The sequence below is a fragment of the Actinacidiphila sp. DG2A-62 genome (assembly GCF_035825295.1).
In the GTDB taxonomy this organism is placed as follows: Bacteria; Actinomycetota; Actinomycetes; order Streptomycetales; family Streptomycetaceae; genus Actinacidiphila.
Window position 1 is genome coordinate 3,105,001 of record NZ_JAYMGI010000002.1, and the last position, 57,538, is coordinate 3,162,538.

At 74.7% G+C, this 57,538-nt stretch carries 46 protein-coding genes and 1 pseudogene (2 of these 47 running past the window's edge); 19 read left to right on the forward strand and 28 right to left on the reverse strand.

Features of this window, described 5'->3' with window-relative positions:
* The 7 genes and pseudogenes from ahcY to VSR01_RS13670 form a co-directional block, all read right to left on the reverse strand.
* A protein-coding gene (ahcY, locus tag VSR01_RS13640) for an adenosylhomocysteinase (RefSeq protein WP_326449487.1) crosses the window boundary here: on the reverse strand, positions 1-1,264 show its 5' portion. It extends 188 nt beyond the left edge of the window; only the first 1,264 of its 1,452 coding nucleotides appear in the window; it begins with the start codon at positions 1,262-1,264; its stop codon lies beyond the left edge, outside the window.
* 280 nt (positions 1,265-1,544) lie between these two features.
* Complete coding sequence (locus VSR01_RS13645) at positions 1,545-2,504, reverse strand: cation diffusion facilitator family transporter (protein WP_326449488.1); 960 nt, start codon at positions 2,502-2,504, stop codon at positions 1,545-1,547.
* A 111-nt stretch (positions 2,505-2,615) separates the two neighbouring features.
* On the reverse strand, positions 2,616-3,824 hold the full coding sequence (manA, locus tag VSR01_RS13650; RefSeq protein WP_326449489.1) for a mannose-6-phosphate isomerase, class I: 1,209 nt from the start codon (positions 3,822-3,824) through the stop codon (positions 2,616-2,618).
* A gap of 5 nt (positions 3,825-3,829) precedes the next feature.
* A pseudogene (locus VSR01_RS13655) lies at positions 3,830-5,004 on the reverse strand (SIS domain-containing protein).
* A gap of 284 nt (positions 5,005-5,288) precedes the next feature.
* A complete protein-coding gene (locus tag VSR01_RS13660; RefSeq protein WP_326449490.1) occupies positions 5,289-5,468 on the reverse strand; it encodes a Trm112 family protein in 180 nt (59 codons plus the stop codon).
* A 388-nt stretch (positions 5,469-5,856) separates the two neighbouring features.
* The gene (locus VSR01_RS13665) at positions 5,857-7,335 is read right to left on the reverse strand and encodes a phosphomannomutase/phosphoglucomutase (protein WP_326449491.1); all 1,479 of its coding nucleotides are present in this window, start codon (positions 7,333-7,335) and stop codon (positions 5,857-5,859) included.
* An 84-nt stretch (positions 7,336-7,419) separates the two neighbouring features.
* Positions 7,420-7,791, reverse strand: a complete 372-nt coding sequence (locus VSR01_RS13670; protein ID WP_326449492.1) for a DUF3499 domain-containing protein — start codon at positions 7,789-7,791, stop codon at positions 7,420-7,422.
* Positions 7,792-8,352: 561 nt separating this feature from the next.
* Between VSR01_RS13670 and VSR01_RS13675 the strand changes: the two genes are divergently transcribed.
* Positions 8,353-8,805, forward strand: coding sequence for a metallopeptidase family protein (locus VSR01_RS13675; RefSeq protein WP_326449493.1), 453 nt, complete (start codon positions 8,353-8,355; stop codon positions 8,803-8,805).
* 22 nt (positions 8,806-8,827) lie between these two features.
* Here VSR01_RS13675 and VSR01_RS13680 read toward each other — a convergent pair whose 3' ends face one another.
* From VSR01_RS13680 to VSR01_RS13690, 3 genes are all read right to left on the reverse strand, one after another.
* The gene (locus tag VSR01_RS13680; RefSeq protein WP_326449494.1) at positions 8,828-10,420 is read right to left on the reverse strand and encodes a DUF5719 family protein; all 1,593 of its coding nucleotides are present in this window, start codon (positions 10,418-10,420) and stop codon (positions 8,828-8,830) included.
* Positions 10,417-14,541: a glycosyltransferase gene (locus VSR01_RS13685; protein WP_326449495.1), complete on the reverse strand. Its 4,125-nt coding sequence runs from the start codon at positions 14,539-14,541 to the stop codon at positions 10,417-10,419. Before VSR01_RS13685 ends, VSR01_RS13680 begins: the two co-directional genes overlap by 4 nt.
* 320 nt (positions 14,542-14,861) lie before the next feature.
* Positions 14,862-15,125 (reverse strand): WhiB family transcriptional regulator, encoded by a 264-nt coding sequence (locus VSR01_RS13690; protein WP_031519519.1) that lies wholly within the window; start codon positions 15,123-15,125, stop codon positions 14,862-14,864.
* 687 nt (positions 15,126-15,812) lie between these two features.
* On the opposite strand from VSR01_RS13690, the gene VSR01_RS13695 reads away from it, so the two are divergent.
* From VSR01_RS13695 to VSR01_RS13705, 3 genes are all read left to right on the forward strand, one after another.
* On the forward strand, positions 15,813-16,337 hold the full coding sequence (locus VSR01_RS13695; protein ID WP_326449496.1) for a cysteine dioxygenase: 525 nt from the start codon (positions 15,813-15,815) through the stop codon (positions 16,335-16,337).
* Positions 16,338-16,476: 139 nt separating this feature from the next.
* Positions 16,477-17,433 (forward strand): 2-phospho-L-lactate transferase, encoded by a 957-nt coding sequence (gene cofD, locus VSR01_RS13700; RefSeq protein WP_326449497.1) that lies wholly within the window; start codon positions 16,477-16,479, stop codon positions 17,431-17,433.
* Positions 17,430-18,956 (forward strand): coenzyme F420-0:L-glutamate ligase, encoded by a 1,527-nt coding sequence (locus VSR01_RS13705; RefSeq protein WP_326449498.1) that lies wholly within the window; start codon positions 17,430-17,432, stop codon positions 18,954-18,956. The genes cofD and VSR01_RS13705 overlap by 4 nt, the downstream gene beginning before the upstream one ends.
* A 168-nt stretch (positions 18,957-19,124) precedes the next feature.
* Here the strand turns inward: VSR01_RS13705 and VSR01_RS13710 are convergent, their stop codons facing one another.
* Entirely contained in the window at positions 19,125-19,982 is an 858-nt protein-coding gene (locus VSR01_RS13710) for a DNA-3-methyladenine glycosylase family protein (RefSeq protein WP_326453644.1), read from the reverse strand.
* 577 nt (positions 19,983-20,559) lie between these two features.
* On the opposite strand from VSR01_RS13710, the gene VSR01_RS13715 reads away from it, so the two are divergent.
* Positions 20,560-21,513: an IS481 family transposase gene (locus VSR01_RS13715; protein ID WP_326449499.1), complete on the forward strand. Its 954-nt coding sequence runs from the start codon at positions 20,560-20,562 to the stop codon at positions 21,511-21,513.
* Here VSR01_RS13715 and VSR01_RS13720 read toward each other — a convergent pair.
* Positions 21,510-22,649 (reverse strand): nucleotidyltransferase family protein, encoded by a 1,140-nt coding sequence (locus VSR01_RS13720; protein ID WP_326449500.1) that lies wholly within the window; start codon positions 22,647-22,649, stop codon positions 21,510-21,512. The genes VSR01_RS13715 and VSR01_RS13720 overlap by 4 nt on opposite strands.
* Positions 22,650-22,889: 240 nt before the next feature.
* Between VSR01_RS13720 and VSR01_RS13725 the strand changes: the two genes are divergently transcribed.
* The 4 genes from VSR01_RS13725 (at position 22,890) to VSR01_RS13740 (ending at position 29,496) form a co-directional block, all read left to right on the forward strand.
* Positions 22,890-23,657, forward strand: a complete 768-nt coding sequence (locus VSR01_RS13725; protein WP_326449501.1) for a TIGR03089 family protein — start codon at positions 22,890-22,892, stop codon at positions 23,655-23,657.
* A gap of 264 nt (positions 23,658-23,921) precedes the next feature.
* Positions 23,922-25,448: an LCP family protein gene (locus tag VSR01_RS13730; RefSeq protein ID WP_326449502.1), complete on the forward strand. Its 1,527-nt coding sequence runs from the start codon at positions 23,922-23,924 to the stop codon at positions 25,446-25,448.
* Between the two features lie 153 nt (positions 25,449-25,601).
* Positions 25,602-27,494: an LCP family protein gene (locus VSR01_RS13735; protein WP_326449503.1), complete on the forward strand. Its 1,893-nt coding sequence runs from the start codon at positions 25,602-25,604 to the stop codon at positions 27,492-27,494.
* A 538-nt stretch (positions 27,495-28,032) separates the two neighbouring features.
* Positions 28,033-29,496: an LCP family protein gene (locus VSR01_RS13740; protein WP_326449504.1), complete on the forward strand. Its 1,464-nt coding sequence runs from the start codon at positions 28,033-28,035 to the stop codon at positions 29,494-29,496.
* Between the two features lie 18 nt (positions 29,497-29,514).
* Here the strand turns inward: VSR01_RS13740 and VSR01_RS13745 are convergent, their stop codons facing one another.
* Positions 29,515-30,591, reverse strand: a complete 1,077-nt coding sequence (locus VSR01_RS13745; RefSeq protein ID WP_326449505.1) for a glycosyltransferase family 2 protein — start codon at positions 30,589-30,591, stop codon at positions 29,515-29,517.
* Positions 30,592-30,990: 399 nt separating this feature from the next.
* On the opposite strand from VSR01_RS13745, the gene VSR01_RS13750 reads away from it, so the two are divergent.
* Positions 30,991-32,385, forward strand: a complete 1,395-nt coding sequence (locus tag VSR01_RS13750; RefSeq protein ID WP_442785670.1) for an LCP family protein — start codon at positions 30,991-30,993, stop codon at positions 32,383-32,385.
* 118 nt (positions 32,386-32,503) lie between these two features.
* Here the strand turns inward: VSR01_RS13750 and VSR01_RS13755 are convergent, their stop codons facing one another.
* A complete protein-coding gene (locus VSR01_RS13755; RefSeq protein ID WP_326453646.1) occupies positions 32,504-32,971 on the reverse strand; it encodes an acyl-CoA thioesterase in 468 nt (155 codons plus the stop codon).
* A gap of 255 nt (positions 32,972-33,226) precedes the next feature.
* On the opposite strand from VSR01_RS13755, the gene VSR01_RS13760 reads away from it, so the two are divergent.
* Positions 33,227-34,462, forward strand: a complete 1,236-nt coding sequence (locus tag VSR01_RS13760) for an LCP family protein (RefSeq protein ID WP_326449506.1) — start codon at positions 33,227-33,229, stop codon at positions 34,460-34,462.
* 148 nt (positions 34,463-34,610) lie between these two features.
* Here VSR01_RS13760 and VSR01_RS13765 read toward each other — a convergent pair whose 3' ends face one another.
* Together VSR01_RS13765 and VSR01_RS13770 are read right to left on the reverse strand one after the other, a co-directional pair.
* Positions 34,611-35,309 carry an LAETG motif-containing sortase-dependent surface protein gene (locus tag VSR01_RS13765; RefSeq protein WP_326449507.1) on the reverse strand — a complete coding sequence of 233 codons (699 nt, stop codon included), beginning with the start codon at positions 35,307-35,309 and terminating at the stop codon, positions 34,611-34,613.
* 283 nt (positions 35,310-35,592) lie between these two features.
* The gene (locus tag VSR01_RS13770; RefSeq protein ID WP_326449508.1) at positions 35,593-35,964 is read right to left on the reverse strand and encodes a VOC family protein; all 372 of its coding nucleotides are present in this window, start codon (positions 35,962-35,964) and stop codon (positions 35,593-35,595) included.
* A gap of 111 nt (positions 35,965-36,075) precedes the next feature.
* On the opposite strand from VSR01_RS13770, the gene VSR01_RS13775 reads away from it, so the two are divergent.
* A complete protein-coding gene (locus VSR01_RS13775) occupies positions 36,076-36,636 on the forward strand; it encodes a CGNR zinc finger domain-containing protein (RefSeq protein WP_326449509.1) in 561 nt (186 codons plus the stop codon).
* Between the two features lie 169 nt (positions 36,637-36,805).
* Here VSR01_RS13775 and VSR01_RS13780 read toward each other — a convergent pair whose 3' ends face one another.
* Together VSR01_RS13780 and VSR01_RS13785 are read right to left on the reverse strand one after the other, a co-directional pair.
* A complete protein-coding gene (locus VSR01_RS13780) occupies positions 36,806-37,711 on the reverse strand; it encodes a COG4705 family protein (protein WP_326449510.1) in 906 nt (301 codons plus the stop codon).
* A gap of 201 nt (positions 37,712-37,912) precedes the next feature.
* The gene (locus VSR01_RS13785) at positions 37,913-39,280 is read right to left on the reverse strand and encodes a UDP-glucose dehydrogenase family protein (protein WP_326449511.1); all 1,368 of its coding nucleotides are present in this window, start codon (positions 39,278-39,280) and stop codon (positions 37,913-37,915) included.
* Positions 39,281-39,767: 487 nt separating this feature from the next.
* Here VSR01_RS13785 and VSR01_RS13790 point away from each other — a divergent pair, with 487 nt between their 5' ends.
* The 4 genes from VSR01_RS13790 to VSR01_RS13805 all read left to right on the forward strand — a co-directional run bounded on the left by VSR01_RS13790 (position 39,768) and on the right by VSR01_RS13805 (position 44,640).
* On the forward strand, positions 39,768-40,775 hold the full coding sequence (locus VSR01_RS13790) for an LCP family protein (protein ID WP_326449512.1): 1,008 nt from the start codon (positions 39,768-39,770) through the stop codon (positions 40,773-40,775).
* A 127-nt stretch (positions 40,776-40,902) separates the two neighbouring features.
* Positions 40,903-42,060 (forward strand): acyl-CoA dehydrogenase family protein, encoded by a 1,158-nt coding sequence (locus tag VSR01_RS13795; RefSeq protein WP_326449513.1) that lies wholly within the window; start codon positions 40,903-40,905, stop codon positions 42,058-42,060.
* 207 nt (positions 42,061-42,267) lie between these two features.
* Complete coding sequence (locus VSR01_RS13800) at positions 42,268-43,284, forward strand: lysylphosphatidylglycerol synthase transmembrane domain-containing protein (RefSeq protein ID WP_326449514.1); 1,017 nt, start codon at positions 42,268-42,270, stop codon at positions 43,282-43,284.
* A gap of 165 nt (positions 43,285-43,449) precedes the next feature.
* Positions 43,450-44,640, forward strand: coding sequence for a dipeptidase (locus VSR01_RS13805; protein WP_326449515.1), 1,191 nt, complete (start codon positions 43,450-43,452; stop codon positions 44,638-44,640).
* 171 nt (positions 44,641-44,811) lie between these two features.
* On the opposite strand, the gene VSR01_RS13810 is transcribed toward VSR01_RS13805, so the two are convergent.
* Positions 44,812-45,528 carry a TetR/AcrR family transcriptional regulator gene (locus VSR01_RS13810; protein WP_326449516.1) on the reverse strand — a complete coding sequence of 239 codons (717 nt, stop codon included), beginning with the start codon at positions 45,526-45,528 and terminating at the stop codon, positions 44,812-44,814.
* Between the two features lie 150 nt (positions 45,529-45,678).
* On the opposite strand from VSR01_RS13810, the gene VSR01_RS13815 reads away from it, so the two are divergent.
* Entirely contained in the window at positions 45,679-46,728 is a 1,050-nt protein-coding gene (locus VSR01_RS13815) for an aldo/keto reductase (RefSeq protein ID WP_326449517.1), read from the forward strand.
* 95 nt (positions 46,729-46,823) lie between these two features.
* On the opposite strand, the gene purE is transcribed toward VSR01_RS13815, so the two are convergent.
* Positions 46,824-47,321 (reverse strand): 5-(carboxyamino)imidazole ribonucleotide mutase, encoded by a 498-nt coding sequence (gene purE, locus VSR01_RS13820; RefSeq protein ID WP_326453647.1) that lies wholly within the window; start codon positions 47,319-47,321, stop codon positions 46,824-46,826.
* A gap of 115 nt (positions 47,322-47,436) precedes the next feature.
* Positions 47,437-48,555, reverse strand: a complete 1,119-nt coding sequence (locus VSR01_RS13825) for a 5-(carboxyamino)imidazole ribonucleotide synthase (protein WP_442785671.1) — start codon at positions 48,553-48,555, stop codon at positions 47,437-47,439.
* Between the two features lie 170 nt (positions 48,556-48,725).
* Between VSR01_RS13825 and VSR01_RS13830 the strand changes: the two genes are divergently transcribed.
* Positions 48,726-49,262 carry a GtrA family protein gene (locus tag VSR01_RS13830; protein WP_326449519.1) on the forward strand — a complete coding sequence of 179 codons (537 nt, stop codon included), beginning with the start codon at positions 48,726-48,728 and terminating at the stop codon, positions 49,260-49,262.
* A gap of 116 nt (positions 49,263-49,378) precedes the next feature.
* Here VSR01_RS13830 and VSR01_RS13835 read toward each other — a convergent pair whose 3' ends face one another.
* From VSR01_RS13835 to VSR01_RS13850, 4 genes are all read right to left on the reverse strand, one after another.
* Complete coding sequence (locus tag VSR01_RS13835; protein ID WP_326449520.1) at positions 49,379-50,647, reverse strand: ATP-binding protein; 1,269 nt, start codon at positions 50,645-50,647, stop codon at positions 49,379-49,381.
* 12 nt (positions 50,648-50,659) lie between these two features.
* On the reverse strand, positions 50,660-51,334 hold the full coding sequence (locus tag VSR01_RS13840) for a response regulator transcription factor (protein WP_326449521.1): 675 nt from the start codon (positions 51,332-51,334) through the stop codon (positions 50,660-50,662).
* A 163-nt stretch (positions 51,335-51,497) separates the two neighbouring features.
* Positions 51,498-51,995 carry an ATP-binding protein gene (locus VSR01_RS13845; RefSeq protein WP_326449522.1) on the reverse strand — a complete coding sequence of 166 codons (498 nt, stop codon included), beginning with the start codon at positions 51,993-51,995 and terminating at the stop codon, positions 51,498-51,500.
* 153 nt (positions 51,996-52,148) lie between these two features.
* Positions 52,149-52,517, reverse strand: coding sequence for an STAS domain-containing protein (locus tag VSR01_RS13850; RefSeq protein WP_326449523.1), 369 nt, complete (start codon positions 52,515-52,517; stop codon positions 52,149-52,151).
* 330 nt (positions 52,518-52,847) lie between these two features.
* Here VSR01_RS13850 and VSR01_RS13855 point away from each other — a divergent pair, with 330 nt between their 5' ends.
* The gene (locus tag VSR01_RS13855) at positions 52,848-53,633 is read left to right on the forward strand and encodes an RNA polymerase sigma factor SigF (protein WP_326453648.1); all 786 of its coding nucleotides are present in this window, start codon (positions 52,848-52,850) and stop codon (positions 53,631-53,633) included.
* Here VSR01_RS13855 and hutI read toward each other — a convergent pair.
* The 3 genes from hutI to VSR01_RS13870 all read right to left on the reverse strand — a co-directional run.
* Positions 53,598-54,914 carry an imidazolonepropionase gene (gene hutI / locus VSR01_RS13860; RefSeq protein ID WP_326449524.1) on the reverse strand — a complete coding sequence of 439 codons (1,317 nt, stop codon included), beginning with the start codon at positions 54,912-54,914 and terminating at the stop codon, positions 53,598-53,600. The two genes, VSR01_RS13855 and hutI, sit on opposite strands and share 36 nt — an antisense overlap.
* Positions 54,915-55,003: 89 nt before the next feature.
* A complete protein-coding gene (locus VSR01_RS13865; RefSeq protein ID WP_326449525.1) occupies positions 55,004-56,368 on the reverse strand; it encodes a formimidoylglutamate deiminase in 1,365 nt (454 codons plus the stop codon).
* Positions 56,359-57,538, reverse strand: the 3' portion of a protein-coding gene (locus VSR01_RS13870; protein ID WP_326453649.1) for an allantoate amidohydrolase. Its footprint extends 17 nt past the window's final position; the window shows 1,180 of its 1,197 coding nt (coding positions 18-1,197); its start codon lies off the right edge, out of view; its stop codon occupies positions 56,359-56,361. Before VSR01_RS13870 ends, VSR01_RS13865 begins: the two co-directional genes overlap by 10 nt.

Consider the following 57,538-nt stretch of genomic DNA (forward strand, 5'->3'; position numbering starts at 1 on the left):
CGATCTGCGCCAGCGTCTGGTCCGTGAAGGAGTTGGACATGACGAAGGAGGGGTGACCGGTCGCGTTGCCGAGGTTGAGCAGCCGGCCCTCGGACAGCACGATGATCGCCTTGCCGTCGGGGAAGGTCCAGGTGTGGACCTGGGGCTTGACCTCGTCCTTGACGATGCCGGGGATCTTCGCCAGGCCGGCCATGTCGATCTCGTTGTCGAAGTGGCCGATGTTGCCGACGATCGCCTGGTGCTTCATCTTGGCCATGTCGGACGCCATGATGATGTCGCGGTTGCCCGTGGTGGTGACGAAGATGTCGGCGGTCTCCACCACGTCGTCGAGAGTGGCGACCTGGTAGCCGTCCATGGCGGCCTGCAGGGCGCAGATCGGGTCGATCTCGGTGACGATGACCCGGGCGCCCTGGCCGCGGAGGGACTCCGCGCAGCCCTTGCCGACGTCGCCGTAACCGCAGACGACGGCGACCTTTCCGCCGATCAGGACGTCGGTGGCGCGGTTGATGCCGTCGACGAGGGAGTGCCGGCAGCCGTACTTGTTGTCGAACTTCGACTTGGTGACCGCGTCGTTGACGTTGATCGCCGGGAAGAGCAGCTTGCCTTCCTGCTGCATCTCGTACAGGCGGTGGACGCCGGTGGTGGTCTCCTCGGTGACGCCGCGGATGTCGGAGGCGAGCTGCGTCCACTTCTGCGGGGTGTCGGCGAGGGTGCGGCGCAGCAGGTCGAGGATGTGGCCGTACTCCTCGCTGTCCTCGGGGGTCGTGGCGGGGACGCTGCCGGCCTTCTCGAACTCGACGCCCTTGTGGACCAGGAGTGTGGCGTCGCCGCCGTCGTCCAGGATCATGTTGGGGCCGCCGGTGGGGGCGTCCGGCCAGGTCAGCGCCTGCTCGGTGCACCACCAGTACTCTTCGAGGGACTCGCCCTTCCACGCGAAGACGGGGACGCCGCGGGGGTTGTCCGGGGTGCCCTCGGGGCCGACGGCGATGGCCGCGGCGGCGTGGTCCTGGGTGGAGAAGATGTTGCAGGACGCCCAGCGGACCTGTGCGCCGAGGGCGACGAGGGTCTCGATGAGGACCGCGGTCTGCACGGTCATGTGCAGCGATCCGGTGATGCGGGCGCCGCTGAGCGGCTTGGACTCGCCGTACTCCTTGCGGAGGGACATCAGGCCGGGCATCTCGTGCTCGGCAAGGGTGATCTCCTTGCGGCCGAAGGCGGCCAGGGAGAGGTCCGCGACCTTGAAGTCGGTGGCGGTGGTGGTCATGCGGGCTGCTCCTCGCGGTTGAGGTCGAGGTGGACAGGGATGGGGCGCGGCCGTGGGGCGGCGCGGGTTGCCACGCCTTGCGGACACACCCGTCCCCTTGCGGCAGCGCAATCCGTCGGAGGCCCTCTCTCCCTCGGCCGGTCTCCGTGCGGAGACCGCCCGACCGCCATCAGCAGCGACGTCTGGCTAAGGACGAATCTACACCGGTGGGCCCATCGGCCCCAGCGCCACCGGGAAAGCGGGGCGGGGAAAGCGGGGCCGGCCCGGTGGGCCGGGGTGCTCAGCGTCCGCCGGGGGTCTGGTCGGGGTCGGGCCCCGCCGCGGCGGCGGACTCGCTGTAGATGTCGGGTTCGAGGTAGATCACCCGGGCGAAGGGCTCGGCGGCGCGGATGCGTTCCTCGGCGGCGTCGATGGCGCGGGCGACCTCGGTGGCGGTGTCGTCGTGCTGGACGGCGACCTTGGCGGCGACGAGGAGTTCCTCGGGGCCCAGGTGCAGGGTGCGCATGTGGATGACGCCGGTGACGGTGTCGCCGTCGACCATGGCCGCGCGGATGCGGGCGGTGGACTCTGGGTTGGCGCCTTCGCCGATGAGCAGCGACTTGGTCTCGGCGGCCAGGACCAGGGCGATGCAGATGAGGAGGGTGCCGATGCAGAGGGTTCCGATGCCATCCCAGACACCGCTGCCGGTGCCGACCGCCAGGCCGACGCCGATCAGGGCGAGGGCGAGGCCGATCAGGGCGCCGAAGTCCTCAAGGAGGACGACGGGCAGTTCGGGGGCCTTGGCCCGGCGGATGTACTCGATCCAGGACAGGCTGCCGCGGGTGTGGTTGGACTCCTTGACGGCGGTGCGGAAGGAGGAGCCCTCGGCGATGATCGCGAAGACGAGGACGCCGACCGGCCAGTACCAGTGGTCGACGTCGTGCGGGTGGCGGATCTTCTCGTAGCCCTCGTAGAGCGCGAACATGCCGCCGACGGAGAACAGGACGATGGAGACGAGGAAGGCGTAGACGTAGCGTTCGCGGCCGTAGCCGAAGGGGTGCTCGTCGTTGGCGGCGCGCTTGGACTTCCGGGCGCCGATGAGCAGGAGGGCCTGGTTGCCGGAGTCGGCGAGGGAGTGCACGCCCTCGGCGAGCATGGACGAGGAGCCGCTGAAGGCGAAGGCCACGAACTTGGCCGCGGCGATGGCCAGGTTGGCGCTCAGCGCGGCGATGATCGCCCGGGTTCCGCCTGACGCGCTCATAGCTGGTGGTGATCCTTCCCTCGTCCGGTGGGCTGGTACTGCGGCTGTCGCGCCAGGGGCGGGCGGCGGCTGCGGACGGTCATTCTTGCAGCCGCCGCTCCCGGGGGCGGGTCAGGCCGCCACGGTGGCTCGGAAGACGGTGCCTTCGCCGGTGAGTTCGACGCGTTCGGCGGCGGGGACGTAGGCGGATTCGCCGCGGCTGAGGGTGAGTCCGGGGCCGTCGTCGCCGGCGGTGCGCACCTGGGCCCGGCCGCTGGTGCACAGGAGGATCTGCGGGGTGCCGGGGCCGAGGAGTCGGGCGTCGGCGCCGGGGGCGAGGCCGTAGCGGGAGAGGCGGAACTCGTCGATGGGGGCGGCGTAGACCTCTTCGCCGTCGGGGGCGGCCTCGGGGCGGAGTACGCCGGGGTCGCCGGCTTCGAAGCGGACGATGCGCAGGAGTTCGGGTACGTCGATGTGTTTGGGGGTGAGGCCGCAGCGCAGGACGTTGTCGGAGTTGGCCATGATCTCGACGCCGAGGCCGTCGAGGTAGGCGTGCGGGACGCCGGCGCCGAGATAGAGGGCTTCGCCGGGCTGGAGCCGTACGTAGGTGAGGAGCATGGCGGCGATCAGGCCGCGGTCGCCGGGGAAGCTGCGGGCGGCCTTGGCGTAGGCGGCGAGGTCGGCGGCGTACGGGGTGCCGGGGGTGTCGGCAAGCCGGGCGGCGGCTTCGGCGGCGGCGTGCACGGTCTCGGCGATCGCGGCGGGTTCGGCGCCGAGGACGGCGGCGAGGACCTCGCGCAGGGCCTGGTCCTCGGGGTGGGCGCGCAGGATGTCGGCGTAGGGCCGCAGGGCGTCGACGTCGAGGGACTCCAGGAGGTCGGCGGCCTCGGTGGGGTAGCGGAATCCGCACAGGCCGTCGAACGGGGAGAGCGCCACGATCATCTCGGGCTTGTGGTTGGCGTCCTTGTAGTTGCGCTCGGGGGCGTCGGCGGGGACGCCGCGGGCCTCCTCGTCGGCGAAGCCCGCCTTGGCCTGGGCGAGGTCGGGGTGGACCTGGACCGACAGGGGGGCGCCGGCGGCGAGCACCTTGAACAGGAAGGGGAGGCGGGGACCGAAGCGCTTGACGGTGGAGTCGCCGAGTTCGGCGGCGGGGTCGGCGGCGATGACGGCGTCGAGCGGGACCGGGCCGTCGCCGCGGTCGATGCGCGAGGGTGCGCCGGGGTGGGCGCCCATCCACAGTTCGGCCTGGGGCTCGCCGGTGGGCTCGGTGCCGAGGAGTTCGGGGATGGCGGTGGTGGAGCCCCAGGCGTAGGGGCGGACGGTGTTGGTGAGGCGGTTCATGCCGGTCATGGTCTTTCGGTCGTGGCGACGGCCAGGTAAACGGCTGCGAAGTCCGTCAGGGCCAGGAGTTCGGCGGCGGTGTCGAGGGGGCTGCCGCCGGCTGCGGTGATCTCGCTGAGCGGGGTGTCGTGGGCGTATGCCTGCTCGCGGGCCGCGGGGGCGGCCGACCCGGACCGGTCGGCGGCCTCCTGGACCAGGACGATGCGCAGCCGCAGGCCGGCGGAGTCCTCGACGCGGTCGCGGAAGAAGTCGTCGGGGTCGGCGGCCAGGGCGGCGGCGCCGGCCTGGAGGGGGCCGTGGACGGTGAGGGCGGCGGGCAGTTCGGCGGCGAGGGCCGGGCGGCCGGCGCGGGCGCCCAGGACGGTGGCGAACCGGCGGGCGGCGGCGCCGGCGACGCGGCCCTGGCTCCACAGCAGCGGGAGGGATTCGTCGAGTTCGGCGGCGAGCGTCTTGGCCGGGTTGGTGTAGGTGGCGACGGCGGGGCCGCAGCGGGCGGCGACCTCGTCCAGCCGGTCGGCGACCTGGGCGAGGGCGTCGGCCGGTGCGCTGAGCAGGCCGAGGCGGTCGGTGAGGGCGAGCAGCGGGACGAGCAGCGCCCACAGCGCCCCGGGGTCGAAGTCGGCGCCGGAGTCCGCGCCGCGCGCCGTGTCAGACGCCGTGTCAGGGCGTGCGGCGGCACCGCCGGAGGCGCCGTCGGCGGCGGCGAAGGGGAGGGCGAGTCCGCGTACCTGCTCGACGGCCTCGGCCAGCGGCGTCTTGGCCGGGGCGACGGCGCAGGCGGTGCAGCCGCGGCGGTAGGCCTGCTCGACCAGGTCGGTCAGGCCCTGCTCGGTGCCCTGGGTGGTGGTCAGGAGCAGCAGGTCGAGGGGCCGGCCCAGCCGGGGAGGGTCCAGCGGGACTGCGCGGGCGTGGGTCCGGTGGGCGGCAGGAGTTCGATCGGGAAGGCGCCGGCGGCCAGGGCGGAGAGCAGGTCGGCGACGGCGGCGGCTTCCGGGCCGCTGCCGGCGATCAGCACGCCGCGCGGCCTGCCGTCGGGGTTCAGCGCCGGGACGCCGGCCTCGTCGGCGAGCCGCAGCGCGGTGCGGACCCGGGCGCCGCCCGAGGCGGTGGCGCGCAGCAGCCCCCGTGCGTCCGCTCGGGCGAGCGCTTCGGGGTCCTCCAGCAGCGACTCGTCGAACACGGTGGGACCTCCCGGTCGGATGCGGACTGATTCGGCTGGGATGTGCGGGGGTCTGGCGATGGACGCGACGGCGGTGTGCGGAGCCCGGGACGGGCGGGTGCGGCGGCGCGGCGGGGGGCGTGGGCACACCGCGCGGCCCTCGCGTGCGCCGCAGGCCCGGGGCGTACCGGAGCAGCCGGCTTCGGCGTGCCGCGTGCGACGGGCCCGGCGCGGACGGCCGCCGGGACTCCCGGGTGCGGGCGTCCCGGCACGGCGGGCGCCTGCCCCGGCGGGTCAGGCGCCCGTCAGGCCGGCCGGCGGGCCTCGTCGACCAGCAGGACCGGGATCTCGTCGCGCACGGGGTAGGCCAGACCGCAGGAGTCGGAGGTGCAGACGAGTTCGTTCGCGTCGGCGTCCTCGCGCAGCGGGGCGTGGCAGGCCGGGCAGGCCAGGATCTCCAGCAGGCTGGGCTCGACGAGCGGCATGGCGGCGTCCTCCGGACGGGTACGGCGGGGCAGTCGGCGGCGCGCCGGCCGCCCGTGGTGCGGGCGGCGGGCCGGCCGCCGGTCCCGTGGCGCTGGGCCGGTGCCGACGGCGTCGTGTCCGCTCCCTCAGCCTATAGCCAGCAGCTCACCGCCTGCCCGCCGCCGTCCCCGGCGGTCCCGCGCGCCCGGCCGCGGCACCCGGTGCTCCCGCCCGGCGCCTGGCGCCCCGCACCCCGCGCCGACGCCCGACCCCCGGGACCCCACACCCGCCGCATCCGCATCGCCGCATCCGCATCGGCCGGGACGCACCCCGTCCCCGCGCACCCGGGGCCCCGGCACCCGGCACCCGGCACTCCCGACGTGCCCCGCGGGACGCGCCCGCCCCGCGCTACCCGCGGACGATCGTCAGGACCTCGTCGCGGATGCGGGCCACCGTCGCGTCGTCGCGGGCCTCGACGTTGAGGCGCAGCAGCGGCTCGGTGTTGGAGGCGCGCAGGTTGAACCACCAGTCGGCGCCGCTGACGGTGAGGCCGTCCAGGTCGTCGAAGGTGACGCCGTCGCGGCCGGTGTAGGCGGCGCGGACCGCGGCGGTGCGCGCCTCCTGGTCGGCGACCGTGCTGTTGATCTCGCCCGAGGCGGCGTAGCGGTCGTACGCGGCGACCAGCGTGGACAGCGGGCCGTCCTGGCCGCCGAGCGCGGCCAGCAGGTGGAGCGCGGCGAGCATGCCGGTGTCGGCGTTCCAGAAGTCGCGGAAGTAGTAGTGCGCGGAGTGCTCGCCGCCGAAGATCGCGCCGGCCGCGGCCATCTCCTGCTTGATGAAGGAGTGGCCGACGCGGGTGCGGACCGCGGTGCCGCCGTGCTCGGCGACGACCTCGGGCACGGTGCGGGAGGTGATGAGGTTGTGGATGACGACGCCGCCGGGGTTCCGGGCCAGTTCGCGGGCGGCGACCAGCGCGGTCACCGCCGACGGGGACACCGGCTCGCCGCGCTCGTCCACGGCGAAACAGCGGTCGGCGTCGCCGTCGAAGGCGAGCCCGATGTCGGCGCCGGTCTCGCGCACCCTGGCCTGGAGGTCGACGAGGTTCTTCGGGTCGAGCGGGTTGGCCTCGTGGTTGGGGAAGGTGCCGTCCAGCTCGAAGTACATCGGCACCAGGTCCACCGGCAGGCCCGCCAACACGGTGGGGACGGTGTGGCCGCCCATGCCGTTGCCCGCGTCCACGACCACCTTCAGCGGGCGGATGCCGGACAGGTCGACCAGGGAGCGCAGGAAGTCGGCGTAGTCGCCGAGGACGTCGCGCGAGGTGATCGTGCCGGGCGCGGCGCCGGCCCGTGCGCCGCCGCCGGCCCCGGACTCGGCCGCCGGCCCCGTCCCGGCCCCGGACCCGACCCCCAGCCCCGTCCCGGCTCCAGACTCGGCCGCCGGCCCCGTCCCGGTCCCGGACCCGGCCTCGGGCAGCCCGGTCCCGCTCCACTCCTCGACCAGCGCGCGGATCTCCGCGAGTCCGGTGTCGCGGCCGATCGGCGCGGCGCCCGCGCGGCACATCTTGATGCCGTTGTACTGCGCGGGGTTGTGGCTCGCGGTGAACATCGCGCCGGGCAGGCCCAGCGACCCGCTGGCGAAGTACAGCTCGTCGGTGGAGCACAGGCCGATCTCGGTGACGTCGGCGCCGCGGGAGGCCGCGCCCCGCGCGAAGGCCCGCGACAGGCCGGGCGAGGACGGCCGCATGTCGTGGCCGACGACGATCGCCGCCGCGCCGGTGACCGTGGCGAAGGCCGCGCCGAACAGCTCGGCGAGCGGCTCGTCCCACTGGTCGGGTACGACGCCGCGCACGTCGTACGCCTTGACGATCTGCGACAGGTCGGCCACGGAGCACCTCGGATTGCACGGGTTCGGACAGGTCGGAAAACGCGTTCCACAACCTACCGAACGCCCCGCGCGGCTCCGGCGTGGCTACGGCTCGGGTGACCGCAGCACCCGCAGGTGGCCGCGCCTGGCGACCTCCAGGGGGTCGATGTCGCGCGCGCCGGGGCCGTTCTGGGAGCGCTCCTGCGGACGGGCGGCCTCGCGGACCGCGTTGGCCAGCGCCTCCAGGTCGTCGCCGCTCGGGCGGACCGGTCCGGTGTCCGTGGCGAGCCGTACGACCTCCCAGCCGCGCGGCGCGGTGAGCCGCTCGGAGTGCTCCGAGCACAGGTCGTAGCAGTGCGGCTCCGCGTACGTCGCGAGGGGGCCGAGCACCGCGGTGGAGTCCGCGTAGACGTACGTCAGCGTCGCGACGGCGGGGCGGCCGCAAGCGGTGCGCGAACAGCGACGTACAGGGCTCACGAGGTTGGACGGTACCGCACTCTTGAGCGGGCCGCGACGACTCGCCGCTCCGTCACCCGGTCGTGTCGCGCCGCGCCGATCGGAACCGTCTCCTCCACTATCGCCTGGCTGACCTGCGAGGACGCCGTTCGGGCGACAAGGGTGTACCGCCGGTAAGGGAAACCTCACCGGTCGCCTGGGCGTCGACTTCGGTCGGCAGGTGGCGCATATCCGTCACTTCGGTGGCCGGATGCGGTCTGCGCGCGGGCCGCGGCGCAGCCGGTCGGCGGCCTGTCCAGCGGCTTTTCGGCGGCCCTTGCGACGGCTCAAACGACGGCCCAAACGACGGCCGTACGACGGCCCACGCGACCGCCCATACGACCGCCCACGCGACCGCCCACGCGACCGCCCACGCGACGGCCTTGCGCCAGCTTTTCCGGCGGCCCCGGGCGCGGTCCTTCCGACAGCCCGCCCGTCAGCCCCCTCCCACTGCCCGTTCCTCCGCCCGTTCCACAGCACTTTCGGCGACAACGGCACGATCCGCTGCTGTGCGGGGCTGCGGCGAGGACTAGGCTCACGCTGATGGACAGCTCGGCACCCACCCCCGCGACCCCGCCCGCGCCGCGTCCGCGTCACCGCGACCGCCACGGCCGGGGGATGCGCGGTCCCATCGCGCCTCCGCAGGTCCCGCTGGCGCTCAGCCGGGCGGACGCCTTCGACGATCTGGTGCGGGACGCCGCGGACCGGCTGGAGCGGCGCTGGCCGCAGCTGGCCGACGTGGAGTTCGCCGTGCAGGAGGTGCCCTGGCCGCAGGACGGCCTGTCCTCGGACGGCGAGCCGGTGCCGCTCGGCCGCCTGATCAGCGCGGCCAAGGACCGGCCGAGCCGGATCGTGGTCTACCGGCGGCCGGTCGAGATCCGCGCCAAGAGCCGCGACGAGCGCGCGCTGCTGGTGCACGAGGTCGTGGTGGAGCAGGTCGCCGAGCTGCTCGGCCTGTCCCCGGAGAACGTCGACCCGAAGTACGGCGAGGACTGACCCCGGCGCCTGTCCCGCCCACCTACCGGTTGAGGATCCGCAGGTCGGACTCCGTGTCCGGGACGGCGACCAGGCCGCGGTCGTCCGGCATCGGCTGGATCGTGAACATCGGCACCCCGCCCGCCGGCAGCTCCAGTGTCCGCGAGGCGTAGACCGTGCCGCTGTCCGCGGTCGGCTCGACGGTCACCGCGAAGGCGCCCTTGCCGCCGCCGGGCTGATCGGGCGCCATGGACAGCGTGGCGCCCGGCTTGACGACGACGGTCCTGGTCATGGGGGTGCCGCCGCCGGAGCCCGCGGACGAGGTGACCTTCACCGTGGCGCTCTTGCCGACCGCGGTCAGCGAGAGCGTCGAGCCCTTGGAGCGGTTGTCCGCGGCGGTGGCGCGGGTGCCGACCGGCGGGGTCGCCGGCAGGAACGCCAGCTCATGGGAGCTGCCCTTGCCTCGGGTGACGAGCAGCGCGGCGACCACCGGCTCCGCGCTGTGCACGGTGCTGGAGCCCAGGATCAGCGACCCGGCGTCGCCCTTGGTGAGGTCGCCGAGGTCGACGCCGGTGGTCATGCCGCTCTTGACGTGCAGCGTCTCGTGGCCGGCCGGGGTGATCGGGCCGGTGGAGGTGGCCAGCTTGAGCGTCAGGTCGGCGTCGTCCGAGCCGGTGGCGAAGGCGATCAGGCGTACGTCGGTGGCGTCCTTGGGGATGCCGGGCATGACCAGCGAGGTCGCCGGGTCCGCGGCGGCCGGCAGCCAGTCGCCGCCCTTGCCCGCGGCGGTGGCCTGGACCGCCGCGCCCACCCGGCCGCTGCGCGCGACCACGTGCACGGTCAGGTCCTGCGCCTTCTCGGCGACCAGGGTGGACAGCAGCACCGCCACGGACTCGCCGCCGGGGACCGTGACGCCGTCGCCGGTGGCCGCCTTCAGCTGGCCGTCCTTGCCGTACAGCTGGACGTCCACGACCGCGGTGCCCTCGTCGGGGTTGACCAGGTGCAGGTAGTCCTGGCGGCCGTCCGCGGTGCTCGCGCCGGGGAACCAGAACTCGCTGTCGGGCACCAGGCACGACGTGCCGAACAGGCCGCGCCCGCTGCCGGAGTCGACGACGGTGGTCTGCTGGACGGTCCAGCCGGGCGCGAGCGGGCCGTCCGCGGTGCCGATGAGGGCCGGCGCGTCGGCCTTGTCGGTGGTCGTGGTGACCGGCATGCCCGGCGCGGTGAGCGGTGTCAGCGGCTTCGCCTTGGGGGTGGTCGGCACGAGCGTCGCCCTGGCCGCCGAGCCGGACCCGGAGCCGTCGTCCGAGCCCGACGCGCCCGTGCCGTCCGAGCCGGACCCGCCCGTGCCGTCCGAGCCGGACCCGCCCGAGCCGTCCGAGCCGGACCCGCCCGACCCGGCGTCCGACGCCGAGCCGGAGCCCGTGCCCGCCGGGGTGAACGACGTGTACGTGGTCGTCGCGAACTCCGACGACGACGGCTGCGGGCACAGCAGCGTGCTGCGCTGCACCGGGAGCCGTGCGGCCGAGCCCGCGGGCGCCGCGTCGGAGTCGTTGCCGCCGGTGAGCGAGGCCGCGCCGGTCAGGACGACGAGCGCGGCGACGGCGCCGGCCAGGGAGATGGTGCTGCGGTTCACTGGTGGTCGCTCCCGTCGCGCCGCGGGTCGCCCTCGGCGTACTCCTCGGGGTGTTCCTCGGCGTAGTACGTGCTCGGGTCGGGGTAGCCGGCGCCCTCGCCGTACGGCTGCTGCTGCCCGGGGTAGCCCCGGCCGTCGCCCGGAGCGCCCGGGTACGCCTGCTGGTCGCCGTACGACTCGCCGTACGGCTGCTGCCCGTCGGCGTAGCCCTGCTGCCCGCCGTAGCCCTGGGCGGCCTGGTCGGCGTAGCCCTGGTCGTGGCCGTAGCCGTCCTGGCCGGGCGCGGCGTACGGGTCGTAGCCGGGCGGCGGGGGCACGTAGCCGTAGCCGGAGCGGTCGTAGCCGCCGTCGCCGGCCGCCGGGTCCTGGGGTCCCGCCGGGTAGGGCTGCTGCCCCTGGGGGCCGCCGTCCCAGGTCTGCGTGCCGTCGCCGCCGTAGCCCTCGGCGCCGTAGCCCTGGCCCTGCGCGACGCCCTGGGAGGCGCCGGGGGAGGCGCCCTGGCCGGCCGTCTGCTCCTCGTACGCGCCCTGTCCGTCGTAGCCGCCCTGGCCGCCGTAGCCGTAGCCGTCCGTGCCGGGGGCGCCCGCGGGCACGGCGTACGGGTCGTAGCCGCCGTCCACCGGGTCGTACGGGGTCTGCGCGTAGCCGTCCGCGGCGTCGTCGGGGGCGGCGGAGGGGGCTGGGACGCGGGCCTGGCCGCCGTCGGCGCCGTCACCGGCCGCGGACGGGTCGCCGGCGCCCTGGCCGTCCCGGTCGGGCTGCCCGCCGTCCGCGTCGAGGCCCGAGGCGGCAGCCGCAGCCGCGGCCGCCGCCTCCGCCTCGGCCGCCGCCTGGAGCCTGCGGGCCCTGCGGCCCTCGCCCGACGCCTGGCCGGGGGCCTCCGCGACCGCGGCGGCGGCTTCGGCCTCGGGCAGGTCGTCGTCGATCCGGTTGCGCCGCCCCGGCAGCGCCAGCACGACCACCAGGAGCAGCAGGAACGCCTGCGCGCCCAGCCAGCCGATGTGCGAGACCGGCTCCTGGTAGGTGACGTCGAGGCGGCCGCCGGCGGCCGGCAGCGTGAAGCCCTGCGCCCAGCCGTCCACGGTGGTCGGGGTGAGCGCGGCGCCGTCGAGCGTGGCGTGCCAGCCGGCCGCGGCGGAGTCGGCGAGCCGCAGCACCCGACCCGCGGGCCCCGCGGGCACCTCGGTGTGCGCCTCGACGCGACCGGAGGCCACCGGCACCGTCGCGGCGCCCTTGGCGACGATGGTGATGCGGGAGACGGTCGCGGACTCCACCCGCCACAGCTCCGACCCGCCGGTCTGGCTGACCCGGGACAGGCCCGGGGTGCTGTCCAGGACGCGGGCGAAGCCGTGCGGCGCGCCCTTCTGCGCCAGCACGTAGCGGATCGCGTAGCCCGCGAGCCTGCTGCCCTGGTCGGCGCCCGAGCCGGCGACGAGGTTGGCGACCACGGAGTCCAGGGCGTGGTCGGCCGGGGCCTGCGCGGCGAGTTCGGCGTCCCCCAGGTGTGCGCCGGCGCCGCGGACCAGCGCGTACGTGATGTCGCCCGGGGTGCCGTTGAGCACCAGGGTGCGCGGCTGGTCGCGGGTGGTGGACTCCTCGGCGACGAACGCGGGCACCTGCTGCGGGTCGCCGCGCCTGATCGGGCCGTCGGCGCCGTCGAAGACCCAGGTGAAGGCGGCGAGCAGCGGGGCGAGCACGGCGGCGAGCGCGACCAGCGCGGCGACCGGCTGCCGCCAGCCGAAGCCGCTGGCGGCGATCCGCTCGTTGGCCCCCTCCGCGCCGATGGCGGCGGCGGCCAGCAGCGCCAGGCCGTAGACGAGCGTCGCGGGGCCGGCCCAGTCCTTGCCGTTCTCGATGACCGCGAACAGGAGTCCCGTGACGGCGGCGGCCCACGCGGCGACGATCGCGGTGCGCCGGGTGCCGCGCATCAGCGCGGCGAGCGCGGCCAGGACCACGCCGACGAGCAGGAAGCCGCCGGACGCCTTGGGGCCGCCGGGGCTGAGCAGCAGCAGGTCGATGCTGGAGGCGCTCTTGGTGCCGTACGCCAGGCCGGCCTTGTTCAGCATGCGGCCGGGGTGCGACAGCAGCGTCGTGGACCAGGGGGCGAGCAGCACCATGGGCGTGACCAGCAGCGCGAGGGACCGCAGCAGGTGCGGCACCAGCAGGACGCGCTGCCCCTTCAGCAGTCGCCAGCCGAGCGTGGCGGCGGCGAGCACCAGGGCGATCGGCCAGGTCACGGGGGTGAAGGCGGTGGTGAAGGTGAGCATGAGGGCCAGCGCCCAGGTGGCCCGCCAGCCGGGGCGGGCGCCGCGTTCCACGGCGGCGTCGCCGAGCTGGAGTCCGGCGGCGGCGACGGCGGCGCGGGCCATCAGCGGCAGCAGGATCGCCAGGAAGGCGGTGCCGAGGCGGCCGGCGGCCAGCGCGCCGGTGGCGGCGGGCAGGAAGGCGTAGGCGACCGACGCCCAGGCGCGCAGCAGCCGGGACTCGACCAGCGGCCGGGAGGCGAAGTACGCGGCGACGCCGGCCAGCGGCACCGAGGCGACCAGGAACAGCGTCAGGGTCAGCCCGGTGGAGCCGAAGAGGACGGTGGCGAAGATCGCCAGCACCGCGAGGTACGGCGGCGCCGACTGGGTGCCGCCGGTGCCCAGCGCGTGCCAGGAGCCGGCGTACGTGGCCCACAGGTCGGAGGCGCCGGACTCGGCGGGCAGCAGGGCGCCGCCGTAGAGGGAGCCGCCGCCGAGCAGTCCGCGGCAGGCCAGGAGGGAGACCACCAGCAGCACCGCGAAGAGCACCGGGCCCGGCTTGCGGGCGATCCGCTTGAGCCGGGCGAACTGCTCGATCTCCAGGAAGTCGCCGTCCTCGTCGCCGGGTCCGGACTCCACGGCGCCGCCGTGCAGGCCGGCCGCGGCGGCGGAGTCGTCGGCGCGGCCGGCGACGTTGCTGACGACCTGGTCGACGGTGGCGCGCACGGTGGCGCCCGGCGGCGGGAAGAGCGGGCGCAGCTCGGAGGGCGGCACGGCGCCGCGGCCGCGGGCGCGGCGGGCGGCGAGCAGCCGCTCGGGTCGCAGCAGCACGCCGAGCAGGCCGACGATCTCGTCGACGGCCTGGCCGGGGACCTTGCCGACCAGGTAGGCCAGCGTGCGCAGCAGGGTGCCGACGACGACGCGCAGCGCGACATAGGGCAGCAGCGGGCCGCGGGTGTTGACCAGCAGGGTGTAGACGGCGCCGGCCTTGTCGACGCGGTGCGGGTTGACCGCGGAGCGGCCGGCGCAGTCGACCGGGCGGCGCTCGCGGGAGGCGGCCTCGGCGTGCCGCATGACGGCGTCCGGGGCGATCAGCACGGTGTGGCCCGCGGCCTGGGCGCGCCAGCAGAAGTCGACGTCGTCGCGCATCAGGGGCAGCCTGCGGTCGAAGCCGCCCAGCTCCTCCCACAGGTCGCGGCGCACCAGCATGCCCGCGGAGGACACCGACAGCACCTGGCGGGTCTGGTCGTGCTGCCCCTGGTCCTGCTCGCGGCGCTCCAGGCCGGTCCAGCGGCGGCCGCTGCGGGCGATGCTGACGCCGACTTCGAGGAGCTGGCGGCGGTCGTACCAGCTGCGCAGCTTGGGCCCGACGATCGCGGCGGACGGCGAGGCGTCGGCGGTGCGCAGCAGGGCGGCCAGCGCGCCGGGGTCGGGCTCGCAGTCGTCGTGCAGCAGCCACAGCCACTGGACCGGTTCGCCGTGCGGGAGTTCGGGCTCGTCGTAGGCGTCGTCGTCCCAGGTGCGGCTGACCGGGTCCCAGCCGCTGCGGCGGCGCAGGTACGGCAGGTGCTCGGCGGTCAGCGGGGCGGCGGTGCGGACGGCCTCGTCGACGGCGGCGCCGAAGCCGGTGCGGCGGGCCAGGTGCAGCACGCGCTGGTCGCCGAGGGCGTCGGCGAGCAGCCGCGCGGAGTCGTCGGCGCTGCCGGTGTCGCAGGCGATGACGTCCTGGACCGGGCGGTCCTGGGTGAGCAGTCCCTCCAGGGCCTTGGGCAGCCAGCGCGCGCCGTCGTGCGCGACGAGCACGGCGGTCACCACGTGACGCGGGAACTCAGGGGTGCCGACCGGAGGTGCGGCCGGTGCTGGGCTGTTCACGGACATCGAGGTTCTGGCCCCGGTTCGCTGGACTGAGGTGGACGCGCGGTCCGCGCGGCGGCGGGAGAGCGTCTCGGACGGCCCCCCACACTAACGGCTCACACGGACGCCGCCGTCCGAGTGCGGGGACGCGGGGGCCGCGGGGCGGGTGGGACCAGGTCGCGGGGCGAGAGCGCGAGGGGCCCCGGGCGAGGGGCGCGAGGGGCCGCGGGGCGCGTGGGACAGGGTCGGGTGGGACGGGCGCAGCCCGCCTGCCGGGCCGGAGGGCGCGGGAGACGGGCTGCGCGGTGGTGCCGGGCGCCGCGGTGCGTGCGGCGCGGGAGCGTTCAGACGACGCCCTTCTTCAGGCGGCGGCGCTCACGCTCGGACAGGCCGCCCCAGATGCCGAAGCGTTCGTCGTTGGCGAGCGCGTACTCCAGGCAGTCGGAGCGGACTTCGCAGGCGAGGCAGACCTTCTTGGCCTCGCGCGTGGAACCGCCCTTCTCGGGGAAGAACGACTCGGGGTCGGTCTGCGCACACAGCGCGCGCTCCTGCCAGCCGAGTTCCTCGTCGGCTTCTTCGGCCAGCAGCAACTGGAACTGCTCGGTCATGCGCGCCCCTCGTCTGTCGTGCTTCCCCGTGATGTGTCCGTCGACCCGTTACAGGGCTTCCGGTCGAACGACACGAGTGAAATTACAAGTGTGTGCTCCGGGCCAGTCAAGCCAAGATCTGCTATTAGGCCCGTTATTCACTCCGCTGAACCAAGCCGTGACAGAAAGTGTTGATATCGACCCAAAGACCCGCATGCCTCAACGCCCGAGGGGCCGATCCGTCACCCACACTTCGACAGACGCCCCCGGGAAGCGCAGCGTTCCACCCGAGTGGGCGAAGCAGTGCGGATCACATTTCGATCACAGAAGGACAACGTCACACCAGGCGGCGCGTTCTCCCAGACCGGAGGCGAACCGGAAGCGAATCTGCATCGGATCTGCACGGATGCCGCACCACCTATCCCCAACAACCGATGCACAAACCTTTCGGCAACGCGCGTTACCGGATCAGGTGAACCTGTGCGACATTCCGGACATCCGTTTGACACGCGCGGGTCCCGACCGGTGTTCTTGATGCCATGCACGCCGCGCAGCACTTCTCCGGACGGATTCGCACTCGCGGGTTCTGCTGCGCCGCGCCCTCGCAGAGCTGTTGTTGTTCCTGTCGCTGCCGCTGATCCCCTGCCGGTGACCCCTTCGCGGTCCCGGCGCCCCACCCATCACGCGCCACGCAAGGAACATCACCCCATGTACTCCGACGTCTCGATCGCCGGCGACCCCCTCGCTCTGCCCCACCTGCTGCCGCCGGCGCCCCAGCACCCCGGCACCGTCGCCGAGTTCGCCGGACTCGCCCGCACCATCGCCGCCGACCGCGGCCGGTGGGCCCCGCTGGTGCGCTACGACGCCACCACCCGCTGGTACGCACGCCTGCAGACCGGCCCCGGCTACGAGGTGTGGCTGCTGAGCTGGCTGCCCGGCCAGGGCAGCGGCCTGCACGACCACGGCGCCTCCCACGGCGTGCACACCGTCCTCCAGGGCACCCTGCGCGAACGCTCCCTGGCCGCGCGGGGCGGGACCGCCCGGGAGACCACCCGGGTGCTGACGGCCGGACACCAGCGCGCGTTCGCTCCGGGGTACGTCCACGAGGTGGTCAACGACTCGCTGGACGGCGCGGTCAGCCTGCACGTGTACTTCCCGGGGCTGACGGAGATGACGCCGCACGCGTGCACGCCCGCGGCGACCGCGAAGACCGGGGCCGCGGCGCGCGGCTGACCGCGGGGGCCGACCACGCGGCTGACCACGTGGGCTGACCACACGGCTGACCGGGGGCGCGCCCGTCGTGCGGCCGGCCCGGGGACGGCCGGTGGTGGACGCCGGCAGCCGCGCCCCGGCCGGCTGACAGACTGGGGCCATGCGAATCGTGGTTCTGGCCGGAGGAATCGGAGGCGCGCGGTTCCTGCGCGGCCTCAAGGCAGCGGCGCCGGAGGCGGACGTCACCGTCGTCGGCAACACCGGAGACGACATCCACCTGTTCGGGCTGAAGGTCTGCCCGGACCTCGACACCGTGATGTACACGCTCGGCGGCGGCATCCACGAGGAGCAGGGCTGGGGGCGCTCGGACGAGACGTTCGCCGTCAAGGAGGAGCTGGCGGCGTACGGCGTGGGGCCCGAGTGGTTCGGGCTCGGCGACCGGGACTTCGCGACGCACATCGTGCGCACCCAGATGATCGGCGCCGGCTATCCGCTCAGCGCGGTCACCGAGGCGCTGTGCGCGCGGTGGAAGCCCGGGGTGCGGCTGCTGCCGATGTCGGACGACCGGGTCGAGACCCACGTCCTGGTGGAGCTGGACGGCGAGCGCAAGGCCGTGCACTTCCAGGAGTACTGGGTGCGGCTGCGGGCCGCGGTCCCCGCGCACGCGGTGGTGCCGGTGGGGGCGGAGGCCGCCAAGCCCGCGCCCGGGGTGCTGGAGGCGATCGCGGCGGCCGACGTGGTCCTCTTCCCGCCGTCGAACCCGGTGGTGAGCATCGGCACGATCCTGGCGGTGCCGGGCATCCGCGAGGCCATCGCCGAGGCCGGGGTGCCGGTGGTGGGCCTGTCGCCGATCGTCGGCGACGCGCCCGTGCGCGGCATGGCCGACAAGGTGCTCGCCGCGGTCGGCGTGGAGGCCACCGCGGCGGCCGTCGCCACGCACTACGGCTCCGGGCTGCTGGACGGCTGGCTGGTCGACACGGTGGACGCGGGCGCGGTGCCGGCCGTCGAGGAGGCGGGCATCCGCTGCCGCGCGGTGCCGCTGATGATGACCGATGTGGACGCGGCGGCGCAGATGGCGCGCGAGGCGCTGGCGCTGGCCGAGGAGGTGCGGGTATGACGACGACCGGGCACGCGGGGACGCAGCCGGCGAAGGACGCGGGCGACGACTCCCCCGGAGCCGGACCGGCAGCGGGTGCGGCAGAGGCGGCGGACCCGCGCACGGGCACGGCCGCCGGCACGGCCGCGACGGCGACCACGGGTACGACTGCGGCTGCGGCTGGTGCTACGACTGCGGCTTCGGCTTCGGCTGCCGGTGCGACCGGCGGCGCCGACGGCGCCGCGCGGTACGAGGTCTTCGGGGTGCCGGGGATCGGCGAGGTGCGGCCCGGGGACGACCTGGCCGGCCTCATCGCGACGACCGGCGTGACCCTGGCGGACGGCGACGTGCTGCTGGTCACCTCGAAGATCGTCAGCAAGGCCGAGGGCCGGATCGTGCGGGCCGACGACCGCGAGGCGGCGATAGACGCCGAGGCCGTACGGCTGGTGGCGCGCCGCGGCGCGACCCGCGTCGTGGAGACGCGGCACGGCTTCGTGATGGCCGCGGCGGGCGTGGACGCCTCCAACACCGAGGCCGGCACGGTGCTGCTGCTCCCCGAGCAGCCCGACGCGTCGGCCCGCGCGATCCGCGAGGGGCTGCTGCGCACCCTGGGCGTACGGGTCGGCGTCGTCGTCACCGACACCTTCGGGCGGCCCTGGCGAGACGGCCTGACCGACGTGGCGATCGGCGCGTCCGGGGTGCGGGTGCTGGAGGACCTGCGCGGCGGGAAGGACGGGTACGGCAACCCGCTGAACGCAACGGTCACCGCCGTCGCCGACGAACTCGCCGCCGCGGGCGACCTGGTGAAGGGCAAGACCAGCGGCGTGCCGGTCGCGGTGGTGCGCGGCCTGGCCGCGCTGGTCGACCCCGAGCCGGGCGCGGACGACCCGGGCGCACGGCCGCTGCTGCGCAGGTCGGCCGACGACATGTTCCGGCTCGGCACCTCGGAGGCGGTCCGCGAGGCGGTCGGACTGCGGCGCACCGTGCGGGAGTTCACCGACGAACCGGTGGACCCCGCGGCGGTGCGCCGGGCGGTCGCGCTGGCCGTCACCGCGCCGGCGCCGCACCACACCACGCCGTGGCGGTTCGTCCTGCTGGAGACCGAGCAGGCCCGCACCCGGCTGCTGGACGCGATGCGGGACGCCTGGGAGGGCGACCTGCGCCGCGACGGCTTCAGCGAGGAGAGCATCGCCAAGCGCCTGCGCCGCGGCGACGTGCTGCGCCGCGCGCCGTACCTGGTGGTGCCGTGCCTGGTCGCCGACGGCGCGCACGCCTACCCGGACACGCGGCGGGCCGCGGCGGAGCGGGAGATGTTCGTCGTGGCGGCCGGAGCGGGCGTCCAGAACCTGCTGGTCGCCCTGGCCGGTGAGCAGCTCGGCTCGGCGTGGGTGTCCTCGACGATGTTCTGCCGCGGTGTCGTGCGCACGGTGCTCGACCTGCCGGCGGACTGGGACCCGATGGGCGCGGTCGCGGTCGGCCGCCCGGCGGTCGCGCCGGCGCCGCGCGCCGACCGCGATCCCGAGGCGTTCCTGACGGTGCGGTAGGCGATGCGCCGGCGTGGGTCGCCGGGCTGCGCGGGCGGCCCGGGCGACCGCGCGGCGCGGACCCCCGCTGGGCTGCGCGGGCGGGTCGGGAGCCGGACGTCGGCGGCCGGACATCGGCGGCCGGCTGGGCCCCGGCGGCCGGCTGGGCGCCGGCGGTCGCGAGCGGGGTCAGGCCCAGGGGCCGGGCGGGGCCGGGGCGCGGCGCGGGGTGCGGCGGGGCGGGCCGGAGGCGCCGAGCAGGATCAGCCGGGCGGCCCGGTGCCGCTGGCCGGCGTAGGGCTCCAGCAGCTCCAGCATGGTCGCGTCGTCGGTGCGGTGCGCGCCGGTCAGCGCGTAGCCGATGTGGTGCGGCAGGTGCAGGTCGCCGACGGTGACCGCGTCGGCCGCGCCGTGGCTGCGCTGCAGCGTCTCGGCCGCGGTCCACGGGCCGACGCCCGGCACGGTCTGCAGCCGCGCCGACGCCTCCTCCGGGGGCAGCGCGGCGAGCGACTCCAGGCGCGGGCCGAGGCGGGCCGCGCGCAGCACGGTGGCCGCGCGCTTGTCGTCCACGCCCGCGCAGTGCCAGTCCCACGAGGGGACGCGGGACCAGCCGCGCGCGTCCGGCATGACGCGCATGCCGCCGGCCGCGGCGGGGCCGGGAGCGGGTTCGCCGTGCTGGAGCAGCAGCAGCTTCCAGGCGCGGTACGCCTCGGCGGTGGTGACCTTCTGCTCCAGGATCGAGGGGATCAGCGCTTCCAGCACCAGGCCGGTGCGGGTCAGGCGCAGGCCGGGGTGGCGGCGGTGGGAGCGGTGCACGACGCGGTGGCGCGGGACGAAGGCGGCGGGCTCGTCGTCCGCGCCGAGCAGGGCGGGCATCGCGTCCAGGAGCCACTGGGCGCCGGGGCCCCACGCGGTGCCCTCCAGCGCGGCGGGGGTTCCGGTGATGCGCAGCGTCGCCGCGCCCTCGGGGGTGCGGCTGGCGCGCCACACCGCGCCGTCCGGGGTGATCCGGAACGCGGGGTCGCCGCCGCCGCGGCGCAGCGGCATCACCGTGCGCCGCACGTCCAGCGGGCCCGGCGGCGCCCACCTGCGCGTGACGCCCCCGCTGCTGGTCGCCGTCGCGCTCCCGGCCACCCGGGTCGCGGCCGGCGCCGCGAGCCCGCTGCCGCTCTCTGTCGCGCGGTCCGTCGCACTGCGGGCCGCGCCTACGTGGCTGGGCGCGCTTGCGCCCGCGGCGGGGCGGGGCGGGGGGATCGGGGGCACGCGCCGAGACTACGCGGCTCCCCCGCGGGCGGTGTGGCCGGATGCGCACCGGGCGGCCCCCTCCGCCCGGATGCCCACCGGGGCGGCCCCCTCCGCCCGGTGACGCACCCCCGGTCCGCTCCGGTTCGGCGCGCCGTCTCCCCGTTCCCCGGGTGACGTGGCGTTCGGCGTCCTGCGGGAGACCACAGGGGCGTCTCGTCGCCGGGCGGGTTGCTCCGGGGGCGCGCGGACACCCTAGGTGTTCTGTCTCGGGAGGTTGTGGACGGTGACGGAGATCATCACTCGCTGATCTTGAAAAGGGTGAGGGCCTTCTGGCCTGGTGTGGATTGCGACATCTGCACCGGCGACCAGAAAGGCCCTCGTGCCTCACCGTAACGCACCCCTGACCGAGACCGGACGTCTGCGTCTGGCACGCTGCGTGGTGGACGACGGCTGGCCGCTGCGGCGGGCGGCCGAACGCTTCCAGGTCTCGCCGACCACCGCTCAGCGCTGGGCCGAGCGCTACCGGCAGTTCGGTGAGGCCGGGATGGGCGACCGCTCCTCCCGCCCGCGCACAAGCCCCCGCCGCACCCCGACCCGCACCGAGCGCCGGATCATCAAGGTCCGCGTCCTGCGCCGCTGGGGACCGGCCCGTATCGCGCACCTGCTACGGCTGGCGCCCTCGACCGTGCACCGGGTCCTGACCCGCTACGGCCTGGCCCGTCTGGCCCACCTGGACCGGGCCACCGGCCGCGTCATACGCCGCTACGAACGCGACCGGCCCGGCGAACTCGTCCACATCGACATCAAGAAGCTCGGCAACATCCCCGACGGCGGCGGCCACAAGGTCCTGGGCCGCCAAGCAGGCCGCAAGACCCGCTCAAACGCCGGCTACAGCTACCTCCACACCGCCGTCGACGACCACTCCCGCCTGGCCTACAGCGAAATCCTGCCCGACGAGAAGAAGGAGACCGCCACCGGCTTCTGGACCCGCGCCCACGCCTTCTTCGCCCAGGCCGGCATCACCGTCGAACGCGTGCTGACCGACAACGGCTCCTGCTACCGCTCACGCGACTGGCGCGACCTGCTGACGGCAGCCGGGATCACCCACAAACGAACCCGGCCCTACCGGCCCCAGACCAACGGCAAGGTCGAACGCTTCAACCGCACCCTGCTCGACGAGTGGGCCTACGCCCGCCCCTACCGCTCCGAGGCCGAACGCCGCAACGCCTTCCCCGACTGGCTCCACACCTACAATCACCACCGCGGACACACCGCGCTGAAAGGCCAACCACCCGCCAGCCGCGTCCCCAACCTCACAGGGCAATACACCTAGGGCGCGTCCGGGGAGAAGCGGATGGCGGACGCCGGGATGCGGGCGGCGGGCCAGACGCGGGCCCCGGGGAGGAGTTCGTTGTCCGCGCCGATGTGCGCGGCGTCGCCGACGACGACGCCGTCGAGGACGGTGCGGGGGCCGATGTGGGCGCCGGCGCCGACGAGCGAGTCGCGGACCACCGCGCCCTCCGCGATGTGCGCGCCGGCCAGGATCGCGCTGCCGTCGACCTGGGCGCCGGAGGCGACGACCGCGCCGGCGGCGACACAGGTGCCGCCGAAGAGCTTGGCGTCGTCGGCGACCCGGGCGCCGGCCAGGACGAGGCGCTCACCGCACCGCCCGGGCACCGCAGGCGAGGGCGCGCGGCCCAGGACCAGGTCGGCCGAGCCGCGGACGAACGCCTGGGGCGTGCCGAGGTCCAGCCAGTACGTGGCGTCGACCATGCCCTGCAGGTGCGCGCCGTCGGCGAGCAGCCCGGGGAACGTCTCGCGCTCGACGCTGACCGGCCGCCCCGCCGGGATCGTGTCCAGGACGCCGCGGGTGAAGACGTAGGCCCCCGCGTTGATCTGGTCGGTGACGATCTCCTCCGGGGTCTGCGGCTTCTCCAGGAACGCGGTCACGCGCCCGTCCGCGTCCGTGGGCACCAGGCCGAACGCGCGCGGGTCGTCGACCGTCGTCAGGTGCAGGGAGACGTCCGCGCCGCTGGAGCGGTGGGTGGCCACCAGGGCCGGGATGTCCAGGCCGGTCAGGATGTCGCCGTTGAAGACCAGCACGGGGTCGCCCGGCGCGGACCGCAGCCGGTGGGCGACGTTGCGCAGCGCGCCGCCGGTGCCGAGCGGGTCGGTCTCGGTGACGTACTCCAGGTGCAGCCCGAGCGCCGATCCGTCGCCGAAGTACGGCTCGAAGACCTCGGCGAGGTACGACGTCGCCAGCACGATGTGCTCCACGCCGGCCGCGCGGGCGCGGGCCAGTTGGTGGGTGAGGAACGGGACGCCGGCCGCTGGCACCATCGGCTTGGGCGTGTGGACGGTGAGCGGCCGCAGCCGGGTGCCCTTGCCGCCGACGAGCATGATGGCCTCGGTCGCCGGGCCGCCGGAGGAGGGGGCGGGTGCGGGCGCCGAGGCGGGGTGTGCACGCATGCGCACGATAGTGACATAAGCCGTAAAGCTGATGAATCAGTACCTGACGCGTCGTCGGATACGTCGCCCCGCCGGACCCCCGTACGGAGTACCCGCCGCCGCCACGGGTGGTACGCCACCGTACCCGCCGCGCGCGGCCCTCCGCAGCCGGGTGGTGCGCCGGCGCGCCGCCGAAGGCCCGCGGTCCCGCGGACCCCGCTCCCCCGCGGCCCGCCCGATCATGCCAGTAACCTGGCCCCCGTGACAGCCACCGTGCAGACTCCCGCCGCATTGCTCGCCGAGGCCCTGCGCGGCGACCCCGGCCGCCCCCTGGTCACCTTCTACGACGACGCGACCGGCGAACGCGTCGAGCTGTCGGTGGCGACGTTCGGCAACTGGGTCGCCAAGACCGCGAACCTGCTCCAGGACGACCTGGGCGCGCAGCCGGGCGACCGGGTCGCGCTGCTGCTGCCGGCACACTGGCAGACCGCGGTGTGGCTGCTCGCGGCGTTCTCGGTGGGCGTGGTGGCCGTGCCGGGCGGCGACCCGGGCGGCGCGGACCTCGTGGTGAGCGGACCGGACACGCTCCAGGAGGCGCTGGCCTGCCGCGGCGAACGGGTCGCGCTGGCGCTGCGCCCGCTGGGGGGCCGCTTCCCGCAGCCGCCGGCCGGGTTCGCGGACTACGCCGTCGAAGTGCCGTCGAAGGGCGACCGGTTCGCGCCGTACGCACCGGTGGAGCCGGACGCGCCGGCCCTCGAACTGCCCGGCGCCCAGGGCGCGCCGCAGGTGCTGTCCGGCGCCGAGGTCGTGGCCAGGGCCCGCGCCGACGCCGCGGACCTCGGGCTGGCGCGCGGCTCGCGGGTGCTGACCGGGCTGCCGTTCGGCGACTGGCCGGGGCTGGCCGCGGGCCTGCTCGCGCCGCTCGCCGCCGACGCGTCCGTGGTGCTCTGCCGCCACCTGGACCAGCTGCCGGCCGAGCGGCTCGCGCAGCGCCGGGACGCGGAGCGCGTCACGCACGTCGTGCCGTAGTCGGAGCCGGAGCCGCAGCCGCAGCCGCAGCGCCGTCCGAGGCGGGACCGACTCCGGCGCCTTCGCGGCCCGGCCGTGGTGCCCGTGTGGCGTGTGTGGCCGCGCACGCCTGGAGTTGATCACTTCCCGGACAACCGGCGGCGTAACCGGTCGCTCGGGCAACCAAGTCCGGACCTGGGCTGTCTCAACGTGTGCCGGACGGGCATTCGGTCCGTAGTCCCGGCGACCCCGGCAACCGGCGACCTACCGAGGACGGCCACCGACGTGACCACGCCAGCAGACCCCGAGCCCGGCGACCCCGCATCCGGCCCCATACCGGCCGTCCCGACTCCTCCGACTCCTCCGACTTCTCCGGCCGCCCCCGCGGGTCCCGCGGACCCCGCGCCGCCTGCCGACGCGGAACCCGGCGCCGAACCCGGCCCGGAGGCCGTTGCGGAACCCGTCACGGAACCGGCCGCGAAAGCCGCCGCGACCGGCCCTTCCGCGACCACCCCCGCGAAGGCCGCCGCAGCCGCCCCCGCCGCGACCGCCCCCGCCGCCCCGGCGGTCCCCGCGGTCGCCGAACCGCCCGCGGCCCGGCGGCGGTTCCGCTGGCTGCGCGTCCTGGCCGTCTGCACCGCGCTCGTGGTGCTCGCACTGGCCGGCGGCGCCTGGTACGTGTACCAGCACCTGAACGGCAACATCACCACCGACAACGTCACCGAGACCGAGCTGAAGGCGCAGGAGGACCACCGGCCGGCGCAGGAGCCGACCGCCGCCGAGAACATCCTGCTGATCGGCTCGGACAACCGCGGCAACGGCAACGAGAAGTACGGCCAGGACAGCGGCACGCAGCGCTCGGACACCACGATCCTGCTGCACCTGTCGGCGGACCGCAGCAACGCCACCGCGATGAGCATCCCGCGCGACCTGATGGCGCACGTCCCGGAGTGCACCAAGCCCGATGGCAGCACGATCAGCCCGAAGTTCGAGCAGTTCAACTGGGCGTTCGAGGCGGGCGGCGCGGCCTGCACGATCCGTACGGTCGAGGAGATGACCGGCGTCCGCGTCGACCACCACCTGATCGTGGACTTCAGCGGCTTCAAGAAGATGGTCGACGCGGTGGACGGCGTCGAGGTGTGCCTGGCCGACCCGGTGCACGACCAGCAGGCGCACCTGGACCTGCCAGCCGGCCGGCAGAAGCTGGACGGCGAGCAGGCGCTCGGCTTCGTCCGGGCCCGGCACGGCTTCGGCGACGGCAGCGACACCGAACGCATCGGGCGGCAGCAGGACTTCCTGGCCTCGCTGGTCAAGAAGGTGCAGAGCAACGGCGTGCTGCTCAACCCGGTCAAGCTCTACCCGCTGCTGGACTCCGCGACCAAGTCGCTGACCGCCGACCCCGGGCTCAACTCGCTGAGCGAGCTGTACAAGCTGGCGCAGAGCCTGCAGAAGGTGCCGGCCGGGCAGATCCACTTCCTGACCGTGCCGCGCGAGCCGTACGTCGAGGACCACAACCGCGACCAGCTCGTCCAGCCCGACGCCGACCGGCTGTTCGCCGCGGTCCGCGCCGACCAGGCGATCCGCGTGACCTCCGGCCCGACCGACACGGGCGCGCCCTCCGCGTCCACGGGCTCCACGGGCTCCACGGATTCCGCGAGTTCCGCCGACCCCACGGGCTCCGCCGGCTCCACCAGCGCCCCCTCGTCCACCCCGTCCGCCGGCGCGACCTCCTCCCCCGGCGCCGGCTCCACCTCCGCCCCGACGTTCCACGGAACCACCGCGGATCGTGACATCTGCGGCAAAGATCAATGAAAACCTGCTGAAAAGTCCGCTCAAGTCTCCGACGGGATCAACGGGTTTGTCCGCTTGTAGGGACGCAGGATTTGTCACGGCCGGATATCGGCGATGAACTGGGCGGCTAGTGTGAGCGATCCGGCCGTTCCCGGAGGGAGGACCTGAGGGACCGTGGACACGCAAGGCCGTGGGAACATCGACCCGGCGGACCAGTGGGTGCTGGACCCCGCGACGGGCACCTACCAGTTGCGGCTGGAGCCGGACGCCGGCGCGCACGCCCCGGGCGTGCCCGCGCAGGCCCGCTACGGCGACGGCGCGGCCGGCGGACCGGCCGCGCACAGCGCCCCCTCCTCCCCCGAGGACGCCGCCGGCGCCGCGCGCACCGCGCCGCCGGTCCCGTCCGCGCCGACCGGCACCGGCACCGGCACGGCCCCGCTGCCCACCGTCCCGCCCGCCCGCGGCGCCGGCGACACCGCGCCCGCCTCCCACGGCCGCCGGGCCGCCCGCACGGCCGCCGCGGCCGGCGGCGGACGCGGCGCCGGCCGGGCGGGAGGCTCGGGCGGGCCGGGCGCTCCCGGCGGCCCCGGCGGTCCGCGCAGCCGGCGCCGGGCCAAGCCGAAGATGTCCCGCAAGAAGAAGGCGCTGGTGTGGACCGGCGGCGCCGTCGGCTTCGTGCTGGTGGTCACCGCGGTCGGCGGCTACCTGGTCTACGAGCACTTCAACAACAACATCACGACCGTCGACGTGGGCGACGCGGGCAGCAAGAGCGTCACCCACGAGGGCCCGATGAACATCCTGGTGATCGGCACCGACAGCCGCCAGGGCCTGGGCAAGAAGTACGGCGACGCGGGCAGCGTCGGCCACGCGGACACCACGATCCTCTTCCACGTCTCGGCCGACCGCTCCAACGCGACCGCGGTGAGCATCCCGCGCGACACCGTGACGGCCATCCCGGACTGCCCGACCAAGCAGAAGGACGGCTCGACGAAGGTCGTCCCCGGCACGCCGGTGTCGACCTCGTCGCCGAAGTTCAACGAGAGCCTGGGGCAGGACGGCCGCGACCCCGGCTGCACGATGCGGCTGGTCAGCCAGATGACCGGGCTGAAGATCGACCACTTCATGATGGTCAACTTCGAGGCCGTGAAGACGCTGTCGACCGCGGTCGGCGGCGTCGAGGTGTGCCTCAACCGGCCGCTGGTCGACGCCAAGTCGCACCTGAACCTCACCGCGGGCCCGCACAAGCTGGAGGGCGAGCAGGCGCTGGAGTTCGTCAGGACCCGGCACGCGCTGCAGAACCAGAGCGACCTGGACCGGATCAAGCTGCAGCAGAACTTCCTCAGCGCGATGATCCGCCAGATGAAGTCCACCGACATACTGACCAGCCCGACCAAGCTGTGGACGCTGGCGAACGCCGCGACCAAGGCGCTCACCGTGGACTCCGCGATCGGCAGCGTCACCAAGCTGAGCAGCCTGGCCAAGGACCTCAGCAAGGTGAACACCAAGAACATCACGTTCGTCACGCTGCCGGTGGTCGACAACCCCAACGAGAAGGTGCACGCCACCGTCGTCGTCGACCAGACCCGGGCGCCCCAGCTGCTGCGGCTGATCAAGGACGACACCTCGCTCACCGCGACCAAGAAGAAGACCACGACCGCGACGCCCGACCCGCGGACCGACGGCCCCAAGGCGACCCCGCACAACACCCGGGTCAACGTCCGCAACGGCAGCGGGATCTTCGGCGCCGCGCAGCAGACGGTGAACTGGCTGCAGAACGACGAGGGCGTCAACCGCTCGGCGAACATCGGCAACGCGCCGGCCGAGGTGGCGAAGACCACACTGGAGTACGCGCCGAACCAGGCCGACCAGGCCCGCTCGCTGGCCGCGATGATGGGCCTGCCGGCCTCCGCGCTGCACCAGGGCACGGTGGACGCCGAGCCGCTGGCCTACATGACGCTCACCCTCGGCAAGGACTTCACCGCGCCGGGCACGCCGATCGCCGCGCCCACCGCGCTGCCCAGCAGCGTGCCCAAGACGGAAGCGGACAATTCGGCCTGCGTGGGGTGAGCGCGGGCACGTCGTGTGGCCTGATTGCAACTCCGCGCGCCTCCCGACCGTCTGACTAAGGGATGAGGCTGCGACCGCCAGCCGAGACGAAAGGGCTGACGCCCGCAGCAGCACGGGGAGAGGACGCTATGCGCGACGGGACGGTGGGGGGAACGGCTACGGCGCCGCTCCTGACTGGGAGCAGGGGCTGTACCGGGACGACGCCCGCGCGTACGCCCCGGAGCCGGACGGCGGATATCCGCCGGCGGAGCACGGCGGGTACGCCCCTTCCGGCCCCGACGGCGCGTACGCGCCCCCCGAGTCCGGCGGCGCCTCCGCCCCGCCCGGCCAGGCGATACCCGGGCCGCGCGCCCCGCAGCCCGGCTCGCACCGGGCGCGGAGCCGCGGCGCCCAGGAAGGCTCCGGCGGCACGGGCGGACCCGACGGCACGGGCGGACCCGGCGGCCCCGGCGGCGGCCACCGCAGAGGCGGCCGGCGGGCTCCCCGCAGCCGCGGCCGACGGCTGCTGAAGTGGACCGCGATCGGCACCTCGGTGGCGGTGCTGGGCACTGCGGGCGCGGCCTACGGCTACTACGAGTACCTCGCCAGCAAGATCCACAAGGGGCAGCGGGTCAGCGGCGACACCCACGCGATCAAGCCGAAGGCCAACGCCGACGGCGACACCCCGCTGAACATCCTCATCCTCGGCTCCGACACCCGCTCCGACCCCGAGGACGCCAAGCTGGGCGGCGCGGCCGACAGCACCGGCGCGCGGGCCGACGTGATCATGATCGCGCACCTGTCGGCGGACCGCAGCAACATGTCGATCGTCAGCATCCCGCGCGACACCCGGGTGAACATACCCAAGTGCACCGACCCCAAGACGCACCAGGAATACCCGGCGACCACCGACATCATCAACGCCTCGCTGGCCCGCGGCGGCGCCGGCTGCACCCTGGCCACCGTGCAGAACCTCACCGGCGGCCTCTACATCGACCACTGGCTGACCATCGACTTCGCCGGCGTGGTGAAGATGGCCGACGTGCTCGGCGGCGCGCAGGTCTGCGTGCAGCAGAACGTGGACGACCACCCGACCGCGGCCCAGCCCGGCGGCTCGCACCTGCACCTGACGGCCGGCACCCACACGGTCAAGGGCGAGCAGGCGCTGCAGTGGCTGCGCACCCGGCACGCCTTCGGCAGCGACGCGATGCGCTCCAAGGCGCAGCACATGTACATGAGCTCGCTGCTGCGCAACCTGCGCAGCCAGAACCTCTTCTCCAACCCGGGCCGGCTCAACGACATCGCGACCAAGGCGATGTCGGCGTTCACCGTGTCCTCCGAGATCGGCACCCCGAAGAAGCTCTACGACCTGGGCATGCAGCTCAAGAGCATCCCGCCGAACCGGACCACGATGCTGACGATGCCGCACATCGAGGACCCGGAGAACCAGAACCACTACGTGCCGGCCCCCAGCGCCCAGACCGTCTGGTCGCTGATGCGCAACGACGTGGCGATGGACGCCAACGGCAAGGCCGCCTCGACCGCGTCGCCGAGCGCCAAGCCGACCACCGCGCCGGCGGGACCGCCCGCCGCGGCGCCGGCCACCGTCCCGGTCACCGTGGTCAACGGCACGGCGGGCACCGACGAGGGCGTCCCGACCTCGCACCGGGCCGGCGACATCGCGCAGGAGCTGGTCGCCAAGGGCTTCGCCAAGGCCGCCGCCACCCAGCAGGCGCACCCCAGCCAGGGCACCACGCTGGTCTACCCGGCGAGCGCCGGCGCGCAGGGCAGGTCGGACGCGCTGTCGGTGGCCAAGGCGCTCGGCATCCCGGCCACGGGCGTCAAGGCGTCCGCGCAGGCCGACGCCATCACGCTGACCGTCGGCGCCGACTGGAAGACCGGCACGGACTACGCGGCGACGCTGCCGAAGGCCGGCTCGGTGCCGACCGACGCGGACGCGGTCAACGGCGCGGAGGACTCGTCCAAGAACTGCATGTACGTCGAGCCGACGTACCGGTTCTGAGCCGGCGCCGCGCGCGGCTCAGACGTCCGCGGGGGTTCCGGTGGACGTCTGCGCCGGGTGCGCGTCGCCGGTGACCGCCGGGCGGCGGCTGGCGATCACCCGGCGGGCCAGCGAGCGCGGGCTGGTGACGAAGCCGTAGCCCCAGCACATGTGCATGGTGGCCAGCGCCAGCGGGATGCGCAGGCGCGCCGCCGCGGGCAGCCCGCGCCCGGCCGGCAGCGAGCCGACGGTGATGCCGGCCAGGTACGCCGCGGGCACCAGCAGCGCCCACGGGGTGAGCGCCGCGCCGACCACCAGGCCGGCGGCGTTGGCGATCAGCGCGCCGGGGGCGGCCAGGTAGCGCAGGTTGACCGAGCCGCGGTGGTAGCGGGTGACGACGCGGCGCCAGCGCCCGTAGTCCTTGTACTGTTTGGCCAGGGTGCGCACGCTCGGCCGGGGGCGGTAGGAGACCCGCAGCTCGGGCGAGAACCAGATCAGGTGGCCGGCCTCGCGGATGCGGTAGTTCAGCTCCCAGTCCTGGGCGCGGATGAACTCCACGTTGTAGCCGCCCTGCTGCTCCAGCACCTCGCGGCGGAAGACGCCGAGGTACACGGTGTCCGCGGGCGCGGCGGCGCCGCCGGTGTGAAAGGCGGCGTTGCCGACGCCGATCTTCGCGGTCATCGCCGCGGCGACCGCCTGCTCCCACGCGTTCTCGCCCTCGGCGTGCATGATGCCGCCGACGTTGGCCGCGCCGGTCTCGTCCAGCAGCCGCACGGCGGTGGCGATGTAGTTCGGCGAGAGCATGCCGTGGCCGTCGACGCGGACCACCACCGGGTGGCGGGAGGCGGCGATGGCCGCGTTGAGCGCGGCGGGGGTGCGTCCCGTCGGGTTGGGCACGGTGTGGACGCGGGGGTCCTCGGCGACGAGTTCGGCCGCGATCGCGTCGGTGCGGTCCGTGGACGGGCCGAGCGCGATGACGACTTCGAGCTCGCCCGGGTAGTCCTGGGCCAGGATGTGCCGGACGGAGTTGCGCAGGTGGCGCTCCTCGTTGAGCACCGGCATGATCACGGAGACGGCCGGGAGCGCGGGGTTCGAGGCGTGGGTGGCGGCGTTCATCGTGAGGAACGTTACCGCTATCGGGGGACACCAGCGCGTGGGGCCATAACCGACAGTCCTATTTGTCCCTAGCCTGAACGGGTTCTGCTCCGCTTCGTCCCCGATGCCCGGAGGTCGTGCCCGTGCCGCCCACCCGACGCCGACCGGCGACCGGCGCCGGCCCCGCCCGCCGGCGCGGGGCAGGTCCCCCGCGCCCGGACGGTCGCCCCCGGACAGGGGGCGCGGGGCGCCCGGGGCGCGGGCGGCGCGCGGCGCCCGGGGCCGCGCCGGCCGCCGGTCCGGTGGAGCACCAGGATCGCCGGCGGGATCGCGCTGCTGGTGATCACCGCCAGCGGGCTCGGGCACGCGGTGGTGAACTCGCTGAGCGGGGCGATCGACCGGGTGGACGCCTTCGGCGGCATGCAGGGCCGCCCCGAGGGCTCCAAGGGCACCAACTTCCTGCTGGTCGGCACCGACGGCCGCGACGGCCTGGACCCGGGCGAGAAGCGGCAGTACCACCTGGGCGGCGCGCCCTGCCACTGCACCGACACGATCATGCTGGTGCACCTGTCGCAGGACCGGCGGCGGGCCAGCGTGGTGAGCATCCCGCGGGACAGCTACGTACGGCTGCCGGACGTCGGCCCCGCGGCGGTCCTCGCCTCGCGCGGCGCCGCGGGGGCGACGCCGGCGGCCTCCCGGGCGCCGGGCTCCGCGTCCGCGGCACCGTCCGCGTCGGCATCCCCGTCCGCGTCGGCATCCCCGTCCGCGTCGGCGTCCCCGTCCGCGTCGGCGCCCGTGGGCACGCATCCGGCGAAGATCAACGAAGCGTACGCCGACGGCGGCCCCAAGCTGACCGTGCAGACGGTCGAGCGGCTCACCGGGGTGCACATCGACCACTACCTGGAGGTCGACTTCACCAGCTTCATGAAGACCGTCGACGTGATCGGCGGCGTCCCGGTGTGCACCACCGAGCCGCTCACCGACTCCTACACCGGGCTGAAGCTGCCCGCGGGCACCACCCGGCTCGACGGCGGCCAGGCACTGCAGTACGTCCGCTCCCGACACATCGACGGTTCCGCGGACCTGGGCCGGATGCAGCGGCAGCAGAAGTTCCTCGCCCAGGTCATCCACAAGATCACCAGCAGCGGCACGCTGAGCAACCCGGTCGAGCTGAGCCGGGTGGCCGGCACCGTGCTCGGCTCGGTCCGCGCCGACCAGGGGCTCAGCGCGACCGACCTGATCGCGCTCGCGCAGGGCATGAAGGGCTTCTCGCCCAGTTCCTCGGAGTTCGCCTCGGTGCCGCTGAGCGAACTGAACTACAAGGTCCCGGGCATCGGCTCCACGGTGAAGTGGGACGAGGCGAAGGCCGGCAAGCTGTGGGCGGCGATCCGCGCGGACCGGCCGCTGACCGCGCCGAAGCCCGCCGCGCACTCCTCCGCCGGCTCCGGCCCGGCCACGGTGGACGTCGCTCCGGCGACGATCCGGGTCACGGTGGCGAACGGCACGTCGACCAACGGCCTGGCCGCCGCCGCGCAGAAGGCGCTGCGCGCGACCGGCTTCGTCACCCCGGAGCTGCCGGCCACCGCCGAGACCAAGGTCGCCCGCACCGAGATCCGCTACGACCCGCGCTGGGACCGCTCGGCGAAGGCGCTGGGCGTCGCCCTGCCGACGGCGGAGCTGGTGCCGGTGGCCGGCCAGGGCGCGGTGATGCGGGTCGTGCTCGGCCCCGACTACACCAAGGTCACGCCGGTGCGGGCCGCCTCGCACCCGGTCGGCGAGAGCGCGGTGACCGGCGACGAGGTCGCCTGTCCGTAGCGGACCGGTGCCGTACCCCGGCCTGCGGCGCGCGGCCGGTCCGTGCGGTCCGTACGGCCCGTGCGGTCCCTGCGGTCCGTGCAGTCCATGCAGTCCATGCGGTCCGTGCGGGGTCGGCTCAGTCGCCCAGGCCCTCGGCGGCGCGCTCGCGGCGCAGCTCGACGATGGCGCGGCGGCGGGCCAGCCGGTGGGTGCGGCGGATCTGGGCCTCCTGCCAGCGGCGGCGGTCCCGGTCGGTCTCCGGCACCACCTGCGGCACCGGGCGCGGCCGACCCTCGGCGTCGACCGCGACGAAGACCAGGTAGGCGCTGGCGACCTGCTTGGCGGGGCCGGACTCGTTCCAGCGCTCGGCGACGACCCGTACGCCGATCTCCATGGAGGTGGTGCCGGTCCAGTTGACCTGCGCGCGCACGTGCAGCAGGTCGCCCACCCTGACCGGCTCCAGGAAGGCCATCTCGTCCATCGCGCCGGTGACCGCGGGCCCCCCGGAGTGGCGGCCGGCGACCGCGCCCGCGGCGTCGTCCACCAGCTTCATCACGACGCCGCCGTGCACGGTCCCCAGCAGGTTCGTGTCGTGGGCGCTCATGATGTGGGAGAGCGTGATCCGGGAGGCGGAGGTCGGCCGCTCCGCGACGACGGGCACGGCCGGGGTGGCCAGCGGGTCCGGGCCGCCGGCGGTGGGGTGCTGCGGTCGGGACGGGTCCTCGATCATGACATCCACCTTATGTCCGACCGTGCTCACGTCACGAAACGGCTCCCGAGCCGGGGCGAATGCATCGGGTCTGCTACAGAACCGCCTGGGATTCAGGGTGACCCCCCGTGGCCGGGCACACTGGCGGACATGAACGGTTGGAGCGATGACACCGAGCAGCGCAGGCTCTCCGAGCCTCCGCTGCCGCCAGAACTGTCGCCGCGCAGGGCAGCGGCAGCCTCGGGCGGCGTCCCGCCGCAGGCCGCCAGGCGCCCCCAGCCGGGCGCCGCGCCGGGCGGCCCGGGCGGCTACGGCGGCCCTTCCGGACCCGGTGGGCCGGGCGGTCCCGGCGGACCGGGCGCCCCGGGCACGGCCGCGGGGCCGCGCAGGCGGCGCTGGAGCACCCGCAAGAAGATCGGCGTCACGGCGCTCGGCCTGGTCGTGGTGCTGCTCGCGGTGACGGTCTCGACGTACTTCTGGGCCGACTCCAAGGTGCGCCGCGAGGTGGACCTGAGCACCGTCGAGGACCGGCCGCCGGCCGGCAAGGGCACGAACTACCTGATCGTCGGCTCGGACAGCCGTGAGGGGCTGACCAAGGAGGACGAGAAGAAGCTGCACACCGGCGCCGCCGAGGGCCAGCGCACCGACTCGATGATGATCCTGCACACCGGCGGCAACGGCACCACGATGCTGAGCCTGCCGCGCGACTCCTACGTCACCATCCCCGCCTTCACCGGCAAGGAGACGCACAAGCGCTACGCGGCCTCGACGCACAAGCTGAACCGCGCCTACGCCGACGGCGGCCCCGAGCTGCTGACCCGGACCATCGAGTACAACACCGGCATCCACATCGACCACTACGCGGAGATCGGCTTCGCCGGCTTCGTGAACCTGGTCAACGCGCTGGGCGGGACCACCATCTGCCTGGACAAGCCGCTGCACGACAAGGCGTCCGGCGCGGACTTCGCGGCCGGCTGCCAGAAGATGAACGGGCAGCAGTCGCTGGCCTACGTCCGGCAGCGGCACCAGGAGGCCGACCAGGACCTGGGCCGGATGCGCAACCAGCAGAAGTTCCTGTCCACCCTGGCCCACCAGGCGGCCTCGCCGTCCACCATCCTCAACCCGTTCAAGCTGTACCCGGTCATCGGCTCGGGCCTGGACACGCTCATCGTCGACAAGAAGATGAGCCTGCTGGACCTGACCCACATGTTCTGGGCGATGAAGGGCGTCACCGGCGGCGACGGCCGGCAGATGACCGTGCCGATAGGCAACGCCAACTACATGACCCCCAACGACGGCGACGCCGTGAAGTGGGACATGACGAAGGCCAAGCAGCTCTTCGACGAGCTGAAGAACGACGAGAAGGTCACCGTCAGCGGCAACTGACGTACGGCGCCGGCACGGCGCACCGGCACGCGGACGCGCACGCGGACACGCGGAAGCGGCCCGGCCCCCGGGAGGAGGGGTCGGGCCGCTTCCGCGTGTCGGTGCGCCGGCGCGCGTGCGTGCGCCGGAACGCCGGCGCGTCAGGTGCTCAGTGCCGCGCGGTGGCGGTCTTGCGGCGCAGGAAGAAGACCGCGCCGGCGCCGGCCGCCACGAGGGCCGCGGCGATGCCGGCGATCATGCCGGTGTTGCTGCCGCCACCGGTCTCGGCCAGGTCCTGCGTGCCCGCCGCGGGGGACGGCGCGTTGGTGTCGCCGACGGCCGGGGCCGGCGAGGTGGTGCTCGCGCTCGGCGTCGGGCTCGCGGGCGCGGTGGTGGGCGGCGTGCTCGCCGGGGGCGTGCTGGCCGGCGGGGTGGTGCTGTCGGTCGGGGTCGGCGTCGGGGTGGTGGGCGCGGCGCAGGTCGTGCCGTTGGTCGTCAGGCTGCCCTTGGTGACGTCGGAGTCGACCCGGTTGCTGCCCACGGTCTGCACGTGCACGCGGTAGGTGCTGTCGGCGTACCAGGGCACCTGGATGTCGATCGACTGGGTGGTCGACGCGCCGTTGAAGTGGCCGGAGCCGACGTTCTTGTCGCCCACGTAGACGGTCACGTCGACGGCGGTGCCGCTGGTGTCGGTGTCGGTCACCTTGACGTCGGCCTTGCCGGTCGCGGTGTTGCAGGACACGTCGGCGGTGAAGTCACGGATGTCGCAGGCGAAGGCGGTCCCGCCGACGGCCAGCGAGAGCGCGGCTGCGGCGGACGCGACGCCGATGGAACGCACCGCTATGGCGGTGCGGCGGTTTATGGACACGGCTTCCCTTCACGGGATCGGTTCACATCACGGAGGATCACCCCTGCGTCTCAACGGACCCCCGTCCCGCAGCGGATGACCCGACAGCTCTACAAGTCCCCGCGATCGCTTGTCAATTGGCCGCAAACCGCCCGCTAAACCTCTTCACCCGTGCAAAGTCGTCAGCCTGAACACGCCGCCGTCCGCGGTTTATTACAGAGTTGAGACGAACCGCGCCCGCCCCACCGACCCCATCCGCACCACGGCGGGACGGGCCGGCGGGCACGGGGACCGCGGGCTCGGGTCAGCAGGCGCACAGGCAGAACGGGTGCCCGGCCGGGTCCGCGTAGACCCGCCAGTTGCGCGCGCCGTCGTTGTCGCCCTCCAGCAGCGTGGCGCCGAGTTCGAGCACCCGCTTCTCGGCGTCGTCCATGGCGGCGCGCTCGACCGCGACGTCCAGGTGGAACTGCTGCGGGCGCTCCGGGTCCGGCCAGGCCGGCGGCTTGTGGTCGAGCGCGCGCTGGAAGGCGAGGTCCTGCTCGCCCTCGCGGTGCAGGTCCACCCACTCCCCGTCGTCGTCGACCTCGACCGTGCCGCCGAGCAGTTCCGCGTAGAACGCGGCGAGCGCCGCGGGGTCGGGGCTGTCCAGGACCACCGCTCCGAGCCTGCCGATCATGACGTGTTCCCTCCGTCGTGGGCTTCGTTCCGCCGGGCACCGTTACCGGCAGATGGGCCTCAGCCGGTAACCGTTACTTCATCATGGCGGGCTGGGGGTAACGTGGCAAGGGTGGAGGAGCCCGGAGCACGCGCGCCCGCGCCCGAGCCGCTGCGACTGGTCCAGGAGCTGGTGAACACCGTCGACCTGGAGCCGGGCGAGGAGAGCCTGGGCTCGCCCGCGGAGCTGGCGGCCTGGCTGCGCGGACACGGGCTGCCGGCCCGCGGCGTGGGCGCGGCCGACCTCGCCGAGGCCGTGGCGCTGCGCGAGGCGCTACGGGAGGTGTGCGCGGCGCACGCGGGGGCGACGGTGCCCGGGGAGGCCCTGGGCACGCTGGACCGGCTGCTGCGGGCCGCGCCGCTGCGGCTGGAGATCGACGCGGCGGGCGCCGCGCGGGTCCGCCCGGCCGACGGGCTCGGCCCGACCGCGGCCCTCACCGCCGCGGTGGCCGCGGCCGTCGCCGCGGCGGTCGCGGACGGCACGTGGCCGCGGCTGAAGGCGTGCGCCGCGGACACCTGCCGGTGGGTCTACTACGACCGCAGCCCGGCCGGCCGCAGCCGCTGGTGCACGATGGCGCTGTGCGGCAGCCGCGCCAAGATGCGCACGTACCGCAGGAACCGGGCCGGCGCCTGAGTCCGGTCAGGCGCCGGCCCGGTGGTCAGCGGGGCCGCGGGGGCCAGGGGCCGCAGCCGTCAGCAGGCCGCGGGGCCAGGTGCCGCGGCCGTCAGGAGGCCACGGGGCCAGGTGCCGCGGCGGTCGGGTGCCGCGGCGGTCGGGTGCCGGCGGTCAGGTGCCGCGGCGGTCAGGAGGAGGACGCGGCGGCCCGGCGCGCGGGCTCGCCCGGCTCCGCCTCGCCGGCGGGCGCCGTCTCGCCGGGGCGCACGGCCCCCCGCCCGGCCGCGTCCTGGAGGGCGAGCCGGCCGACCGCCGCGGCGATGAGCGCCGCGAGGCCGAGGCTGACCGGACCGGTGCCCCAGCCGAGGCCGCCGTGCGACGTGGCCGCGCCCATCCAGTCGGCGAAGGAGGCCCCCAGCGGACGGGTCAGCACATACGCCCACCAGAAGGCGGCGACGGCGTTCAGACCGGCGAGCCGGGCCGCCGCGGGCACCGCGATCGCCGCGGCGAACAGCACGCCGGAGGAGAAGTAGCCGAGCGAGAGCGTGCCCGCGGTGAGGTCGCCGGCCGCGGTGCCCAGCGCGAAGGTGGTGAGCACGGTGGCCCAGTAGAAGCGCTCGCGCCGCGGGGTGTCGATGCTGTGGATGGACAGCGTGCCCTCGCTGCGGTGCCAGGCCACCAGCACCACCGCGAGCAGCACGGCGAACACCACCGTCGAGACCGCGTACGGGACCCCGGCGACGACGTGCACCACGTCGGCCGCCATGGTGCCGAAGACGCTCACCATCACCACCGCGGACCAGTAGATCCAGGGCGAGCAGCGCGCCGCGCGGAACTGCAGCAGCAGCGCGCCGACCAGCCCGAGCAGCCCGATCGCCCCCGCGACCACCGGGTTCAGCACCCGGCCGAGGAAGTCCGAGGTGGTCTCGCCCATGCCGGTGGTGAGGACCTTGGTCAGCCAGAACCACGCGGTGATCCACACCGGCACCTTCGAGGACGCGAACCGGACGGCCGCCGCCCGTGCGGGACCGCCGGACGCGTGCCGGGGTGCGAGCCGCCGGTCGGCGGGAGAGGGGTACTGGGTCTGCTCCATGCGCGAACCGCCGCCTTTCCGGCGCGTGGCGCGCCGCGTTCCACTGACTACAGGACTGTAGACGGTGGAACGCGGGGAGAGGTTCGCGGGCCCGGCGGGCTTTACCCGATCTATGCCTGCGGGCGGGCGCCAGGCGCCCGCGCGAGGCCCGCGGGCGCGGGGCTGTGCGTGCGGGCTGTGGGTGCGGGCTGTGCGTGCGGGCTACGCGTGCGGGCGGCCCATCGCGCGGTAGGTCCAGCCGGCCTTGCGCCACACCTCGGGGTCCAGCGCGTTGCGCCCGTCGAGCAGGCAGCGGCGGCCGGCCGCCTCGCCGAGCGCGACCGGGTCCAGCTCGCGGAACTCGCGCCACTCGGTCAGGTGCAGCACCACGTCGGCGCCGCGGACCGCGTCCAGCGCGGTCGGAGCGTAGCCGAGGGTGGGGAAGAGCCGGCGCGCGTTGTCCATGCCCTTGGGGTCGTAGACGGTGACCTGGCCGCCCTGGAGCTGGATCTGGCCGGCCACGTTGAGCGCGGGCGAGTCGCGCACGTCGTCGGAGTCCGGCTTGAAGGTCGCGCCGAGCACCGCGATCCGGCTGCCCAGGAAGCCGCCGCCGCCCGAGCCGCGGCCCGGCGCCGCGCCCAGCGCCTCGCGGGCCATCTCGACCATCTGGGTGCGCCGGCGCATGTTGACCGAGTCGACCTCGCGCAGGAAGGTCAGCGCCTGGTCGGCGCCCAGCTCACCGGCCCTGGCCATGAACGCGCGGATGTCCTTGGGCAGGCAACCGCCGCCGAAGCCGATGCCGGCCCGCAGGAACTTGCGGCCGATCCGCTCGTCGTAGCCGATCGCCTCGGCGAGCTTGGCGACGTCGCCGCCGGCCGCCTCGCTGACCTCGGCCATCGCGTTGATGAAGGAGATCTTCGTGGCGAGGAAGGCGTTGGCGGCGGTCTTCACCAGTTCGGCGGTCGGATAGTCGGCCACCACGAACGGGGTGCCCTCCGCGGCCGGCTTGGCGTAGACCTCCCGCAGGAGCGACTCGGCGCGCGGGCTGTCGACGCCGATCACGATCCGGTCCGGGTGCAGGGTGTCCTGCACGGCGAAGCCCTCGCGCAGGAACTCCGGGTTCCAGGCCAGCTCGGCGTCCGCGCCGGCCGGCGCCAGTTCGCGCAGCGTCCGCGCGAGCCGGGCCGCGCTGCCCACCGGCACGGTGGACTTGCCGACCACCAGCGCGGGCCGGTGCAGGTGTGGCGCGAGCAGCGCGAAGGCGCTCTCCACGTAGCTCATGTCGCAGGCGTACTCGCCCTGTTTCTGCGGGGTGTTGACGCAGACGAAGTGCACGTCGCCGAACGCGCCGACCTCCTCCCAGGAGGTGGTGAAGCGCAACCGCCCGCTGGAGCCCTCGATCCCGGCCACGTGCCGGGCCAGCAGGTCCTCCAGTCCGGGCTCGTACATCGGCACGCGGCCCTGCGCGAGCAGCTCGATCTTGGCCGGGTCGATGTCCAGGCCGAGCACCTCGAATCCCAGCTCGGCCATCGCGGCCGCGTGGGTGGCGCCGAGGTAGCCGGTGCCGATGACGGTGAGCTTCAGGGGCATGCCGGAGAGCATAGTCCGCACGGCCTGCGGCGATAGCGAGTGCGGTATCCGCCAAACCGTGGCCGAGCCGCAGGCCACAGGTCCACAATGCGTGCATAGATCGCATGGGGAGATCTTTGGGGCGGCGTGGGGAGCGCATCGTGGCCGAGGGGACGGACGCCGCAGTCGGCGGTGTGGCGCAAGGCGGTACGGCGGGGGCAGGGCCGGCGGGGGCGGCGGGGGCAGGGCCGGCGGGTGCAGGGCCGGGCCGGCGGCGGAGCCGGAGGAAGCGGCCACGGACGGGGGCGCCCGTGCCTCCCTGCCACAACAGGACTCCGGCCCCGGCCCCGAACTCCCGCCGCCCGGCGGCCCCGAGACCCCCGAGGACGCCGACAGCCCCGAGGACCCCCAGGACCCCCAGGACCCCCACGACCCGGACAGCCCCGACGACCCCGACGATCCCGACGCCCCCGCCCGGCGGGCGCGGCGCCGGCGGCGTACCCGGCGGGTGCTGCTGGGCGCGCTGATCCTGCTGTGCACCGGCGTGCTGCTGGTCGCGGGCACGGTCTTCTGGGCGTACGAGCACTACACCGGCCGGGTCCAGCGCATCGCCAACGTCTTCCCCACGAACGTGCCGGCCTCGGCGCTGCCCCCGCCGTCGAAGGACGGCAGCCAGACGTTCCTGCTGGTCGGCGTCGACGCGCGCTCGGACCTGCCGACCACCGGCAAGGACGCGAAGGCGCCGGAGTGGAAGCCGGGCGCCCAGCGCAGCGACACGATGATGCTGGTCCACCTCCCCGCCGACCACAAACACGCCTATGTCGTCTCGCTCCCCCGCGACTCCTGGGTGGACATCCCCGGCCACGGCAGGGCGAAGCTCAACGCCGCCTTCTCCTGGGGCGGCCCGCCGCTGCTGATCGACACCGTGCAGCGGCTGACCAAGGTGACCGTCGACCACCTGGCGGTGATCGACTGGAGCGGCTTCAAGAAGCTGACGGACGCGGTCGGCGGCGTCGACATCACCGTGGACAAGACGGTCAGGAGATACAACGGCCCCGGGGGCTACTGGACCGCCGGCACCCACCACATGGACGGCGCGGACGGCCTGGACTACGTACGCGAGCGGTACGGCCTGCCGCGCGGCGACCTCGACCGCACCCACCGCCAGCAGAACTTCCTGCGCGCGGTGCTGTCCAAGATGCTCTCCGGCGGCACCTTCTCCAACCCGCTCAAGCTCAAGCGGACGCTGGACCAGGTGACCTCGGTGGTCAGCGTGGACGACCGGCTGTCGGACTCCGACCTGCGCGGCCTGGTGTGGAAGATGCGCGGTGTGCGCTCCTCGGACATGGTCTTCATGAACGCGCCGGTGGCCGGTTTCGACACCATCGCCAGGCAGTCGGTGGTGCTGCTGGACCCCAACGGCACGTCGGAGCTGTGGGAAGCGCTGCGCAACGACACCATGGACACGTACGTGGCGACGCACACCCTGGACTCGCTCGGCGACAAGGTGTCGTGAGACCACCGGCGGGCGGGCCGGGCGGTGTCGTGAAGCTCACGTGTCGCGCCCGTACGCGGCACCGCCCCCGCGCACCTAGGATCGTGGGGTTACTTAACGGTAGTTAGCACCCGGGGAGTGAGACTCAGTGGCCGGAACCTCCGATTTCGACTTCTTCCGGACCTCCGAGGAGCATGACATGCTCCGGGACGCGGTCCGCTCGCTCGCCGAGGCCAAGATCGCCCCCTTCGCGGCCGAGGTCGACGAGCAGGCGCGCTTCCCGCAGGAGGCGCGCGAGGCGCTGGAGGCCAACGACCTGCACGCCGTGCACGTGCCGGAGGAGTTCGGCGGCGCGGGCGCCGACGCGCTCTCCACGGTGATCGTGATCGAGGAGATCGCCCGCGTGTGCGCCTCCTCCTCGCTGATCCCGGCGGTCAACAAGCTGGGCTCGCTGCCGGTGCAGCTGTCCGGCTCGCCGGAGCTGAAGGCGCGGTACCTGGGCGCGCTGGCGCGCGGCGAGGGCATGTTCTCGTACTGCCTGTCCGAGCCGGAGGCGGGTTCCGACGCGGCCGGGATGAAGACCCGCGCGGTGCGCGACGGCGACTTCTACGTCCTCGACGGCGTCAAGCGCTGGATCACCAACGCGGGCGTCTCGGACTTCTACACCGTCATGGCGGTCACCGACCCGGACAAGCGCTCCAAGGGCATCTCGGCGTTCGTGGTGGAGAAGGGCGACGAGGGCGTGTCGTTCGGCGCGCCGGAGAAGAAGCTCGGCATCAAGGGCTCGCCGACCCGCGAGGTCTACTTCGACAACGTGCGCATCCCGGCCGACCGGCTGATCGGCGCGGAGGGCACCGGGTTCGCCACCGCCATGAAGACCCTGGACCACACCCGGATCACCATCGCCGCGCAGGCCCTCGGCATCGCCCAGGGCGCCCTCGACTACGCCAAGGGCTACGTCAAGGAGCGCAAGCAGTTCGGCAAGGCCATCGCGGACTTCCAGGGCATCCAGTTCATGCTGGCCGACATGGCGATGAAGCTGGAGGCCGCCCGCCAGCTGACCTACGCCGCCGCCGCGAAGTCCGAGCGCGTGGACGCCGACCTCACCTTCTTCGGCGCCGCCGCCAAGTGCTACGCCTCCGACGTCGCGATGGACATCACCACCGACGCCGTGCAGCTCCTCGGCGGCTACGGCTACACCCGCGACTACCCGGTCGAGCGGATGATGCGCGACGCCAAAATCACGCAGATCTACGAGGGCACCAACCAGGTCCAGCGCATCGTGATGGCCCGCAACCTGCCGTAGCGGACGGCCGCACGCGGCGGGCTCCCGTCGCCGCGACCACCCGCGGCGGACGAGGAGTCGGCAGTACCGCGCCGGCGCACCGTAAGGACACCGGGGCGTCGGACGGTGCTCGGCGCGGGGTCGCCCGGGTGTCGCCCGCAGGCGCGAGGCTGCCGGGCGTCGGGCCGGCCGCGGCCGGCCGAGCGGGCGAGACGGCCGGGGGTGGTCATGCGGGCAGCCGGCCCCGAGGCAGCGGGCCCGCGGCCGGCAGGACCGCCGGCCGCGCGGTCGTCCGAGGGCGCGCGGCGGCGGGCGCCGTGGCGCACGCTCGCGGGGCTCGCCCCCGCCGTGCTGGTCGGCGGCTGGATCGCCTGGCACTGGCCGGTGGTGGCCGACGGCGTACGGCGGCTGCTCGGCGCGCATCCGCTGTGGCTGCTGGCCGCGATCGCCGCGACGGCCCTCGGCTGGGCGGCCAACGCGGTCGCGCGGCAGGGCACGGTGCTCGAACCGCTGCCCGCCGGGACCCTGCTGGCCACACAGTTCGCCGCCACCGCCGCCGGACAGCTCGCGCCCGCCGGGATCGGCGCGAGCGCGGTCAACCTGCGCTTCCTGCGCACCCGGGGGCTGCCGCCGGCCCGCTCCACCGCGGCGCTCGCGCTGTACTCGCTGGCGGAGTCGGCCGCGCGGGTCTTCCTGCTGCTGGTGCTGCTGGCCGCCTTCCCGCACGCGCTGCACGCCGGCGGCACGGTGTCCGCGCCGCACGGCGCCGCTCTGGTGCTGCTGGTGGCGGGCGCGGCGCTGGCGCCCGCGGTCGCGGCGGTCGTGCTCGTGGCGATGCGGCGGGTGCGGCGCGCCGTGGCGGGCTTCCTGGCCGGCGCGCTGGCCGACGCCCGCGCGGTGCACCGCCGCCCGGCGCGTGCGCTGGCGCTGTGGGGTGGCTCGCTGGCCTTCCCGCTGCTCCAGGCGGGCGCGATGGCCGCGGTGGCGCTGGCGCTCGACATGCCGGTGCCGGCCGCCCACGTCGCCCTCGCCTACCTCGCGGCGACCTGCCTGGCCACGGTGGTGCCCTCGCCGGGCGGCATCGGCTCGGTCGACGCGGCGCTGACCGTCGCCCTGGTCGCCGCGGGCTCCCCCACCGCCACGGCGGCCTCGGCGGTCCTCGGCTTCCGGCTGATCACCGTGTGGCTGCCGCTGCCGGCGGCGGCGCTCGCCCTGAGCACGCTGGTGCGCCGCGGTGTGCTGTGACGGCCGCCGGGCCGCCGGCGACGGCCGCGACCGGGGCCGGGCGGTGCGCGGGCCGGTGCGCCGGGCCGGTGCGCCGGGCCGGTGTCCGCGGGAGGACCCGGCGGCCCGGGCGCGCCCGCGGACGCCGCCCGCCCGCGCCGGACCGGCATCGTTAGGGTGGCGGGCATGGACTACCTCGCGCGCGCTTCCGAGCTGCTGGCCGCCCACCCCGTCGTGGACGGGCACAACGACCTGCCCTCGCAGTTCCGGCACCAGGTGGCGTACGACCTGGACCGCCTCGACATCGCCGCCGACCAGAGCGGCCGGACGCACACCGACATCCCCCGGCTGCGCCGCGGCGGCGTGGGCGCGCAGTTCTGGTCGGTGTACGTGTCGTGCGAGCTGACGGGCGGCGCGGCCGTCACCGCGACGCTGGAGCAGATCGACCTGGTCAAGCGGCTGGCCGCGCGCCACCCCGACGACCTGCGGCTGGCCTTCGACGCCGACGGGGTCGAGGCCGCGCGCGCCGACGGCCGGATCGCCTCGCTGCTCGGCGCCGAGGGCGGCCACTCGATCGACTGCTCGCTCGGTGTGCTGCGGCAGCTGTACGACCTGGGCGTGCGCTACATGACGCTCACCCACAACGACAACACCCCCTGGGCGGACTCGGCGACCGACGAGCCGAAGGCGGGCGGGCTGACCGCGTTCGGCGAGGAGGTGGTCCGTGAGATGAACCGGCTCGGGATGCTCGTGGACCTCTCGCACGTCTCGCCCGACACCATGCGCGCCGCGCTGCGCGTCACCGAGGCGCCGGTGCTGTTCTCGCACTCCTCCGCCCGCGCGGTCTGCGACCACGTCCGCAACGTCCCCGACGACGTGCTCGCCCAGCTCCCGGCCAACGGCGGCGTGGCGATGGCCACGTTCGTGCCGAAGTTCATCCTGCCCGCGGCCATCGAGTGGACCGAGGCGGCCGACGCCAACATGGCCGCGCACGGCTTCCACGCGCTGGACACGACGCCGGAGGGCATGGCCGTGCAGCGCGCCTTCGAGGCCGCGCACCCGCGCCCGGTCGCCACCGAGGCGACGGTCGCCGACCACCTGGACCACATGCGGGAGGTCGCCGGCATCGACCACATCGGCATCGGCGGCGACTTCGACGGCACCGCCTTCACCCCGCGCGGCCTGGACGACGTCGCCGGCTACCCGAACCTGATCGCCGAACTCCTGCGCCGCGGCTGGTCCGAGGCGGACCTGGCGAAGCTCACCTGGGACAACGCGCTGCGGGTGCTGCGCGACGCGCAGTCGGCGGCGGTGGCGCTGCGGGCGCGGCGCGAGCCGTCCGCGGCGACGATCGGCCGACTCGACGGCAAGGGCTGAGGCCCGGCCCGCCACCTCCCGGCCCGCCGGCCCCGGCGCGCGGCCCTCCGGCGCGCCACCCCGCGGGGCGAGGCCCCCGGGCCCGCCACCCAGCGGCGCGCAGCCCCCGGCCACCGGCCCCGGCCCCGGCCCCGCGAGCCTTCCGGCGCGCACGCCCGGTCCGCGCCGGGCTCAGCGCTCGCCGGGCGTCGCCGCGCCCTGGGCCGGCGCGGCCAGGCCCGCGCAGAGCAGGCGGACGATGGACCGCGCCTCGGGCTCCCAGCCGGGCTGGTCGTGCGAGGAGCAGATGCCGCTCATGGCCCGGAAGAGGGTCTCGGGGCCGATGTCCGCACGGATCGCGCCCGCGGCGACCGCCGCGGACATCAGGTGCCCGAGCGCGTCGATCATGTCCGCGCGGGCCCGCGGGAAGACGGGCGAGCCGAGGTCCATGACCGCCTTCAGCGCGACCGCGGTGCTGCGGCTCCCGGCCGCGTGGTCGACGAGCTGCTGCAGGAAGGCCGCGATCGCGTCCTGCGGCGGCAGGGTCTCCAGCAGCCCCGGCGCGGCGGCGCACAGATCGCGCACCCGCTGGTCGTAGACGGCCTCGACGATGCCCTCGCGGGTCGAGAAGTGCCGGTAGAAGGTGCCGACCCCGACGCCCGCGCGCCGCGCGATCTCCTCGACCCGGATGTCCGCCTCCCCGGCCGCGAACGCCTCCCGCGCCACCGCCACGAGCGCCTCCCGGTTGCGCAGGGCCTGCGCCCGCCGCGGCTTCCGCGGCCCGGTCGCGGGCTCCGCCGCGCCCTCGGAACCCGGCGCGGTCGCGGTGCCCGGGGCTCCCGTAGCCGCGGTCCCGGCCCCGGGGTCCCGCGCGGCCTCCACGCGTCCGGGCGCCCGCCTCGCGTCCACGCCGCCGCCTCCTCCCGCACAGGGCCGCCGCGGGCGTCACGTCCCGTCCGGCGCACGCGCGGACCCGGCCCGCGCGCTGCCCCCACCCTACCGGAATCCGGTTCCGGTAGGGTGGGGGAATCTGATTCCGGTTTTGGAGGGGACGACCCCATGGACCACACCACGTTCGGCCGGCACACCGGCCTGCGCGTGTCCGAGTACGCGCTCGGCACCGCCACCTTCGGGACCGGTCCTGGCGCCGGCGCGGGGCCCGAGGAGGCCGCCGCGATCTTCCACGCCTTCGCCGAGGCCGGCGGCACCTTCGTCGACACCGCCGACGCGTACCAGGGCGGCACGTCCGAGACGGTGCTCGGCGGCCTGCTCGGCGCCGACCGGGACGCCTTCGTACTGGCGACCAAGTACACCCGCGGCAGCGGCGAGCGCACCGGCGCCGGCGCCGCCGGCAACGACCGCAGGACGATGGTCCGTTCGCTGGAGGCGAGCCTGCGCCGGCTCGGGACCGACTACGTGGACGTGTACTGGGCGCACCTGCCGGACGGGCTGACACCCGTCGCGGAGATCGTCGCGGCCTTCGACGACCTGGTCAGGGCCGGCAAGATCCTGCACGGCGGCCTGTCCAACTTCCCGGCCTGGCGGGTGGCCGCCGCCGCCACGGCCGCCGACCTGCGCGACCGGGCGCGCATCGTCGGCATCCAGGTCGAGTACAGCCTCGCCGAGCGCACCGCCGAGCGCGAACTGCTGCCGATGGCCGAGGCGTTCGGCCTCGGCGCGGCGCTCTACGGCCCGCTGGCCGGCGGTCTGCTGACCGGCAAGCACCGGCGCGGCGAGGACAGCCTGCGCAAGCGGCGCGGCGCGGTGCGGGAGGAGGACGCGCACACCGCGGCGGTGCTGGACGAGGTGCTGGCGGTCGCGCAAGAGACCGGCGCCGGCGCCGCGCAGGTGTCCGTGGCCTGGCTGAGGGCGCGGGCCGCGCGCTCGGCCACCGCCTTCGTCCCGGTGGTCGGCCCGCGCACGACCGCGCAACTGGACGCGTACCTGGGCGCGTTGGACCTCGACCTGGACGACGCGCACTACGAGCGGCTGGAACGGGCGAGCGCGGTCGCGCTCGGCACCCCGCACGACCCGGTGGCCGCCGCCCTGCCCTCGATCCTCGGCGGCCCCGGCGCACGCGTACGCCGCCACCCGGTGCCGGTGGTCTGAGGCGCCGGCGGTCGAGGGCCGGGGCGGCCAGGGGGGCTGGGCGGACCAAGCGGACCGGGTGGCCCGAGCGGACGAGCGGACCGGGCGGCGGCGGGCTACTGGCCGAAGCCGAAGCCCGAACCGCCGCCGACCTTCGCCCGCAGCCTGCGGCCCTTGTCGGTGGCCGCCTCGGTCAGGGACGCCTGGAACTCGCGCATGCGCGCGAGCAGTTCGGGGTCGTGGGCGGCCAGGATGCGCGCGGCCAGCAGTCCCGCGTTGCGCGCCCCGCCGATGGACACGGTGGCGACCGGGACGCCGGCCGGCATCTGCACGATGGACAGCAGTGAGTCCATGCCGTCGAGGTACTTCAGCGGCACCGGCACGCCGATCACCGGCAGCGGCGTGACCGAGGCGAGCATGCCCGGCAGGTGCGCCGCGCCGCCCGCGCCGGCGATGATCGCCTTCAGCCCGCGGTCGGCGGCCTCCTCGCCGTAGGCGACCATCGCGTGCGCCATGCGGTGCGCGGAGACCACGTCGACCTCGTACGGCACCGCGAACTCGTCCAGCGCCTTCGCCGCGGCCTCCATGACCGGCCAGTCGGAGTCCGAGCCCATCACGATGCCCACCAGCGGAGACGCGCCGGACCCGGCCGCCGAAGCCGCCGGGCCCGCCGAACCGGCAGAGGCGGCGGACGCGGACGACGACGCGGACGCCGGGGACGCGGGCGCTTCACTCATCGATGGTTCCTCGCAGGTAGTCGGCCGCGTGGCGGGCGCGCTCGCGCACCTCGGCCAGGTCGTCGCCGTAGGTGGTGACGTGGCCGACCTTGCGGCCGGGCTTCACGTCCTTGCCGTACATGTGGATCTTCAGCCCGGGGTCGCGGGCCATGCAGTGCAGGTAGGCCGGGTACATGTCGGGGAAGTCGCCGCCGAGCACGTTGGCCATCACCGTCCATCGGGCCCGCGGGCGCGGGTCGCCCAGCGGCAGGTCCAGGACCGCGCGCAGGTGGTTGGCGAACTGCGAGGTGGCCGCGCCGTCCATGGTCCAGTGGCCGCTGTTGTGCGGGCGCATCGCCAGCTCGTTGACCAGCACCCGGCCGTCCGCGGTCTCGAACAGCTCGACCGCCAGGTGCCCGACCACGCCCAGTTCCCGGGCCACGGTCAGCGCGAGCTGCTGCGCCTGCGCGGACAGTTCGGGCGCGAGGTCGGGCGCGGGCGCGATCACCGTGTCGCACACGCCGTCCACCTGGATCGACTCGACCACCGGGTAGGCCACCGCCTGGCCGTGCGGCGAGCGCACCACGTTGGCCGCCAGCTCCCGGACGAAGTCGACCTTCTCCTCGGCGAGCACCGGCACTCCGGCGCGGAAGGGCTCGGCAGCCTCCTCCCGCGAGCCGACCACCCACACGCCCTTGCCGTCGTAGCCGCCGCGCACCGTCTTCAGCACGATCGGCCAGCCGCCCACCGACTCGGCGAAGGCGGCGGCGTCCGCCGGGTCGGCGACGATGCGGTTGCGCGGGCACGCGACGCCGATCTCGGCGAGCCGGGTGCGCATGACGCCCTTGTCCTGGGCGTGCACCAGCGCCTCGGCGCCGGGCCGGACCACGACGCCGTCCGCTTCCAGGGCGCGCAGGTGCGCGGACGGCACGTGCTCGTGGTCGAAGGTGAGGACGTCGCACCCGGCGGCGAAGGCGCGCAGCGTCTCCAGGTCGCGGTAGTCACCGACGGTGACGTCCGCGACCACCTGCGCGGCGGAGTCCTGCGGGGTGTCGCTGAGGATCTTGAAGCGGATGCCGAGCGGGATGCCCGCCTCGTGCGTCATACGGGCGAGCTGGCCGCCTCCGACCATGCCGACTACGGGATATGTCACGCTGACCAGGGTATCCGCCTGGGGACGGCCGCAGCACCGGCCGCCGCCTCGGCGGTCGACGGCCGCCGATCGCCGTATTTTCGCACCGGGCGGTTAGCATGAGGTGGGCAAGGAGCACCACCATTCCCACAGACAGGGCCGAGCGACACATGAGCGAACGGCGCGATCACCGCGAACGGCACGGACTGCGTTCGCGGCTGGACCTGCTCTACCGCGAGATCGCGAAGTTCGGAGCGGTCGGCGCGGCGGGCGTCCTGGTCAACATCGGGGCGTTCAACCTGCTGCGGCACAACACCGGGCTGCAGACCGTGCGCGCGTCGATCCTGGCGACGGTCATCGCGATCGTCTTCAACTACGTGGGCTTCCGGTACTTCACCTACCGTGACCGCGACAAGGCCGGGCGCACCAAGGAGCTGAGCCTGTTCCTGCTGTTCAGCGCGGTCGGCCTGGTGATCGAGAACGGCGTGCTCTATCTGGCCACGTACGGCTTCCACTGGGACAGCCAGCTGCAGAGCAACATCTTCAAGTTCGTCGGCATCGGCGTCGCGACGCTGTTCCGCTTCTGGTCCTACCGGACCTGGGTGTTCCGGGCGCTGCCGGCCCGCGAGGCGGTCGAGCAGGCCGAGGCGATCCTCGCGCAGGCCAAGCCGCGGCAGCGGGCGATCGCCCGGCGCGGCAGCCGCTGAGTCCACGGGGGCGGCGCGGCAGCCGCTGAGTTCCGCGGGGCCGGAGCAGCAGCCGCTGAGTCCACGGGGCCGGCGCCGTCGCGGCGGGCGCGCCTGCGACGCCCCGGCGGCCCGCCTCAGCCGATGACCTCCTCGCGCGGCGCGGGCGGCACGATCTCCTGCGCCAGGAACAGCGCGAACACCGGCGGACGCTGCTGGAGCAGCTCCAGCCGGCCGCCGTCCGCCTCGGCCAGGTCGCGGGCGACCGCCAGGCCCAGCCCGGTGGAGTTGCGGCCGCTGACCGACCGCTCGAAGACCCGCGCGCCCAGGTCCGGCGGCACCCCCGGCCCGTCGTCGCTCACCTCGACCACCGCCTGGTTGCCGGTGACCCGGGTGTGCAGCGCCACCGTGCCGGCGCCGTGCATCAGCGAGTTCTCGATCAGCGTGGCCAGCACCTGCGCGACCGCGCCGGGCGTGCCGACCGCGCGCAGCCCGCGGGCTCCGGACAGCACCATCGAGCGGCCCTCGCCCTGGTACGCCGGGCGCCACTCCTCGACCTGCTGCTTGACCACCTCGTCGAGGTCGAAGTCGACCGCCGAGCCGGTGCGCGGGTCGCGGGAGTTGGTCAGCAGCCGCTGCACCACGTCGGTCAGCCGCTCCACCTGGCCGAGCGCGATGGCCGCCTCCTCCTTCACCGCCTCCCGGTCGTCGGCGGTCGCCATGATCTCCTCAAGGCGCATGGACAGCGCGGTCAGCGGGGTGCGCAGCTGGTGCGAGGCGTCCGCGGCCAGCCGCCGCTCGGCGGTCAGCATCCGGCCGATCCGCTCGGCGCTGGCGTCCAGCACGTCCGCGATCCGGTCGAGTTCCGGGACGCCGTAGCGGCGGTGCCGGGGGCGCGGGTCGCCGGAGCCGAGGCGTTCCGCGGTCTCGGCGAGGTCGGTGAGCGGGCTGGCCAGCCGGCGGGCCTGGCGGACCGCGAGGGCGACCGCGGCCAGCACCGCGAGCAGCGCGACCGCCAGGATGACCAGCAGGGTGCGGCCGAGCTGCTGGCTGACCGTGGAGCGCGACTCCTCCACCGTCACCGACTCGCCGTGGTCGCCGTGCTGGGTGGAGCTGATCACCTTGCCCTTGGGCCGCTTGCCCAGGTGCACCTCGGGGTTGCCGGGCACGCTGACCACCGCGTACCGGTCGTCGGCGATCTGCCGGTCCAGGCCGCGGGCGTCCACCGACTCACCGGCCAGCAGGCGGTTCTCCACGATGCCGGTGAGCCGCACCGCCTCGGAGTCCACGCCGTCCTGGGCGCTGCTCTGGATGGTCCTGGACTCCACCAGGACCAGCGAGATCCCGAAGACGCCGATGACGACCAGCACCACGGCCAGCGTGGAGGAGATCAGACGACGGCGCATGGCGGCGCCGGGTCAGTTCTTCTCGAAGCGGAAGCCCACTCCGCGGACCGTGGAGATGAAGCGCGGGTTGGCGGCGTCGTCACCGAGCTTCTTGCGCAGCCAGGAGATGTGCATGTCCAGGGTCTTGGTGGACGACCACCAGGTGGTGTCCCAGACCTCGCGCATCAGCTGCTCGCGGGTGACCACCCGGCCCGCGTCCCGCACCAGCACCCGCAGCAGGTCGAACTCCTTGGCGGTGAGCTGGAGTTCGTCGTCGCCCATCCAGGCGCGGTGCGACTCGACGTCGATCCGCACACCGTGGGTGGCGGGCTGGGCCGCCTCGGTGGTGCCGCGGCGCAGCAGCGCCCGTACCCGCGCGAGGAGTTCGGCCAGCCGGAACGGCTTGGTGACGTAGTCGTCCGCGCCGGCGTCCAGACCGACCACGGTGTCGACCTCGTCCGCACGTGCGGTGAGGACCAGGACCGGGAAAGAGTGCCCCTCGGTACGGATGCGGCGGCACACGTCGAGGCCGTCCATGCCGGGCAGGCCCAGGTCGAGCACGACCAGGTCGACGGCGCCGAGCAGCGCGGTCTCCAGAGCGGTGGGGCCGTCCTCGCGCACCTCGACCTCGTAGCCCTCGCGGCGCAGGGCGCGCGCGAGCGGCTCGGAGATGGATGCGTCGTCCTCGGCGAGAAGTACGCGGGTCATGGGCTCGATGGTAGTCCGCACCTCCCGGCCGCGACCGGGAGGTGCGGACGGCGGCCGGCCCGGTCGCCGTGGAGGACCCGGAGCTGCGCTGGAGGAGCTGGTCCGGGCACCGGCTGACGGCGCCCCGGTCCCGGGAGGACGCGCCGCCCGGGACCGGCCGCGGTCAGGAGGGCGCGGCCATCTCCGCCCAGACCGTCTTGCCCGGGTGGTCGGCCGTGCGGATCACACCCCAGTCCAGGCACAGCCGCTGGACGATGAACATGCCGTGGCCGCCGGGCCGCCCCGAGCGGTGCGGGGTGCGCGGCGCGGGCTCGCCCGCACCGCCGTCCACGACCTCCATGCGCAGCGCCTTGTCGCCGTGCCGCAGCCGCAGCTCCTCGGGGCCGCCGGCGTGCAGGCAGGCATTGGTGACCAGCTCGGAGACGACCAGCAGCACGTCCTCCGCGGCGGCCCTGCGATCTGCGGTGGCAGCGGGCAGCCAGCCCCAGTCCCGCAGCGCCTGACGGGTGAAGTCACGCGCCCTGGGCACTATCCCGCTCTCCCCGGAGAGCGCCAGCCGCCTCACCGGGTCCACCACGAAACTCCCCACGTCGGACTCGCCTTCCGCGTCGCCCGTGTCCGAACCGCGGTCGTCCTCGGCGTAGGGCCGGGTGGTGCTCATCTAGGCCTCACCTCACGGATCTCCGACGGTTCCGTCATTCTTCTGCCCGGTCGATCTCCCGGAACACGTACGGCGTGCCACGAAAACCGCGGCGTACGCCGCCGATGTCGCTCATGTTCCCTCCCCGCTCCGCCTTACGACGCCCACCCCGAACTATTCCTGAAGTGCCTGCTCCACGGTGTCGTGGAGGACGAACACCGCGTCCGCGCCGGTGATCTCGAACACCCTCGCCACCGTGGGCTGCATCGCCGCCAGGTGCACGGCGCCGCCCTGCGCGGCGACCCGCAGCCGCGCGCCGAGCAGCACGTTCAGCCCCGTGGAGTCGCAGAAGGCGAGCCGGGAGCAGTCGATCACGAGCCGGATCGCCCCGGCGTCGATCGCCTCGTCCAGCGGCACGGCGAGCACGTCCGCGGTGTGGTGGTCCAGCTCTCCGGCCGGCGTGAAGACCGCTGACCCGGCCCGCTGGGTGACCTCGACATGCAACCGGCCCAGGTCGGCCGTACCGACCGCCTCACGGTCCATGGACGCTCCTTCTGCCTCTGGCGCATCACGGCTCACCTGGTCAGGTCCGCCTGCTCATGCCCACCCGACCCTACGCACATAGCCGATCCTGCGGTAGTCGGCATCTTCACACCGGCGAACTTGCGACATCCGCGGGAAACGGGGTAGGGGTGGAGATACGGCTGAAGGATGCCATCGGCTACGGCACAGCAACCGCCCGCCGCAAGAGAGGGATGAGCACATGACACCCCGGCTCGGCCTGGATCATGAGCAGGAGCACGCAGAGCGCCACGGGGCCCACGTCGCGGACGGGGCCGGCAGGCGCCGGAAGGACTTGAGGGGCTCCCGGAAATCCCCCCGTACGACGAGATCGGACCGGTCGACGCGCGCGCCCTGTCCAAGACGCTGTTCGCGCGCCTGGCCGAGCTGGAGGAGGGCGGCCCGGAGTACTCGTACGTGCGCAACACGCTGGTGGAGCTGAACCTGGCACTGGTGAAGTTCGCCGCGTCCCGGTTCCGCACCCGCAGCGAACCGATGGAGGACATCATCCAGGTCGGCACGATCGGCCTGATCAAGGCCATCGACCGGTTCGAGCTGAGCCGGGAGGTGGAGTTCCCGACCTTCGCGATGCCGACCATCGTCGGCGAGATCAAGCGGTTCTTCCGGGACACCAGCTGGTCGGTGCGGGTGCCGCGGCGGCTCCAGGAGCTGCGGCTGGACCTGGCGAAGGCCGGCGACGAACTGGCCCAGCAGCTGGACCGCACGCCCACCGTGCGGGAGCTGGCCGAGCGCCTGGACCTGCCGGAGCACGAGGTCATCGAGGGCATGTCGGCGAGCAACGCCTACACCGCCAGCTCGCTGGACGCGCAGCCCGCCGAGGACGACCCGGAGGGCGCGCTCGCGGACCGGATCGGCTACGAGGACCACGACCTGGAGGGCGTGGAGTACGTCGAGTCGCTCAAGCCGCTGATCGCGCAGCTGCCGCCGCGCGACCGCGCCATCCTGTCGCTGCGCTTCGTGGGAAACCTCACGCAGTCGGAGATCGGCGAGGAGCTGGGCATCTCGCAGATGCACGTCTCGCGGCTGCTGAGCCGCACCCTGTCACGGCTGCGCCGCGGCCTGATGGTCGAGGAGTAGCCGCCCGCCGCGCCAGACGGCCGCGGTCAGCGGCACACCGGGCCGGTAGGCCAGGTGGACATGGCTCGGCGCGTCCAGCAGATGCAGGTCGGCGCGCGCGCCCGGGGCGACCGTACCCACGTCGGTACGGCGCAGGGCGCGCGCGCCGCCGTGCGTCGCGGCCCTGACCGCCTCGTCGGGCGTCATGCCCATGTCCCGCACGGCCAGCGCGACGCAGAACGCCATCGAGGTGGTGAAGGACGAGCCGGGGTTGCAGTCGGTGGACAGCGCCACCGTGACGCCGGCGTCCAGCAGCCTGCGCGCGTCGGGGTAGACGGCGCGGGTGGAGAATTCCGCGCCGGGCAGCAGCGTGGCGACCGTCCCGGCCCGGCCGGGGTCCCGGGCGCTGTCGGCCAGCGCCTCGACGTCGGCGTCGGTCAGGTGTGTGCAGTGGTCGGCGGAGGCCGCGTCCAGCTCGACGGCGATCTGGACGCCGGGCCCGTGGCCGAGCTGGTTGGCGTGCACCCGCGGGACGAGGCCGCGGGCCCGCCCGGCGGCCAGGACGGTACGCGTCTGGTCGCCGTCGAAGGCGCCGCGCTCGCAGAAGACGTCGATCCAGCGGGCGTGCGGCACGCAGGCCTCCAGCATCGCGCCCGCGACCAGGGCGGTGTAGCCGTCCGCGTCGCCGTCGAACTCCGGCGGCACCACGTGGGCGCCGAGGTAGGTGGTCTCGTCGGTGTGCCGGCGGGCCGCTCGCAGCGCCCGCTCCTCGTCCTCGACGGTCAGGCCGTAGCCGGACTTGGTCTCGACGGTGGTGGTGCCCTGCCGCAGCGCCTCGGCCATGAACCGGGCGACGCCCGCGGACAGCTCCTCGTCGGTCGCGGCGCGGGTGGCGGCGACGGTGGTGCGGATGCCGCCCGCGGTGTACGGGCGGCCCGACATCCGCGCGGCGAACTCGGCGCCGCGCTCCCCGGCGAAGACCAGGTGGGCGTGGGAGTCGACGAAGCCGGGCAGCAGCGCCCGGCCGCCGGCGTCGAACCGGTTGTCAGTGGCCGGTGCTTTGCTTGAGGCGCCGGTCCAGACGACGCGGTCGCCCTCGACGACGACGGCGGCGTCCCGGACCAGTCCCAGGGGGTTGCCGTCCGGATCGAGGAGGGAGGGGTCGTTGGTGACCAGGCTGCCGATGTTCGTGATCACGGTACTGGCGGCGCTGGCGGCGTCGGCCGCGCTGCCTGTGCCGGCGGTGCTGCCTGGGCTGCCCGTGCTGCCCGTGCTGGCGCTGTGCGCCGTGCTGGCCGGCATGCTCCTCGTGTCCTCTCCGGGGGTCGGGGTGGGGTACGGCTTGGGGTACGGCTCGCGCGGCGCGGGCCGGACGCTGCGTGCGGGCGGGATCAGCCGTGCAGGGCGGCGGCGATCGAGCGGGTCAGCGCCCCGGGCACGTCGTCGACCAGCAGGTGCCGGCCGTCCTCGACGACCTGACGTCCGCCGACCACGGTGTGCCGGACGTCCGCCGCGGTCGCCGCGAATACCGCGGTCTCCGCGCCCAGCCGCGGCGCCGGGCCCGCGGTGCGCACCGAGTCCAGCCCGATCACGGTGAAGTCGGCGAGCGCACCGGTCTCCAGCCGGCCCGCCTCCGGCCAGCCGAGGCTCACGTGGCCGTCCTCGGTGGCCGCGCGCAGCAGCTGGCCGGCCGTCCAGTGGCCGCGGCTGCGGCTGCGCAGCCGCTCGTTCAGCTCCATCGCGCGGGCCTCGGCGAGCAGGTCGATCACCGCGTGGCTGTCGCTGCCCAGGCTCAGCGCGCTGCCGGCGCGCCGCAGTTGGGGCGCGGGGCCGATGCCGTCGGCCAGGTCCCGTTCGGTGGTGGGGCACATGCAGACGGTGCTGCGGGCCCGGCCGATCAGGCCGATGTCCTCGCCGGTGAGGTGGGTGGCGTGCACCGCCGTGGTGTGCCGCCCCCAGAAGCCGGAGTCGGCGAGCAGCCGGGCGGGGGTGCGGCGGTGCACCGCGACGCAGGCGTCGTTCTCCGCGGGCTGCTCGGACAGGTGCACGTGGGTGGGCACGCCGTCCGTCCACCGGGCGAAGTCGGCGTAGCCGTCCCGGTCGGAGAAGGCCCGCACCGAGTGCACCGCGGCGCCGATCCTGGCGTGCTCGCCGTCCTTGGCCGGGTGCCCGTCGCGCAGCCTGGTCCAGCGGTCGTGCCAGCGCTCGGCGGTGCCGTCGCCGAAGCGGGCCTGGACGCCCTCCAGCGGCCGGTAGCCGTCGCGGGTCAGACCGCCGTGCAGGTAGACGGTGTCCAGCAGCGTGATGCGGATGCCGGCCTCGGCGGCGGCGGCGATCAGCGCCTCGCCCATGGCGTTGGGGTCGGCGTACGGCCTGCCGTCCGGCCGGTGGTGCAGGTAGTGGAACTCGCCGACGCAGGTGACGCCGGCCAGCGCCATCTCGGCGTAGGTCGCGCGGGCGAGGTCGAAGTAGGAGTCGGGAGTGAGGTGGTAGGCGACGGAGTACATGAACTCGCGCCAGGTCCAGAAGGTCCCGGTGCCGACCTGGACGGTGCCGCGCAGCGCCCGGTGGAAGGCGTGGCTGTGCGCGTTGGCCAGCCCCGGCAGCGCCAGGCCGCGCAGCACGGTCGCGCCGGGCGGGGGCGCCTCGACGCCGGTGCGCAGCTCGGTGACGCGCCCGCCGTCGGCGGTCAGCAGCACGCCCGGCTCCACCACCGGGTCCAGCCAGGCGTGCTCCAGCCAGTACGTCACCCGCACGCGAGACCCTCCAGTACGTCGGCCAGCGCGCCGACCCCGGCGGCGCAGTCGTCCTCCGCGGCGGATTCGGCCGGGGAGTGCGAGACGCCGGTGGGGTTGCGCACGAACAGCATGGCGGTCGGCACGGCCTCGGAGAGGATTCCGGCGTCGTGTCCCGCGCCGGTGGGCAGCACCGGGGCCGGCGCGCCCCCTCCGACCAGGGCGGCGAGCCTGTCGCGCAGTTCGTGGGAGAACTCCACCACCGGGGTGAAGGACTCGCGGGTGACGCTGACCGCGACGCCGTCGCGCGCTCCGCGCTCGCGGGCGGCCTGCTCGATCGCGGCGACGACCGCGGCGAGGGTGTCCTCGTCGGCCGCGCGGGAGTCCAGCCAGCCGCGTACCCGGGAGGGGATGGCGTTGACGCCGTTCGGGTCGACGGCGACCTTGCCGAAGGTGGCCAGCGCGCCGGCCAGCCGCGCCTTCTTGCGGGCGGCGAGCACGGTGGTGGCGTAGGTGAGCATCGGGTCGCGGCGGTCCTGCAGCCGGGTGGTGCCGGCGTGGTTGGCCTCGCCGTCGAAGTCGAACCGCCAGCGGCCGTGCGGCCAGATCGCGGAGGCGACGCCGACCCGGTGGCCGCCGAGGTCGAGGGCGCGGCCCTGCTCGATGTGGAGTTCGACGAAGGCGCCGATGCGGGCGAGGCGTTCGGGGTCGGGGCCGATCGCCTCGGGGTCGCGACCGGCCCGTTCCATCGCGTCGGCCAGGGTGACGCCGTCGGCGTCGCGCAGCTCCCGGGCGCGCCGCGGGGTGAGCCGGCCCGCGGTGAGTCGGGAGCCGGCGCAGGCGACGCCGAAGCGGGCGCCCTCCTCGTCGGTGAAGTTGACGATGCCCAGCGGGCGGCGCGGGGTCGCGCCGCGGGCGCCCAGCTCGTCCAGGGCGGCGAAGGAGGAGACGACGCCGAGCGGACCGTCGAAGGCGCCGCCGTCGGGCACCGAGTCCAGGTGGGAGCCGGTGACGACGGCGTCGCCCGCGGCCGGGTCGCCGCGCCAGGCCCACTGGTTGCCGTTGCGGTCGACCTCGTAGGCCAGGCCGCGCGCCTCGGCCTGGGCGCGAAACCACGCGCGGCAGTCGGCGTCCGCGCCGGTCCAGGCGTAGCGGCGGTAGCCGCCCGTGCCGGCGTCGCGGCCGATGGGG

Excerpts from the sequence above, each read along its gene's own strand:
- VSR01_RS13685 (WP_326449495.1), bottom strand. The coding sequence starts at position 14,541 with ATGTCCGTGAACAGCCCAGCACCGGCCGCACCTCCGGTCGGCACCCCT.
- VSR01_RS13805 (WP_326449515.1), top strand. The coding sequence starts at position 43,450 with ATGGACTACCTCGCGCGCGCTTCCGAGCTGCTGGCCGCCCACCCCGTC.
- purE (WP_326453647.1), bottom strand. The coding sequence starts at position 47,321 with ATGGGCTCGGACTCCGACTGGCCGGTCATGGAGGCCGCGGCGAAGGCG.
- VSR01_RS13645 (WP_326449488.1), bottom strand. The coding sequence starts at position 2,504 with ATGAGCGCGTCAGGCGGAACCCGGGCGATCATCGCCGCGCTGAGCGCC.
- VSR01_RS13830 (WP_326449519.1), top strand. The coding sequence starts at position 48,726 with ATGAGCGAACGGCGCGATCACCGCGAACGGCACGGACTGCGTTCGCGG.
- VSR01_RS13710 (WP_326453644.1), bottom strand. The coding sequence starts at position 19,982 with ATGCCGCTGCGCCGCGGCGGCGGCGACCCCGCGTTCCGGATCACCCCG.
- VSR01_RS13825 (WP_442785671.1), bottom strand. The coding sequence starts at position 48,555 with ATGGTCGGAGGCGGCCAGCTCGCCCGTATGACGCACGAGGCGGGCATC.
- VSR01_RS13675 (WP_326449493.1), top strand. The coding sequence starts at position 8,353 with ATGGACAGCTCGGCACCCACCCCCGCGACCCCGCCCGCGCCGCGTCCG.
- VSR01_RS13815 (WP_326449517.1), top strand. The coding sequence starts at position 45,679 with ATGGACCACACCACGTTCGGCCGGCACACCGGCCTGCGCGTGTCCGAG.
- VSR01_RS13660 (WP_326449490.1), bottom strand. The coding sequence starts at position 5,468 with ATGCCGCTCGTCGAGCCCAGCCTGCTGGAGATCCTGGCCTGCCCGGCC.
- VSR01_RS13845 (WP_326449522.1), bottom strand. The coding sequence starts at position 51,995 with ATGAGCACCACCCGGCCCTACGCCGAGGACGACCGCGGTTCGGACACG.
- VSR01_RS13705 (WP_326449498.1), top strand. The coding sequence starts at position 17,430 with ATGACGACGACCGGGCACGCGGGGACGCAGCCGGCGAAGGACGCGGGC.
- VSR01_RS13785 (WP_326449511.1), bottom strand. The coding sequence starts at position 39,280 with ATGCCCCTGAAGCTCACCGTCATCGGCACCGGCTACCTCGGCGCCACC.
- VSR01_RS13770 (WP_326449508.1), bottom strand. The coding sequence starts at position 35,964 with ATGATCGGCAGGCTCGGAGCGGTGGTCCTGGACAGCCCCGACCCCGCG.
- VSR01_RS13780 (WP_326449510.1), bottom strand. The coding sequence starts at position 37,711 with ATGGAGCAGACCCAGTACCCCTCTCCCGCCGACCGGCGGCTCGCACCC.
- VSR01_RS13745 (WP_326449505.1), bottom strand. The coding sequence starts at position 30,591 with ATGAACGCCGCCACCCACGCCTCGAACCCCGCGCTCCCGGCCGTCTCC.
- VSR01_RS13840 (WP_326449521.1), bottom strand. The coding sequence starts at position 51,334 with ATGACCCGCGTACTTCTCGCCGAGGACGACGCATCCATCTCCGAGCCG.
- VSR01_RS13750 (WP_442785670.1), top strand. The coding sequence starts at position 30,991 with ATGCAGGGCCGCCCCGAGGGCTCCAAGGGCACCAACTTCCTGCTGGTC.
- VSR01_RS13850 (WP_326449523.1), bottom strand. The coding sequence starts at position 52,517 with ATGGACCGTGAGGCGGTCGGTACGGCCGACCTGGGCCGGTTGCATGTC.
- VSR01_RS13760 (WP_326449506.1), top strand. The coding sequence starts at position 33,227 with ATGAACGGTTGGAGCGATGACACCGAGCAGCGCAGGCTCTCCGAGCCT.
- VSR01_RS13695 (WP_326449496.1), top strand. The coding sequence starts at position 15,813 with ATGTACTCCGACGTCTCGATCGCCGGCGACCCCCTCGCTCTGCCCCAC.
- cofD (WP_326449497.1), top strand. The coding sequence starts at position 16,477 with ATGCGAATCGTGGTTCTGGCCGGAGGAATCGGAGGCGCGCGGTTCCTG.
- VSR01_RS13690 (WP_031519519.1), bottom strand. The coding sequence starts at position 15,125 with ATGACCGAGCAGTTCCAGTTGCTGCTGGCCGAAGAAGCCGACGAGGAA.
- VSR01_RS13835 (WP_326449520.1), bottom strand. The coding sequence starts at position 50,647 with ATGCGCCGTCGTCTGATCTCCTCCACGCTGGCCGTGGTGCTGGTCGTC.
- manA (WP_326449489.1), bottom strand. The coding sequence starts at position 3,824 with ATGAACCGCCTCACCAACACCGTCCGCCCCTACGCCTGGGGCTCCACC.
- VSR01_RS13720 (WP_326449500.1), bottom strand. The coding sequence starts at position 22,649 with ATGCGTGCACACCCCGCCTCGGCGCCCGCACCCGCCCCCTCCTCCGGC.
- VSR01_RS13755 (WP_326453646.1), bottom strand. The coding sequence starts at position 32,971 with ATGAGCGCCCACGACACGAACCTGCTGGGGACCGTGCACGGCGGCGTC.
- VSR01_RS13800 (WP_326449514.1), top strand. The coding sequence starts at position 42,268 with ATGCGGGCAGCCGGCCCCGAGGCAGCGGGCCCGCGGCCGGCAGGACCG.
- hutI (WP_326449524.1), bottom strand. The coding sequence starts at position 54,914 with ATGCCGGCCAGCACGGCGCACAGCGCCAGCACGGGCAGCACGGGCAGC.